Consider the following 49456-nt stretch of genomic DNA (forward strand, 5'->3'; position numbering starts at 1 on the left):
CCAATCCTTCGATTTTCAATATTATTAAGTATTATTTTATCAAATTTGGAATAAAAAACAAAAGCTTTTGCTTCGTAAACCGAAATTCACCCCGCCACTTATCATTGGTCTTCGCCCATCACATGATTGAAGTGGGGGTACTCTTTCGGTAAAATCTGATAGAAACAGATTGAGAGTAGAACGATGTTTTGCCCGGCCATTCAAGTTTGAACGGTGACGAGCAAAAGGAGATAAAAATAATTTTTCTACTGCAGGAGGTGGTAACATGAACAGGAAGAAAAAAAGGAGAACTGGTTACCGAAAAAAACAAGGAGCATTACTCGATCCACTTCCACATAATGAAGCAGATGTGATTTTATTTATGGATATTGAAGGAAAAGTGATCCAGGCGAATCGAGGATTTACTGACCTGTTCGGCTGGAAAGAAGCCGAATTGATGGGACGGTTTCTGGATGATTTGGATTTTATTCCGGAATCGCTGCAGGAGGAATTTGTTCTGGATGTCGAGCAGCTGCTCAGCGGAAAAATGATTCCGCTGAAGCAGACGAAACGCAGCCGGAAAGATGGTCAGCTGATCGACGTATCTGTTGCGTTTACGCCTGTCCGGAACGAACGTCAGGAAATAATGGCGTTTGTGTCTATATTCCGGGAAGCGCCGGAGCATCTCCAGACGAAAAAGCGGCTGAAAGAAAGTGAGCAGCGGTATAAGTCGCTGTTTGATTACAATCCGCACGCCGTGTATACATTTGATCTGGAAGGGAAGTTTACAAGCGGCAATAAAGCGTTCGAGCAGTTAACCGGGTATCCTGTACAACATATGCTTCAAACGTCTTTTGTTTTTTCAGTCGTCCCTGAGGACCGGGAGCGGGTGACGGTGCATTTCAATAAAGCCTTAAAAGGAAAGACACAGGAATACGAAGCCGACATTATCGATCGATCGGGACAGCGGAAAAATTTACATATCGTCAATTCACCGATTGTGGTGGACGATGAAATTGTCGGCATTTACGGGATTGCCACCAATATTACGGATCGAAAAAAAGATGAAGAAAAACTGGAAAGGCTGGCGTTTTATGACCAAACGACGGGAGCGGCTAACCGCCACCTTTTCAGCAGGGATATAAAGACTGTTTTAGGGGAAGCAAAAGAGAATCAATCGGGCTTTGCCCTGCTTCACTTGAATGGGGACCGGTTTAAATATGTAAATGAAGCGCTCGGCATGGAAGCGGGAGATGTGGTGCTGAAAAGCATGACTGCGCGGATCCGTTCGTGTCTTCCGGTGCATGGAACGTTATACCGCCTCGATGGAAATGATTTTTATATAATTCTTCATCCTTTGCCCGTAATTGAAGAAGCCGGAGAGGTCGCTGAAAAGATCGTGGAAGCGTTTCGGCGGCCGTGGAAAGTAAACAGCCATGAATTGATAGTAACTGCAAGCATCGGCATTGCGCTTTATCCACAAAATGGCGAAGTGGAAGAGCTGCTTGTGAAAAGGAGCGGCCAGGCGCTTGATCATGTGAAGAGCGAAGGCAAAAACATGTATCAATTTTTCGATGAGTCGATCGGCAGCTGCTCCGATACGATTTTAGAATTCGAAATGGATTTGCAGCACGCGATCGAGCGGAATGAATTTCAATTGTTTTATCAGCCTAAAATCGATTTGCATACGGAGCGTGTCATCGGTGCAGAAGCCTTGATTCGGTGGAATCATCCTGAAAAAGGAATGATCAGTCCGGATCAGTTTATTCCGCTCGCTGAACAAAACGGGCAAATATATGAAATAACGAAGTGGGTGTTAAAAGAAGCATGCCGGCAGAGCCGGGAGTGGACGGAGCAAAATCTGCCAAGCCACGTTTCGGTCAATATTTCATCTCACCATTTATACCGGAAAGACCTTGTCAGCACGATTTTACAGACGATTGCGGAATCCGGCATTCAGACGAATCAGTTAGAAGTGGAAATTACGGAAAACGGGCTTGTGCAAAATGTGGACGTCGCAATTGAAACGATATCGATCTTGAAAAAAATGGGCGTCCGCGTCTCGATTGATGATTTTGGCACTGGTTTTTCATCCTTGTCCCATTTAAAAGTGCTGCCGGTGGACATTTTGAAAATTGACCGTTCTTTTATCCGAGAGCTGCCGACGAGCGGGAAAGACCAAATGATCGTGCGGTCTATTATCCAGCTGGCTAATGCAGTTGGGCTCTCGGTGGTGGCGGAAGGCGTGGAAGAAAAAGAGCATTTGCTGATCTTAAAAGAGCTGGGCTGCCAGATTGCTCAAGGATTCTTTATCAGCAAGCCGGTTCCGAATGAGGAATATGTAAAATGGCTCAGCCAATCACCATTTACCTTCTAAAAATCAACAGAATCAAACAAATAAAGGAGGTTGTCGCATGCCTGATAAAGAGTTGTCGCTTGAAGAGCGAATCAGTCGTCTCGAGTCTGAGCTAAGCGAGACCCAGCTGGAACTGAAATGGATAAAACAATCGATTCAGCTGCCCAGTAAGCCGAAAGCAGAAGAAAAACCTGCAGCGGCCTCTCCGCCTGCTTTGCAGCCGGCTGGTGAAAAACCAGCAATAAGTAAGCCGGCCGCCGGGAAGAAAGTGCCAGACATTCGCTGGGATGAAGCCCTTCAGCGGATCTGGCTCCCGCGCGTCTTTTTATTTGTGCTGATTATTGGGTTTATCTGGGGGTTTGTCGCGGCCGTAGAAGAAGGCTGGATTACAGAGCCGATGCGGATTGCGATTGGCTTTCTTACCAGCGGCATCTTGTGGGCGCTCGGAAACCGCCAGAGCAAGGCAGGGAGAAAGCCCCTTGGCGTAACCCTGACCGCTGGAAGCTTAGTTTTGCTGACACTGACCACATTCGCCATGAATACTTTGTACGGCTATATCGGATTCTGGGTGGCTTTTATTTTCTTCACCGCCTGGATTGCGCTCGGTCTTTGGGCATCTCATCATTATCAGTCTGAAGCGCTTGGTCTCTTAATCGCAATAGGCGGGTACTTGGTTCCGTTTATGCTGGACGGTGCCAGTCATCCAAACCATTTGCTCTTTTATTTATATGAACTTGGCTTATATCTAGCCTTTTGGGTTTATGCGCGCCGCCAGTCTTTTACCTACTTGTATTACACGTCTTATTTTCTGCTTCATGCCGTTTTATTTATGTACAGTGTTATTGCCGGGCCGTTCTACACGTCTGTGATGCTGATTCTTGTTGCCTTAAATCTTGCGCACCTTGTGCTGGCCCTTGTTGAACAGGACGGTCTTCTTCACTATTCCTCTTTTGTCGCGTTGCATGTTGTCCTTTTGTTTTATAGTTCAGAACAATGGATACATATGGAACTTACGGCCATTATGGCTCTTGTACAGCACCTTGTGCTGGTAGGCCTTTACTTTTTCTTGCCAAAACGGGAAGACAGCGAAGTATACGGCGGATTGCTGGCGAGTTTGTTTCTGTTTGCCTCCTGGATTGGGAGCACGTGGGCAGATTACCAGATTATTTGGATGCTTGCCGTGCTTACGGCGTTTCATGCAGGCCTGCTTCTGTATTACTGGAACAAGAAGGAAGAAAACCGGGCTCATGCCGCGGTTTTAACGACTGTTTCTCTTGGCCTCTATCTTTACCATGCTTTCGATTCAAGCCTTCTTCCGCTTCTTTACATTCTGGAAGGTGCCGCCGGCATGTTTATTGGTGCGTGGATCGGCCGGAAATTTCAGTGGGGACTTGCGGCATTTGTGTTTATAGCAGGATGGCTTGGTGTTCTTGTTCAATATCCGGATTTCTTTTTCTCTGCTGTCACGGCCGGGTATCTTTCGCTCTTAGTCACGCTCGGTGCCATGGTATACTGGCGAAAACACGTATTCTTTTCGGAGTGGCCATTCTACTCCAAAGCGTCTGTTCTCGCTTTCTGTGCATCTATTTTGTATATCCTGACCATTTACACAGAATTTGCGTTTCAACATACATCTCACCAAGCCATATCGATTGCCATTTCCTCTTCCTGGCTGCTTTATGCGATTGCACTCACTGCAGTCGGCCGGTTTTATAGGTATCCCCGCCTCCAAACTGCTGGTACTGTTATGCTGTTTGTGGTGCTCTTAAAAGTAGCTTTTTTCGATATCACCATTTCTTCTATTGCATTAAAAGCAGTACTGTTTGTCGTTCTTGGCAGCATCGGCCTCTTGGTATCGCGACTTTTATACCAGTCTGATAAAGAAAAGTAAGGGTTGCTGCTCCTAAACGAAAAACAAAAAGGCGTGGCGTTTACAAAATAGATGCGTAAGCAATGACTTTATAGGGAAAGGCAGCCGTGACACTTACAGACTATCTTTTTCTGCCATTTTCCTTTAAGAACGCTCTTGAAGATAAACCTGTTTTTAGTTGTCGATTGAAAAAGCGGCCCGTTGTAGTAAACTTATGTTGTCAGAAAAATCAAAGAATGGATGTGTAAGAGATGACAGAAGCAGGGTTTTTTGGCCAGTTTGGCGGGAGTTTTGTTCCTCCTGAGCTAAAGGAAGCATTGGATTATTTGGGTGAGCAGTTTGAAAAGTACAAAGATGAGCCGGAATTTAACGAGGAGTTTCGTTATTATTTAAAAGAATACATTGGCCGGGAAAATCCACTTACATACGCCGAACGGCTGACAGAAAGATTAGGCGGGGCCAAGATTTACTTGAAACGGGAAGACTTGAATCATACAGGATCGCACAAAATTAATAATGCGCTCGGGCAGATTTTGCTGGCAAAGCGGATGAATGCGCACCGGATCATTGCGGAAACAGGTGCGGGCCAGCACGGGGTGGCGACGGCAACAGCGTGTGCGATGTTCGGGATGGAGTGCATCATTTACATGGGAGCGGAAGATATGCGCCGCCAACAGTTAAATGTGTTCCGGATGGAGCTATTGGGCGCGAAGGTAGTCGGTGTAGAGGACGGACAGGGCCGTCTGAAGGATGCAGTAGATGCGGCACTCAATGATTATGTCGCGAATTATAAAAATACGTTTTATTTACTTGGTTCGGCTGTCGGCCCGCATCCATATCCGACGATGGTGAAGCACTTTCACTCGATCATCAGCGAAGAATCGAAGCGGCAGATTTTAGAGAAGGAAGGGCGCCTGCCGGATGCGGTGATGGCATGTGTCGGCGGCGGGAGTAATGCGATCGGGTCGTTTGCCCATTATATTGATGAACCGTCCGTGCGGCTGATCGGCGCTGAGCCGTCTGAAGCGGCATCGCTCACAAAAGGCGTGCCTGCTGTGCTTCACGGCTTTAAATGTTACGTATTGCTCGACGCGCAAGGAAATCCGCAGCCGACGTATTCCATTGCGGCGGGTCTTGATTATCCAGGGATCGGGCCTGAGCATAGCTACTTGAAAGAAAGCGGCCGTGCCGAGTATTACACCATCACAAATGAGGAAGTGCTCCAAGCGTTTAAGGAGCTGTCCCGTATTGAAGGCATTATTCCGGCCCTAGAAAGTGCGCACGCGGTGGCGCTCGTGATGAAGATGGCGCCGGACATGGAAAAAGACCAGGTCGTCATTGTCAATTTGTCCGGGCGCGGCGATAAAGACGTGCAACAGGTGTTTGAGATGGAGCAGCCCTGATTTTTTGTGTGCAGAAGGAAAATAGTGAATCTGATTGCACAGCTACAGCATAAAAAAGCAAAGGTAACAGAATGTGCAGGCTGGGGCGTATATTTACGGGAACGCTAGGAAGAGGCATTTTGCTGCCCATTTATCATTAAAGGTGAAGGTGTGCCCGGCTTGCGCTTCGGAAAGTGACTAAATCTGTAACGAATAGGGAAGGAAGAAGCAGCCAGCTAATTCAGCAGGCTGCTTTGTACTTTCATCTTATCAAGAGCTGATATGGGTTGTTTGGTCAAAAAATTCATCAGGCGGCACCGGTCTTCCGAGTAAATACCCTTGAGCGGCATCACATTGGTATTCTTTTAAAATGGCGAGCTGTTCCTCCGTTTCAACGCCTTCTGCGACAACGTGGAGACCGAGGTGATGAGCCATTAAAATGATCGTGGTGGCAATTTTTTCGGAACTTTCATTCACTGCAATGTCACGAACAAATGACTGGTCTATTTTTAATGTATCAAGCGGCAGTTTTTGCAAATAGCTGAGCGAGCTGTAGCCGGTGCCGAAGTCGTCGATCGAGATAAACACGCCAATGTCTTTTAATCGCCGCAAAACAGCTGCGGCATTGTCGGTATCCATTGTCATGCTTTCGGTTATTTCACATGTTAGTTGAGAAGGCTCAACGCCCGTTTCTTTTAAAATCGTCTCAATCGTTCCGGCGAGGTTTGGCTGATAAAGCTGGGAAATGGATAAATTGACTGACATAAATGTAAGGATCAGCCCTTGCTCCTGCCACGTTTTAAATTGCTGGCAGGCCGTCTGAATCACCCATTCACCGATCGGGATAATAAGATCTGTTTCTTCTGCAAGAGGAATAAATTCGATGGGGGATACGAAACCGAAGAGACGGCTGTTCCAGCGAATCAGCGCTTCTGCCCCCTGAACCTGTCCCGTGCATAAATGTTGAATCGGCTGATAGACAAGTGTTAATTCGTTTCGTGCAATGGCTGACCGGAGCTCGCTTTCCATTTTCAGCTTTTTCAGTGACTGGCGGTCCAGCAAATTCGTGTAAAACTGAAAGGTATTCCGTCCATGCTTTTTCGCCTCGTACATGGCAATGTCTGCTTTTCGAAACAGTTCTTGTTCTTGCAGGCCGTCCTGCGGGTATAAGCTGATGCCAATGCTTGCGGTCATAAACAAGTCATTTTCATGCAATGAAAAAGGCTCACGGAAAGTGGCGAGGATGGATTCTGCTATTTCAGCAGCCGCTTTGCTGCTCGTCTGTCCAACCCAAATCGTAAATTCATCGCCGCCTTCACGGGAAAAAAGCGTATGTTCGCCGAGACACGATTGAATCCGGTCGACGATCATCGTGAGCAGTTCATCTCCCGTCTTATGGCCGAAGGAATCATTTACAAATTTAAAGCGGTCCAAATCAAGAAAGAAAAGAGCGTGTGTGTGATCCGGGTAAAGAGCGATCGCGTTTTCGAGCGTCTGGCGGAAATGCCGGCGGTTTGGCAGGCCGGTTAAATGGTCGTGATACGCCAGCTTTTGAATTTGTTCTTTTGCTTTATAATGCTGAATGGCGATGCTCGTTAAATCCGTTGCTTCCTGAATTATCTGTTTGTCAGCTTTTGTCGGTGCCGCAATGCGATCGTAATACATCGCGAACGTTCCGATGACTTGCTGATCATCGTCAAAAACCGGGGTGGACCAGCATGCTTTCAAATCGTACTTTAATGCGATGTCTTTATGTTGCACGCAGCGCGGGTCATTTTCGATGTCCGTCACGATCACCGGTTTTTTCAAAAAAGCTGCGGTTCCGCACGAGCCCTGATTCTCTCCGATGGCTAAACCGTTTATAAATGAAATATACTCGTCAGGCAAATGGGGAGCAGCACCGTGAAAAAGATGTTTCTTTTCATCGTCAAGCAGCAAAATCGAGCACGGATGTCCCGGAGAAATGTGCTCCATTGTCTCGACAATTTGGCGAAGAACATCACGAAAGGGCGCTCCTTTGGCAATCATCTGCAAGATGGCATTCTGACCGTTTAACAGCTCGCTCGTATATCGTTCCTCCGTCCGCACCCGCCCGATTCCGATTGCCCCGTGGATGCGGCCTTCGCTGTAAATAGGCACAGCATTGACCGATAAATGGATGATATCCCCTTCTTTATTTCGAAAGGTCATCCGGAACGACGATTTGTTTCCTTTAAATACATGGCGAAAATGGGCCTGCACAGCCGCTATATGTTCTTTTGGAATGACTTCTTTATAATCCATATGAAAAAATTCAGCTGATGTGTAGCCTAAAATCTGTGCGGCTGCTTTATTCATAAGCTGAATTTTCCCTTTTGTATCCATCGCGAATGAAATTTCGTCATCTTGTTCAAACAAAGATTGATAAACATCGAGCAGTGACGAAGACCCAAAAATATTTTTCATGACACCTGCTCCTTTTTTTGTAAACGGTTAATTTTATCCTACTAAAAATTTGTCGAATGAGCCATCAGAAATCAATGAAGATGTATATCAGTTTCAACAAAAATAACTGTACATTTTCGTCATGTTTGACAAACAATCGTTTTCTTCCTAGGAAAAGTGTTCTATACTTTAAAATATGAATATTCGAATAATAAGGAGGCAGATTCTATGGCATTTAAAGATCAATTATTTACACTATTCGATGATCGTTTTAAAGATGAATTATTTTTAACGGATTTATTTTTGAATTTTTATGGAAAATTAGAGGTATTCGACAACGAATTGGAAAAGTATGTGTCAGTTGGTCTGGATGTTGTCTTTGAAGCGGCAGAAAATGCCGCTGCGCTCCGGATTGAAGACCGGTTTCTCCGCTTTGATGTTGTCTTTGATGAAACAGAGCCATTTATTCAAGTGACGTGCGGAAAAACGACCGATGAGGAGCCGGACATTGTCGACAATATTTATGCGGACAAGGCGGCGTATCCGGACAGCTTATATTGGCAGCTCGGGGAAGAAAAAGCATTTGATGCATATTTAAAATCGGCATTTGGCCGTTTCCTTTAAAATAGCAAATAGGAAAACCAGCTGTGGATGCAGCTGGTTTCAGACTGTAGACAAATAAAATCTTTAATGAATTTCCTTTTGTTTCTTCACATGAGAGCTGTTTTGACGGGAGCCGATAAGGCGGCGGGGGCGCGGCTTCGCTTTCCATGGAGCAGGCGCTGAGCTCGTCTCCGCCGCTTTGCGGCAGATCCGATCTCAGCTGCCCTGCCAGTCCCATAGGAGTCTTTGCCGCGCCCCCGCCGCTTGTGCTTTTAAACGAAACAGCAATGTCTGGCAGATCCATCTTTTTCAACAGCGACAATGGCGCAAGAGTATGCCGTCATTGTTTCTGGCGTTTGTTCCATACATACAGCCTATCAGGACTTGCTTCTTCTCGCTGCTTTTCTAAAACAGTTGGTGAAGCCGCACGGATGAAGACTCCTGCGAGAAGTATAGTGAGTCGGGAGATCCCACAGGCGTAGCCGAGGAAGCTCCCGCACTGCCCGCGGAAAGCGAAGTCCGGGCGGTTTCACCTATCCGCTCCAGGTAAAAAACGAGCCTGCTTCTCTGAAAGATATCTGCCTTTTTCGACAATAGAAATTTTTAAAAAACGAATGTTGACAGTCTCAAACCAGCTGTGGATGCAGCTGGTTTTTTTGCGTGAAATGGGACGGCAATTTTATTAATAGGATGTTAAGAAGTGTATAGCTGCTTGTAAAAAAAACATGGAATAATTAGGTGCTTATTCACGATGCGAATATCATTTTTTGGGACTAAATATTCGTATAAATTCCTTTATAAGTAAATTAAGTGAATCTTTTGTTGTTCTTTACGGGTTGAAATATTTTATAAACAAAACGTTAAAGTTTTCTGTTAATTTTGTAAAAAATGATTTTTTACGACTGTTTCGTGTTTAAATGATGCTTGTGCAAAGGAGGAAATTGGAATGAGCCATATTGAGCTTTTGAATGTGTCAAAGTCGTACGATAAGCAGCGAAGTGTACTGAATGAAATTGATGTTTCCATTGAAAAAGGTGAATTTTTCGTCCTGGTTGGTCCATCCGGTTCCGGTAAAAGCACGCTGCTTCGCATGATTGCCGGATTAGAAGAGATTACCAGCGGCACATTACATATGAACGGGCAGGTCGTCAATCACTTGCCGCCAAAAGACCGCCATTTATCAATGGTCTTTCAAAATTACGCCCTTTACCCGCATCTGACAGTGGAACAAAACATTTTGTTTGGCTTGAACGCGAAAAAGATGGACAAAAAAGAACAGAAAAAGCGGCTTCACGAAACAGCGGAGATGATGGGACTGACGGAGCTATTGAAACGAAAGCCAAGGCAGTTGTCAGGAGGTCAGCGCCAGCGTGTTGCTCTTGCACGGTCGGTAGTCAGTGAAGCGCCGCTTTGCCTGATGGACGAGCCGCTGTCGAACTTGGATGCGAAACTTCGGGCGCACATGCGCATGGAAATCCGCCGGCTGCAAAAAAAGCTGGGTTTGACAATGGTGTACGTGACACATGATCAGGTTGAGGCGATGACAATGGGCGACCGGATTATGGTATTAAATGACGGGAAGGTGCAGCAGGTCGGGGAGCCGATTGCGCTGTACAATGAGCCGGCTAACGTCTTTGTTGCGTCATTTATCGGGTCGCCAAAGATGAACATGGGCCGTGCTGTCGTGAAAGGCCAGCAGTTGGTGGTTGAAGACAGCCTGTCGATCCCTGTTGAAGCCGCGGATGTGGTTGATTTGCCCAAAAACCGAAAAATGATCGCGGGCATTCGAGCAGAACATCTTTCCCAGGTAACGTCAGATGAAAAAACACATGTGCTCGACGTGATCAGTGTCGAACATCTTGGCAATGAAACAATGGTGACGTTTGAAGTCGGACGGGAGTTTTGGACGGCCAAGTGGCTCGGCCAGCAAATTGTCCATGTGGGGGACCGTGTGCCTGTTGGACTATCTGTGAAAAATATCTCCTTTTTTGATGCGGAAACAGGGGAGTTGATGAAAGCAGCTTCTTCACAGAAACAAAAAGAAGGAGTGGCTATATGAACGGGGCAGCCGTTTCGGTTCAATCAGATGCAGCGGATTTAATAGAAAAGGAGAAAAGAAAGCGGCGAACTAAAAATGTTCTAAAAGGTATTCTGTTTTTGCTGCCGTCGATCGTGTTTTTCTCCATCTTTTTATTTTATCCGATGATCCGGACGGTCTATTTAAGCTTTTTCCTCACAAACGCAAGCGGGGCGCCGACCGTTTTTGTCGGGATGGATAATTTCATCCAAATCTTTTCAGCGCCGCTTTTTTTAAACAGTTTGAAGACAACGTTTTTATTCGTGCTGTACACAGTGCCGGGGACCATTGTCATCAGCTTGTTTCTGGCGGTCATCGCCAATGAAAAGCTGCGGGGCATTGGGGTGTTTCGGACAATTTTCTCATCGACGATGGGCATTTCTGTTGCGGCGGCCTCGGTATTTTGGATGTTTTTGTTCCATCCGACGATGGGCTGGCTGAATCAGTTTTTATCCATTTTCGGCATGGAAGCGATCGGCTGGCTGACGGATCCAAAATGGGCACTTCTGTCGGTCTCCCTCTCGACCATTTGGATGAACATCGGCTTTACGTTTTTAATTTTGCTCGGCGGTCTTCAGTCGATCGACTCGTATTTGTATGAAAGTGCGGACATTGACGGAGCAGGCTATTTTTACAAGCTGCGCCGCATTACTGTGCCCATGCTGTCGCCGACGCTGTTTTTCGTCGTAACGGTCACGCTTATTAACGCCTTTCAAACATTTGGCCAGGTGGATATGCTGACAAGAGGCGGCCCGCAAAATGAAACAAATGTTATCGTCTATTCCATTTACCGGGATGCGTTCGTCAATTACCAGTACGGCACAGCGAGTGCGCAGGCGGTGATCCTATTTGCCATCATTTTAGGGCTGACACTTCTGCAATTTAAGCTGGGAGAAAGGAAGGTCCATTATCAATGATCATGCCGTTGTATAAAAAAGTGGTGCTGTATTTGCTCCTAAGTGTATCGGCATTTTTCATTTTCGCGCCGGCTATTATGGCGCTGGTGATGAGCTTTATGCCAAGCGAGCAAATTTTAACGGGGACGATTATTCCTGATTCGCTGACACTGGATCATTACCGGCAGGCGTTTGAGCGATTTCCTTTATTAAGCTATTTAACAAACAGCTTGATTGTGTCGCTGTTGATTATGGCCGGCCAGCTTCTCCTGTCGAGCCTGGCAGCGTATGCGTTTGTGTTTTTGGAGTTTAAAGGACGGGATGCGCTCTTTTTCTTATTTATTGCCACGATGATGATTCCGTTTGAGGCGTCGATCATTCCAAATTTCCAGACGATTCGGGATATGAATCTTCTAAATACGTATACAGGATTGTCGCTGCCGTTTTTTGCAATGGCATTCGGTACGTTTTTATTGCGGCAAACCTTTAAGCAAATTCCAAAAGAACTGAAAGAAGCAAGCGAAATTGCAGGAATGGGCGACTTGAAATTTTATTTGACCGTTGTGCTGCCAGTCGCCAAAACGAGCCTGGTCACGCTTGGAGTGTATGGCTTTTTAAGTGCGTGGAACATGTATTTGTGGCCGCTTCTTGCCACAACGGATGATTCGGTCCGCACCGTGCAAATCGGGCTAAAGCAGCTGCAGTCACAGGAGCAGCTGAATGAATGGGGTGTTATTATGGCTGGCGGCATCATCGTCGTGCTCCCGACCTTAATTCTGTTATTTTTAGGGCAAAAGAAATTGCAAAAAGGATTAACAGAAGGGGCTTTAAAATAAAAAATTAAATGGAAAAGGGCGTGTATGGACATGAAGAAACAGCTTGCGTATGGAATACTGGGTCTTTCTTTGTTTGCGGCAGGATGCAGTTCCAATGGTACAGAAGCAGAAAGCGGCACAGCACCGAAGACCGAAGATGGCAAAACGATCGTGACATTTTGGCATGCAATGGGCGGCCAGGGGCAAGAAGCGCTTAATGAAACGGTGGCGGATTATAATGCCTCGCAGGATGACGTGCAGGTAAACGCAGAATTTCAGGGTACATACGAGGAATCACTTCCAAAGTTCCATAGTGTAGCGGGAACGGATCAGGCACCGACGGTTATTCAAGTACAGGAAATTGGTTCGATGTCGATGATCAACAGCGGCAATATTGAACCGATTCAAAAATTTATTGATGAAGAAAAGTATGACATGAGTATTTTGGAAGAAAACATTAGTAACTACTACAAAATTGATGATCAGTTTTATTCCATGCCCTTCAACTCGTCCACACCGGTTATGTACTACAATAAGGACGCATTTAAAGCGGCCGGCTTAGATCCGGAAGCACCGCCTGAAACATACGAAGAAGTAGAAGCAGCGGCAAAAGCCATTACTGAATCCAACCCAGAAATGAAAGGATTTGCGCTTCAGGCATACGGCTGGCTTTACGAGGAGCTCCTGGCCAACCAAGGCGGCTTGCTGATGAACAATGACAATGGCCGGTCTGATACGCCGACAGAAGTGGCATTTGATAATGAAAAAGGAAAGTCGACATTTGAATGGGTGAAACGGATGATGGACGCCGGCACGTTTGCAAACTATGGTACGAACGGCGACAACATGATCGCAGGCTTTTTAGCAGGCGATGCAGCAATGTTCCTGCAGTCGTCGGCTTCATCGCGTGATGTTATTGACAACGCTCCATTTGAAGTAGGCGTCGCATTCATCCCACATCCGGAAGCGGAAGAACGCCAAGGCGTGGTCATCGGCGGGGCAAGCCTTTGGATGTCAAGCGGCAAGTCGGAAGAAGAACAGCAGGCAGCATGGGATTTCATGAAATATGTACAAACACCGGAAGCGCAGGCGAAATGGCATGTCGGCACGGGCTACTTTGCGATCAATCCGGCAGCGTATGACGAACAAGTGGTGAAGGATGCCCACGCAAAAATGCCACAGCTGAAAACGGCGATTGAACAGCTGCAGGCAACAAAGCCCTCTTATGAAACGCAAGGTGCCATCATGGATATGATTCCGGAAGAACGGAAAATCATCGAAACAGCGCTAGAAACCGTTTATAACGGCGGCGATGTGGACGAGGCATTTAATACAGCGGTTGAGCAGGTTAATGCGGCGATTAAGCAGGCGAATGCAGCCCGCGGAAAGTAAGAAAAAGAAGAGAATAAAGCTCCGGCTTTATTCTCCTCTTTTTATCTAATAGAAGGAGAAAGGAATGAAGACTCAATGAAAACGAGTATATACGGACATCGCGGCTGTAAAGGCACGCTTCCGGAAAATACACTGCTTGGTTTTAAGCGGGCGATCGAGCTGGGCGTTGACGGGCTTGAAATCGACATACATATGACGAAAGATGGTGAATTGGTCGTCATTCACGATGAAACATTGGACCGGACGACAAATGGAGAAGGGTTTATTTGCGAGGCGTCAATTGGAGAAATAAACATGTACAGCGCCGGCATTCGTTTTTCAGGACTGCCAGGGTATGAAGAAGCATGGAATCTGGAACGTGTACCGGCATTACAAAACGTGCTGGAGTTGCTTGCTCCTTATAAAACCGAGCTGAATATCGAGCTGAAAACATATGCGATTCCATACGAAGGCATAGAAAAACGGTTGCTTGAAACAGTTGGAAAATATGGACATGACCGTAAAATTGTTTATTCTTCTTTTCATTTGCCGACGTTGATCCGTTTGAAAGAACTGGATTCTTCGGCTGAAACCGCCTGGCTGTTGAATGCGCCCATTTCTTTACCAAGTGATTATATGGAGACATTCGGCTTTGAGTCACTTCATTTATCAAAAGACGTGTATTTTGCCCATGAAGCGCAATTGAAAGGGATCGCGGACCGACTCCGGATTTGGACCGTCAACGATCCGGGGGAAATCGCAAAATTAGCAGAAGCAGGCGTCGCAGCGATTATCACTGATTTTCCGGAACGGGCATTGACGATCCGAAATGACCAAACGACAGCTGTTTAAATGGTCACTGTTCCTTCTTGTTTTTTTGACTGGCTGCGAAAATCTGGAGAATGATGAACCGCCAAAGCTTTTTGCCCACCGAGGAGCCAGTGATCAATTTAATGAGAGTACACTCACTGCGTATAAAATTGCCTCGACTGAGGGCGTCGACGCACTTGAAATCGATTTGCGGATGACGTCGGACAGGGTACTGGTCGTGATGCATGACGAAACCATTGACCGGACGACGGACGGAAGCGGATCGGTGGCGGCATTCACATTCGATGAACTGTCTGCCTATCCGACAGTCGGTAACGGCGGACGTGAAGAGATGATTCCCCGGCTGCGCGATCTTTTTGATACATTCGGGGGAACCGAGCATTATTATATTGAGACTCGGCTTGTTGACGGGGAAGCTGTAATGGAGCGGCCGCTGATCGATTTGTTGAACGAATACAGCCTGATTGAGCAAAAAAAGGTCACCATTCAGTCATTTTCTCAAAAAAGCCTTCGTCAAGTGAAAAAGCTGGCACCCAGTGTGCCGCTGACACGGTTATTTGGTAAAGGAAAGGACAACATCGTGCAGGCCTCCTTGCCGCTTTATGACAACATTGGAATTGAATCGACCGATGCAACGCAGCAAAGCGTCACGATTCTTCATCTCCTTGGAAAAGACGTTCATGTTTTTTTCAATGAGCCAAAAAAGGAAAAGGCGGAACAGAAGCGGGTTGAGAAGCTTGGCGTCAACGGTTATTTTACCAATCACACTTCTTTTACAAAAAAATTGATTCGTTGAATAAAGGAAAGCGGTCTGGCTTTAGATGCAGGCCCGCTTTTTTTGCGTTGAAAATAAAATTGACAAATATATTTAATGGGGCTAATATTTAAATACATTAAATTTTTATATTGTTTAACTATTAAATAATGAAAGGAATAGATGAGGTGAATTCATTACCAGAACGATTTCAACTGGCGTTTCAAGTGCTGAAGCGCGGAATTGCTTCTTCCCATTTAGAGCTGGAAGAGCCGGTAACGGGCCCGCAGCTGTACATGCTTCATTTTATTGAAGAAAAAGGGAAGTGCAAGCTCACGCAGCTGGCGGAACGGCTCGATGTGAAGCCAAGTGCGATCACAGTCATGATCGATCGTTTGGAGAAGTCAGGATTTGTGAACCGAACGCGGGACGATGCAGACCGGCGTGCCGTATGGGCAGAAGTGACGGAAGACGGAAGAGGGGTATTGCAGCGCGCGCGTGAGAAACAAAACCGGAAAATTGAAACATATTTAACGAAATTAACACCGGAAGAAGCCGAGCAGTCTGTCAAACTTTTGGAAAAAATGATAAGCGGGGAATGGTAGAATGGAAGAATTATCACATAAACGAAAAGTAACGGTCATGGCCGCCGTTATGATGGCCATGTTTTTTGCGGCGATAAATCAGACAATTGTTAGTACGGCGATGCCGCGCATTATCGCAATACTCGGCGGTATGGATCACTATTCATGGGTTATTACCATTTACATGCTGACGTCAACCATTGCGACCGTTCTCGTTGGAAAGTTATCCGATATGTATGGACGGAAGCCATTTTTGTTAGCGGGTGTAATTATTTTTATGATCGGAGCTTTCCTGTGCGGCTTGTCGAATGATATTTTTCAATTGATTACGTACCGTGGCATTCAAGGCGTGGGGGCCGGTATTATTATGTCGAGCGCGTTTACAGCGGTAGGAGATTTGTTTTCACCGCGTGAACGGGGCAAATGGACCGGCCTGATGATGGCAGTATTCGGTTTTTCAAGTGTGCTTGGCCCGACGCTTGGCGGCTGGCTTGTCGATCATATGGACTGGCACTGGCTATTTTGGATTTTCCTTCCAATTGGGATCGTTGCCCTCGTCATGATCATTGCGCTTTTTCCAAAAACGGAGCGGAAAACAGATGAGAAAATTGATTATCTTGGCTCCCTGTTTTTAAGCTTGATGATTATTGCGCTTCTGCTCGGCTTTTCATGGGGAGGAACCGAGTATGAGTGGGGTTCTGTGCAAATTATCGGCTTGTTTATTGCCTCCGCTCTATTTCTTGGTTTGTTTATTGTGGCGGAGAAAAAAGCGTCCAGCCCGGTATTGCCGCTGTCGCTTTTTAAAAATGACATTGTCGTGATTTCCAATACGATCGGCTTTATTATGAATGCCGGCATGATGGGCGCCCTTATTTATCTGCCGTTTTTTGTGCAGGGAGTGGAAGGCATTTCACCAACGTATTCCGGGTATGTGACGATGCCGATGTCTATTACGATGGTCGTAGTAAGTGCCATTACTGGACGGAAAATTTCCGCGACAGGCAAATATAAACGATTTGCGCTGCTCGGGCTGCCGTTTATGGTTGCCGGACTGTCCATTATGGCATATATGGACAGTATTGCGGTGGCGGTTGTGGCAATGGTTGTATTTGGTCTTGGTCTTGGCCTTGGCATGCCAATCTTCTCGCTGACTGTTCAAAATGCCGTCAGCCCAAAAGAGCTTGGTGTCGCGACGGCATCCTCACAATTGTTCCGGAACATGGGCGGCACGATCGGGATTGCCATCATGGGAACGATTATGCAGACGAGCTTAAAGCATAATATGGAAGACGCGGCGAAAGGGATGGATACCTCGGCGATTGATCCGGCGGTGGCGCAACAACTTGCAGCGTTTCAAAATCCCGAAATGCTTTTGGATCAGCCGAAGCTTGAACAGCTCCAGCAAACCCTGCCACCGGATATCCAGCCTGTTGTAGCCGGAATGATCGAGACGCTGCGTGAGTCGTTAAGTGACGCGTTGACAACCGTCTTTTTATCGGGGGATGCACTCGTTCTTGTGGCGTTTATTTTAGTGTTTTTCCTGCGGGAAATTCCGCTTCGGACATCGAATAAAGAAACTGGTGAATAAAAAAAGCGGTTCGTTCATTGGGACGAACCGCTTTTTTTGTTCCTATTTCTATGAAACTTAAAAAGCATTGCTTAGTATTAAATCTCCTAATATGGTAGAGTAAAGGAAAAAAAGAGAAACGAAGAAATGAAAAAATCAGTTCAAACCGTGGGGCTTTTGTCGGTGCTTGCAGCGGGTTTATCGTTTAGTGGACAAGCGTCAGCTGCTTCTTCGGCATGTTCGGCTTACGGGGAATTGCAGCCGGGTGTAAACCCGTCTTATCAGCATTTGAATTGCTTGGTGACGGAAGAAGCACTTGAACAGGAAATCCCGCCAGAAGTAGTCAAAGCGGTCATTACGCAAGAAAATGGTGATTGGAAGCATTTCGATCAAAATGGGAATGCGATTGTATCGGCGGACGGCGGGATTGGTCTTATGCAGCTGACGAATCAATTACAGTTTGATCAAAACCGCTTGAAAACGGACCTTATTTACAATATAGAATCGGGCGTCAAGGTTTTAGATGAAATGTACGACCGGAACGTCCCGAAAATTGTGGGTGAGGATCGTGACGTCATTGAAAACTGGTATTTCCCGGTGATGGCGTATAACGGGTTAAAACCAGTAAACAGTCCGATTAAAAAAGAGACAGGACAAGTGAATACGGGCGCTTACCAGGAACAGGTTTTTGCCAAAATCGAAGCGGAAAGCTATTTAAAAGATACAAATCTGACAGCATTTCCATTTCAAGCAGAAGACTTTCAATATAGCCCGGATTCAGACGGAAATATTGTTTTTAACAAAATGAGGTATTCACTGACGGAAAAAACACACAAAACCGTGTATCAGTTGAAGGCCGGCGACCGGGTCATCACTAAAGGCAGCCTGAAAGACATCCCGAAATTACGCAAAGTCCCAGGGGGAACAAGCACGGATATTATTACTTCTATTCCCGAAAATACCGTCCTGACGGTAACAGGCTCGTTTCAATATAATCAAAACCCTGGCAGCACCCAGCAGTTTGTCTGGTATCCGGTGAAAACAGCCTCCGGGGAATCGGGCTTTATTTCCTCGGCGTATATTGAAAAAACGGACAAGCCAGCATTATCTTTTTCAGATGTACCGGCGGGATATGGGTTTTATAACGATATTATGGCATTGACCAGCCAGGGCATTATAAACGGTTTTGATGACAATTCGTTTCGTCCTGGTGAAAATGTTACGCGCAGACAAGCGGCTATTATGATGCTTTGGGCACTCGAATTGCCTTATGACGGGATGGATGTAACCGTAGCGATTGAAAAACATGGCATTATGAGCGGATACACGGACGGTCATTTTTATGAAGACCGTCCGGTAACACGGGCACAAATGGCGATCATCCTGTCCAACGCGTTTGATTTGACAAAATCAGCACCGATTTCATTTATTGACGTTCACGATAAAATGAGAGCGTATGAGTCGATTAAACGGGTTGTGGCGGCGAACATTTCAAAGGGATACAACAACAATACGTTCAGACCGAATCAGCCGGTAACACGACAAGAATTTGCGGCGTTACTAAATCGGGCACTTCAACAGTAAAAAACGAGTCCTGCCATTTCTGGCAGGCTCTTTTTTTACTGTTGAAACAATGTGTAAAATTCAAAACAAAGCGTTTTTAAATTTAATAATATGGGAAGGATAGAGAGAATAGAAAAAGGGAGGGGCTTGCACATGTGGCATGCATTAATGTGGGGTGGTGTGTCAGGATCAGCCGTTTTAATTGGCGCACTGGCTGCCCTGTTTGTGCCGATTCAAAAGCGCCTGATCGGGTATATTATGGCGTTTGGAACCGGCGTCCTGATCGGGGCGGCGTCATTTGAACTGCTCAGTGAATCAGCGAAAAATGGCGGGTTTTTAGCGACCGGTGCCGGCTTTTTAGCAGGCGCGCTCGTATTTACGCTATTAGACATTGTGATCGCGCAAAAAGGGGCGAAAAAGCGAAAACGGTCGCATGGCCAGGCCTCGGATCAAGGATCAGGCCTGGCCATTTTCATCGGGACTGTTATGGATGCGATTCCGGAATCGATTATGATCGGTGCCAGTTTATTAGCCGGGAAAGGCGTTAGTTTATTGCTTGTGATCGCGATTTTTATCAGCAATGTGCCGGAAGGGCTTTCGGGTACAACTGGTCTCTTGAAGAGCGGTTATTCCAAAAAAAAGATTTTTCTTTTATGGCTGACGGTGCTTGTCACCTCGGCATTAAGTGCATGGGGCGGCTACGTTTTCCTCGGCAGTGCGAGTGAGGCCGTCATGGCTGCGATCGCTGCTTTTGCGGGCGGCGGAATTATCGCGATGGTCGGATCGACGATGATGCCGGAAGCATTTCAAGAAGGCGGCCCGGTCGTCGGCTTCATGGCTGCTCTTGGCTTGTTCATTTCTCTTTTATTAAATGAACTTTAACTAAAAAGAGGGGGTATAAGTAAACATTATTCCTAGAAGGAATACACTATCTTAGAATATGGTATCACGCATTATATCTTTAGGGATAAAGCTTTATAAACGATTTATCCCTATTTTTTATACAAAGAACTACTTAGAAGAACCCTTTACTACAACAAATCAACGGATTTGCTACAGCATATAAATGTTGTCCAACAAACATATCCAATTTCTGAATTTAAGGATATAATTAAGCGATATATAGATAAGGACGTGAAGAATAATGAACACGATCTCAATTATGGCGAAATATCTTACTGACAATTCCGAATCATTGGCTATTAAAATCGTTGATGATATTCTTCAACGATTTGAGGTTGAATTTCCTGAAGAAGAGATAACTTATTATCACGGCGTTTACACTGAGTTTATAGAGTTATTGGCTGAGTCTATTCGGTTAAATGAAAATAAAGTGCCACATGGTTTTATCGAAATGAGCAAAAAAAATGGAGAACGTCAAGCAGCGCTAAAGGGAAGAATTTCAAGTATGATAGGACGCTATCCTGCTATTCGATTAGGTTTTATCGAACAAATCACGAAAATTTCTATAGAGCATGGACTTTCTACAGAGGATACGGTCACGCTAAATAAAACGGTCAACCATATGCTCGACGTCAGCGTTACAGAGACCATACTTGCCTTTGAACGACAAACAGATAATCTTCTTGATGAAAGAGAAAGAGAGATTAATGAAAAACAAAGAGCGATTAATGAATTATCGGCTCCCATTGTGCCTATTCAAGATGGGATTGCCATTCTTCCCCTGATCGGGACCGTTGATTCATACAGAGTTGAACATATTTTAAATAAGGTTTTACCGGGTATCCCCCATTTAAAGGTTGAGTATCTTATTATTGATTTTTCCGGCATTGTGACGATTGATACAGACGTTGCCCATCATTTATTTAGAGTATATGATGTTCTTCGTTTGTTGGGAATAAATGTTCTTTTTACGGGCATTCGCCCTGATTTAGCTACAAAAGCGATTAGTGGGGGAATCGATTTTTCGTCGATTAAGACATATGCTAATGTTAAGCAGGCGATAGAGAATATAAAGTAAGGCCTCCATTGCCATGACGATTTATTATATACTTTTTGTATCCACTTCATCTCCGCCTCATGAATAAAATTTGCTGCACTACAAGAAAGAGGTGGGACCGGTATGATGGGAGTGGAACGGTGGATCGAAGAAGTTATCCAACAGGCTGGCTGGCTTGGGCCGGTCTTCTTTATTCTGCTGCATATCGTGCGGCCGTTTTTCTTTTTACCGGTTGTGGTTGTCTGCATCGCCGGTGGGTATTTGTTTGGATTCGTTCAGGGAACAATTTATTCGATGATCGGCCTGTCGCTAATGGGAGCGGTTTTTTATAAAATTGTTAATTGGTTTCCGTCTGTGCGGGAACGGGTTTTGAAATTGAAGAGGAAAGTGGCGGGGGAACGGAAAATGACAGTCGGCCAGGTAATGATTCTTCGGATAATGCCGTTTGTTCATTTTCATTTGCTGTCGGTTTATTTGATGGACATGACCAAATCATACCGGGAGTATATGCAGTATTCTATACTCGGCGTTTTCGCACCGGCTGTTTTGTATACGGCATTTGGCAAAGCAATTGAAGAGATGCCCTGGTATGTATCAATTATCTTTTTAGCGTTACTGATCTTTTTATATGCGCTTTTAGAACACCGAAATAAAAAGCGGCACCCTGAATCCAAGGAATCATACTAAACTGAAACTAGTTATTTTTTATTTCACTATGTGCAAAATTCAATTATAAATTCCTCAAACAAAAAAAGCGATCAAGAAGACCGCTCTACGTGTAGTTCGATTAAATTTCCATCTGGATCTGCGACAAACAACTGGGCAAAACCGCTGATGCTGTTTGGTTTTTCCAGCACTGCAATATGATGTTTTTTCAGCCATTCAAGCGAATTTTCATAGCTTTTTACCCGAAGAGCTATGTGGCCTTCCCGGCTTGATAAAAACGGATCGCGGCGAATGGTCTGTGATTCCGGCAAAACGAGCAAGTGAATTTGCTGATTTCCGGCGGCGTACCACGCGCCTTCAAAGTCAAATGGAGGACGTATTAGTTCCGGCAGGCATAAGACACTCCCATAAAATTCTTTTGATTTGGCAAGGTCGGTGACATTGAGACCAACGTGATGAAGCTGCTCGTATTCAATCATATTCAACATTCCTTTTTTTCACCATCATACCATGTTTATCTTCTTTTTAGAGGGGAATACTTTTCTTGTAGAATAAAATGGATGGAGTTGGATACTATGGAAAAAGACAAATTTGAACGAATTGATGAGCAGACACCTCCGCAAACGCAAAGCCAGCAGCCAGGAATCGAATCGGAAATGACACCGGAGCCGATTTACGATGATCAGGATTATCAAGGATCGGGCAAATTAGCCGGCAAAGTGGCACTTGTAACAGGCGGCGATTCCGGAATCGGCCGTGCAACAGCGGTTGCGTTTGCGAAAGAAGGAGCGAACGTGGCAATCGCCTACTTAAATGAAGACGGCGATGCTGAAAAAACGGTACAGATCATTGAGTCATACGGGGTGAAAGCATTAAGTGTCGCTACAGACGTGAGCGACGTGGAAAATTGCAAAAAACTCGTGGAAAAAGTGGTTGCGGAGTTCGGCAGCTTAAATGTACTCGTCAACAACGCCGGCAAGCAATTCCCGACGAAAGACTTTTTAGCGATTACGCCGGAGCAGCTGCAGGAAACGTTTCAGACGAACATTTTCTCGATGTTTTATTTAACACAGGCGGCTCTTCCGCATCTGAAAAAAGGGGACGCGATTGTAAATACATCTTCGGTGACCGCGTACCGCGGCGCGCCAGAGCTGATCGATTATTCAGCAACGAAAGGCGCGATTACAACCTTTACACGCTCACTCGCGGCGAATTTGGCTGACAAAGGCATCCGTGTCAATGCCGTTGCGCCAGGCCCGATTTGGACGCCGCTTATTCCGGCCACGTTTGATGAAGAAAAAGTGGCTAAGCATGGCGCTGATACGCCGATGGGACGTCGCGGCCAGCCTTCTGAGAATGCGCCCGCTTATGTTTATTTAGCGTCAAACGATTCGACTTATGTAACCGGCCAGACGCTTCATGTAAACGGCGGCGACTTTATCACCTCTTAAACTGCACACCCCTGCTGTTGAAAGCAGGGGTTTTATCCATGAAAAGTTACCGGTTGTATGGTAATTTGTTAAGGAGCCGGTTTTTGACCCGAAAGCACTCGGCATTAAAAACACGGACTTCTGGGAAAACGAATAAAGAAAGTAAATAAAAACGAGCCGTCCATTGTTAGGACGGCTCGTTTTTTGTTTAATAATCAAGCTGTTCCCGGCGGCGGTCTACACGCTTAAATCGTATAAACAGGACTAACTTTTAGAATGAAAAAACTATTTTTGTTTTATTAGTTTTCGAAGACAAAAGAAAGAGAACAGCTTTTGCTGATGCCGAGCCTCCGCGCGAGGTCGTCCATCGTGAACTTCATGCTCTTGTCGAGAATCTCTTCGATGAAGACATTCATAATGCGGTCTTTCATGTATCAATCCTCCTGATCATGAAACTAAAAAAACAAAAATAGTTTTATTCGTTCTTTCATTATCATACCTGCTCTAAAAAAATCGTCAAATCTGGCATAAATTCATTTCCGTTTCCAAAACAATTTGCTAAAATGAGCAAGCACATATAAAAGGAGGGTTTTTTTCATGACCGGTGATCAGCGGAAAAAGTTGATTATTTTAATGATCAACATGTTTATTGCCATTGGCAGCTTCGGCATCATCATTCCGATTTTGCCGGCATATTTAGATTCAATTAACGAAGGCGGTATGGCCGCGGGGCTGATGATCGCCATTTTTGCAGGCGCACAGCTCATTTTTTCACCAATTGCCGGGAAATGGGCGGATGATTACGGCCGTCGAAAAATGATTATTTACGGCTTATTTGGACTTGCCGTTTCAAGTTTTGTGTTTTATTTTTTCGATTCGATTTGGATGCTCTACGTATCCCGCGTAATCGGCGGCATTGGCGCGGCCCTGCTTATCCCGGCCATTTTTGCGTATGTGGCGGACATTACATCGTTTGAGCAGAGGGCAAAAGGAAACAGCTTTATTTCTGCAGCAATGTCGTTCGGGATTGTGGTGGGCCCTGGGATCGGCGGCTTCCTCGCTGACTTCGGCTTAAAAGCGCCGTTTTTGATTTCAGCGATTGTTGCCTTGTTTGCAGTCTTTTTCTCGATTGTTTTATTGAAAGAACCGGATCGTCCGGAGCAGCCAGCCGTGATGGAGCGCCCGGCGGAAGAGCCGATGGTGAAAAAGCTTGCCCGTTCGGTGACGATGCCGTATTTTATCCCGCTCGTCATCACTCTTGTGATGAGCTTCGGCTTAATGGCGTATGAATCGGTGCTCGGCTTATTCGTTGATGACGAGTTTGGGGCCACGCCGCAGGATATCGCGCTCATGATCACATCGACAGGCATTGTCAGTGTGATCGTGCAATTGTTTATTGTCGACCGGATCGTGACGAAATACGGTGAGGGAAAAGTGCTCAATGTCTTTATAGCGGTGGCGGCGCTCGGATTCTTTCTTTCGCTGTTTGCCAAAAACTACTGGCTGTTTTTCGGCATCTCGCTGCTTATTTTCTGCGCGACGTCGATTTTGCGGCCGGTCTTGAATACACTCATTTCAAAAATGGCTGGCAACGAGCAAGGATTTGCGATGGGCATGAACAATATGTACATGAGCATCGGAAATGTGCTTGGACCGACATGCGCTGGTCTTTTATACGACGTCAATATATTATTTCCATTTATGCTCGGCCTTGTGCTGCTCGGGATCACGTTTTTTATTACGATCCTATGGCAAAAACGGGCTACGAAGCAAAACGTGCTGTCTTCCTAATCGGAAGGCAGTTTTTTTAAGAGGAAAAAGTCTCAAAAAGATGTATTGACAATAATTCAATAGTCATGTAAAATCACTTCCATTGACTTTTTAAACTGTACAAAATAAGATTACAGTATGTTTCTGAAAGGGGAACACATGGTTGAATAGTAATTTCACCATTGCCGTTCACAGCCTCGTTTACTTGGCTTATTTGCCAGGTCATATGGCATCAAGTGAAGCGATTGCGCATAATGTAGCGACAAACCCCGCGCGCATCCGAAAAGTGATGAGCATGCTCCGTAACAGCGGATTTGTAAAAACGAAAGAAGGAATCCGAGGCGGGTATATGCTCGGTGAGGACCCGGAAAAAATTACGCTTGGCCATGTATATGAGGTGATATCGCGCGGCGAACTGCGGCCAACCTGGCAGACAGGAGACCCGGAACAAGGGTGTCCGGTTTCATCGAATACGCAAGGTATAATGGATTACATTTTTAAGGAAGCGGAAGATACGTACGCTTCCTTTTTATACCAATTCACGGTTGCCTCTGTTTTACAAAAAATTAAAGCAGGTGTATAACCGTTTGAAACAGGGAAGTGAAAGAAATGGGGAACAAAACACAATTTCATGTTGGTGACTGGGTACAAGGCGAAACGTGGGACAAACAGAGAATCTACGGATATGTCGTAAAAATAGAAAACCCGGAAGACATTATAAAAGTGTATATTGTCGATTCAGTGAATGAAGAGCTGACCGGACGAATGATCCGCGTGCTTACAAAATCATTGCAGCCCGTGCTGGAACAGGAGCCAGTCGAAGCATCTCTTGAACAGCTCATTGATATGGCGCTGCTAACAAAAGATGAAGAATGGTTTGCGCAATTATCTGCAGAATTGCGCAAACTAAAAAAGCAATATTCATAATCATGTCAGTCGCCCGCTGCATCAACGCAGCGGGGGATAGTCAACAAAAGGAGTTTTACAATGAAATCAATCAATGCAATGAAATCAACCTATGCACCGTTACTGGAAACTTTTTCATTAAAAAGCGGTGTTGAGTTAAAAAACCGCATCGTGATGGCACCGATGACCAATTTTTCATCGAATGATGACGGGACGGTGACCGAAGCGGAAGTGGCGTATTATGCACGCCGGGCAGAAGGTGTGGCGGCGGTAATCACCGCTTGCACATACGTAACACCAAATGGGAAAGGGTTCCCGGGTGAATTTGGCGCCGACCGCGATGAGATGATTCCCAGTCTCGCGCGTCTTGCGTCTGCGATTCAGGAAAAAGGCGCCAAAGCGATTTTGCAAATTTTTCACGGCGGCCGCATGGTGCCGCCAAACTTAGTGGATGGGGATGTCGTCAGCGCAAGCAACGTGCCGGCAGAAGCAGAAGGAAGCGCTGTACCGCGTGAGCTTTCTGCTGCAGAAGTGGAAAACATCATTGCGGCGTTTGGTGAAACGACACGCCGCGCGATCGAAGCGGGCTATGACGGGGTGGAAATTCACGGCGCCAACGGCTACTTGATTCAGCAATTTTTCTCGCCACATTCCAACCGCCGTACTGATAAATGGGGCGAACGCCTTGCTTTTCCGCTTGCGGTTGTTGATACGGTGAAGAAGGCCGCTGAAAAAGCAGACCGCCCGTTTGCAGTCGGCTATCGCTTTTCACCAGAAGAGCCGGAAACACCGGGTATTACAATGGCAGATACGTTAGAACTGATCGATGCCTTAAAGGAAAAAGAGCTTGATTACCTGCATGTGTCCCTTATGGAATTTTGGTCCGAGCCAAGACGCGGTGTTGATGATACACGCACACGTCTGGAAATTATTAAAGAACGCGCTGGAAATACGATACCGGTCATCGGCGTCGGGTCGATTTACAAAGCGGATGATGCGATAAAAGCACTTGGAACGGGTGTTGACCTCCTTGCGATTGGCCGCGGGCTTATTATCGAGCCGGATTGGGTACAAAAAGTAGAGAATGGCCAGGAAGAAACGATTGCCGTGAAAATTGACAAAAACGCGCAGGAAAAACTTGTTGTGCCGGATCCGCTTTGGAATGCGATTGTAAACACGCCGGGCTGGTTTCCAGGCGTTTAAGAGAAAGGGTGAAAACATATGCCGTTTATTACCGTGAAAGTATTAGAAGGAAAAACACCCGAACAAAAACGTGATTTAGTGAAGCGCATGACCGCCGCTGTCAAAGAGTCGTTTGACGTTGATGCGGACAAAGTTTTTGTCTTTTTTGAAGACTTGAAACCGAATGACTACGGCAAGCAAGGCGAACTGTATTCATTTAAAGATGAAAAATAAGTGAAAGGGCTGCCCCAACTAAAGTTGGAGCAGCTCTTTTTTTATTGACAAAATAGTTTCATTCAATTTAAAATGTTGCTATAAGGAAACTTTCTTTGATAAGGGCATAAGAATATTGTAGCTACTTTTTTTGGGATTAAAGTTGCCTTTGCGCAAAATATTTTTAAGAGGGAAAGAAAGGAGTGTTCAACATGATACCCGCTATTCAGGTCTCAGAATTATCCGTTTCATATCACGGACAGAAAGCCATTCAAAGAGCTGATCTTATCGTTGAAAAAGGGAAATTAGTTGGTATTATCGGACCGAATGGAGCGGGGAAATCCACGTTTGTGAAAGCAATGCTGTCGTTAATTTCAAGAGACGGCGGCACAGTCCGTTTCCAAGGAAAATCCTTTAAGGAGATGAGGACCTCCATCGCCTATGTGCCACAGAGAAATGAAATTGATTGGGATTTTCCAATCACGGTGTTTGATACCGTCTTAATTGGTACGTATCCAACACTAGGGTTTTTTAAAAACCCAGGGAAAAAGGAAAAGGAATGGGCTCGGGTTTGTTTGAAAAAGGTCGGAATGGAACCATTCTCAAAAAAACAAATTGGTGAATTGTCAGGCGGCCAGCAGCAGCGTGTTTTTCTCGCCCGTGCCCTTGCACAAAAAGCGGAAATTCTATTTTTGGATGAACCGTTTGCCGGGGTGGACGTGGCAAGCGAAGCAGCGATGATTGCTTTATTAAAAGAGCTTGCTGCCGATGGGAAGACTATATTAGTTGTCCATCATGATTTAAGTAAAGCAACCGAATATTTTGACCAGCTGTTGCTTTTAAATAAAAAAGTGATTGGTTTTGGAGACGCTGAAACGGTTTTTAAACGAGAACTTTTACGCCAAGCTTACGTTCATCCTCTCTCATTTCTCGATCAAAAGGAGATGGCAGACGCATGAATTTTTTAGAAGCCATTTTTTATTATGATTTTTTACAAAAAGCGCTGCTTACCTCTGCGATGGTCGGCATTATTTGTGGCATGATCGGGTGTTTTATTATTTTGAGGGGCATGGCGCTTATGGGTGACGCGATTTCTCATGCCGTTCTTCCAGGTGTAGCCATTTCGTATCTGTTAGGGATACCATTTTTTATCGGAGCTGTTGTCTCAGGCGTTGTGACGGCGGTAGCGATTGGGTTTATCAGCCAAAATAGCCGGATAAAACAGGATATTTCCATTGGCATCATGTTTACCTCTGCTTTCGCGTTCGGCATCCTGCTCATTACCGGGATGAAAAGCAGCACCGATCTTTATCATATCTTGTTCGGGAATGTGCTTGCCGTACGCACAGCAGATATGTGGGCAACACTTGGCATCGGATTTGTTGTTTTTTTATCGATCGTCCTTTTTTACAAAGAACTGCTTGTTTCTTCTTTTGACAAGACGATGGCACAAGCATACGGATTGCCGGTGCAATGGATTCACTATATTTTGCTCGTGCTCCTGACGATGGTGACGGTGGCGTCCTTGCAGACAGTCGGCATCATCTTAGTTGTCGCGATGCTGATTACGCCTGCTGCAACCGCGTATTTGCTGACAGACCGTTTGTGGGTCATGTTGTATGCATCTGCACTGCTTGGCGTTATTTCATCGGTTGCCGGTTTATACATTAGTTTCACGTATAATCTGGCTTCCGGGGCAGCCATTGTTCTCGTCTCCACTCTTTTGTTCCTTCTCGCGTTTTTTCTGGCTCCAAAACAAGGCCTGATCTGGCGGAGAATGAGAACTTATGCAAATACGGAAAAGGGGGAAATATAAAATGAAAAAATGGATGATTGGCATGATGGGTCTGCTGCTTTTGCTGGCGGCCGGCTGTGGAAAATCGCCAGAAGGAGCAACTGAACAGGAGAAGATGCAGGTGGTCACCACGTATTCCATTTTATATGACATTGTTAAAAATGTTGGTGGAATGCATGTGGATATTCACAGCTTGGCACCGGTCGGTTCGAATCCGCACGAATATGATCCGCTGCCGGCGGATATTCAAAAAACAACGGATGCCGATGTCGTTTTTTATAATGGACTGAATTTAGAGGCAGGTCGTTCATGGTTTGACAATCTGCTCGAAACAGCCGGTAAATCCGGTGAGAATGCCCCTGTTTTTCGGTTAAGTGAGAACGTAGAACCAATGTACTTAACGACGAAAGGGAAAGAAGGAGAAGAAGACCCACATGCATGGCTGGACATTCAAAACGGTATTCGGTACGCGGAAAATGCCCGGGACGCGTTAATCAAAATAGACCCAGATCATGCAGAGGATTATGCGCAAAATGCGAAAGATTATATTGCGAAATTAAACGATTTGCATCAAAAAGCGCTAGAGGAATTTAATCAAATTCCGCCTGAAAAAAGGTTTCTAGTGACGAGCGAAGGCGCCTTTAAATATTTTAGTAAAGCCTATGGGTTTAATGCAGGGTATATTTGGGAAATTAATGCTGAGAATCAAGGGACGCCGGACCAGGTTCGTTCCATCGTAGACCTCATTCGTGACAAACAGATCCCCGTTCTTTTTGTCGAATCGAGTATTGATCCGAGAAGCATGCAAATGGTGTCCGATGAAACGGGGGTGCCGATTGGGGGAACTCTTTTCACAGATTCACTTGCACAGCCGGGGGAGAAAGGGGATACCTACTTCGGCATGATGGAATCGAATCTGGAAGTAATAATGGAAAATGTGAAAAAATGAAATTAAATCGGCGTTCTATGGAAAACTACCGTATAATGAGAAACGTTCATCACTATAGAAAAAGAAGGTAATAAATCCATGGAAAATAACTTTAGCCAATTTTCGATCAGTGCAGATATTCAGAAGGCACTCTCCGAATTATCTTATACGAAACCGACCGATGTACAAAAAGCCGTCATTCCTGCCGCTCTTTTAAAAAAAGACTTGATTGTTAAATCCCAAACCGGCAGCGGCAAAACCGCATCCTTTGCAATCCCGCTTGTCCAGATGACGAACTGGGATGAAAATAAGCCGCAGGCACTTGTCTTAACACCGACACGGGAGCTAGCCGCGCAAGTAAAAGAGGATATTACAAATATCGGCCGGTTTAAGCGGACAAAAGCCACCGCGGTCTACGGAAAATCACCGTTTGCCCGCCAAAAGCTTGAGCTCAAGCAAAAAACACATATCGTCGTTGGCACGCCGGGGCGTGTTCTTGATCATATTGAAAAAGAAACACTTGATGTGCAAAAAATCCGTTTTCTCGTCATTGACGAAGCGGATGAAATGCTGAATATGGGGTTTATTGAGCAAGTATCCGCCATTATTGAAAAATTGCCACAGGACCGGGTAACGATGCTGTTTTCTGCGACGTTCCCGCCGGACATCGCCCGCTTATCGGAGAAATATATGAACACGCCGGAGCGGATTGAAGCGGCGAAAGAAATGACGACGTCATCGATTACACACGCCGTTATGGTGACTGTGGAGGACCAAAAAATCCGCTCATTAAAAGACGTTCTGGCCGTAGAAAATGCGGACAGCGCGATGCTATTTTGCAGGACGCAGGAGCGCGTGGAGACGCTGTTTGACACACTCGACCGGGCGGGCATGTCATGCGGCATGCTGCACGGGGGCATGATGCAGGAAGACCGATTCGCCGTTATGACGGAATTTAAGCGCGGCGAGTTTCGCTACTTGTGTGCAACCGACGTCGCTGCCCGTGGCATTGACATCGAAAATGTGCCGCTCGTTATTAATTTTGACGTGCCGCTTGAAAAAGAAAGCTACGTGCACCGCACTGGCCGGACCGGCCGTGCAGGCCATACCGGCCGGGCGATCACATTAATGACGCCTTTTGAAGAAAAGTTCGTAGCAGAAATTGAAAGCTATATCGGATTTGAGCTGCCGCGTAAAGATCTGCCATCTCCATCCGAGATCGCAGCCGCCAAGCCTGCGTTTGAGGAAAAAATGGCCGAACGTCCGCAAGTAAAAGAAGACAAAAGCAAAAACGTAAACAAAGACATTATGAAGCTGTATTTTAACGGCGGCAAAAAGAAAAAGCTGCGCGCGGTTGATTTTGTCGGCACCCTTTCCAATTTGCCAGGGTTGAAAGCCGAAGACATCGGCATCATTACCATTCAAGATAATGTCACCTACGTCGATATTTTAAACGGCAAAGGTCCATTGGTATTGAAAGCGATGAAAACAACCACTGTCAAAGGCAAGCAGCTGAAAGTGCAAAAAGCGAGAAACTAATGGATTCGATTCGTGAGCAGGGTCTCTGTTTCGTGACCAACGGCTTCATTTCGTGAGCAAAGTCAGACTTTCATGACCAATAGCATATTTCACAAGTAAATCCAAAAGACGCCCGGTGCAGCCATCGGACGTCTTTTGGTTATTGATCGATATTTTTTGCCCCCTTAATGAGCAGCCATTGAAGCGGCAGCCGCCCCCATAAGGCCCATTTTGGCAGCTGCTTATTTCCGAGCGGAATGTTTTTCGCTGCCATGTACACGTTGGCCGGGAAAACGGCCGCCAAAAAACCCGGAATCGTTTTAGTGACAAACGACGTGCGGCGGTCGAGCAGCAGCACGACACCATAGAGAATTTCAATGACACCGGAAATCGCGACGATCGCTTTTTTAAACGGCAAAAAAGCAGGCACAATTGCTTCAAATCCTTTTGATCGTGTAAAATGGGCAATGCCCGCAAACAAAAAGCCCGCCCCATATAAAAGCCTTAGTATCGTTTTCAACTGAATCCCGTCCTTTTCTAAACGCTCTTTAAACCGTAGTAAAAGAAAAAGATTTTGTCAAATTTTAACGAAATATTAAAAAAGTAGTCAAAATGATGTGGGGCATCCTGTATAATGAACGGGAGAGGGGGAGAAACATGAATCGTCAGTCAGAACGCAGTGCCTTGCAGAATGTGCAGGCCATTGCGAAAAAAATTCAGCCATATATAAAGAACGAACAATTTGTTGAAGACTATTACGAAGAGCTTCACCATTTACTTGATGAAGAACTACAAGACAACGAGTACCTTTTAATTGTAGATGAAACAGGATTGGCCCGCATTCATACAAATAGGCTGCGGGAAGGAGTCGTTTTTTCGGATGAGACGGGCCAGCGTGCCGCTCAGACGAAAGAGCCAATCGTCCAGCAATATGCGCGGGATACGGGAGAATTAATCATGGATGCGTCCGCACCTATTCACTTTTTAGAAAATGGTAAGCGCTTTAATTTGCGCCTTGGAAAAATCTCGCAGCAGCCATTTTTACGCCCGGCGTTTGGAGCAATCAGTACGCTGCCGATGCTGGCCGCGCTGTTCTCGATTTGGCTGACAGGCCAGTTGACAGACACGGTTGCATTTTTGTTGCTTGCCGTACTCGCTGTCACAGCAATTGCCGGCCATTTTTTGTACCGGACGGTCACCTCGGAAATTCGAACGTGGTACCGGTTGACGAGAAAAGTGTCAGCCGGGGACTTAACATCCGAAGTGAAAAGCGGACGCCGGACCGAATTTCATCAAATTGGTTTTGAGCTTAATAAAGTCGTCCTTGGGATGCGCAATATGATGAGCGAGCTGCAAAAATCTGCTCAGTCCGTTCAGCATGTGTCAGGGACGCAAGCGGAGCAGTCTGCCCGCCTGCTTGAGACATTTGAAAGCCTGTCCGGCACGATGCAGGAATTTCAATCAGGTTCTGAGATGCAAATGTCGTCGCTGCAGTCCGCACATGCGGTCGTGCAGGATATGATGGCAAGCATTCGCGGCATGGAAAAAGAGATGGATGCCACGTTTGCATTGTCCGAACAAACAGCGGAATCAGCGGGCCAGGGTGCACAAATAATGCGTGAAATTGAAGCAGACATGGTGCACGTGCAGGAAGGAATCGGCCAGGCAGCAGGCAAAATGAGGGCCGTTTCCAACGATACGGATGCCACAATGGCCATTGTTACGTCCATTACCGCCATTGCGGCTCAAACGAATTTGTTGGCGTTGAACGCGTCTATTGAAGCGGCGCGGGCGGGAGATGCTGGCCGCGGATTCGCGATTGTGGCGGAAGAGGTCCGGAAATTGGCGGAAGAAACGAATATATTTTCTGCCGATATTTTGTCTGCGCTTGAAAAAACACGTGATGATATTCATCGTGTGGCGGAGCAAGTAAAAAACAGCCGGAGCGGGATGGAATCGAGCGTTCGTCATATGCGGCAAGCGGGGGAGACGATTCTCGGCTTAAATACCATTGCCTCTGATACATTGAGCGCCGCCCGCAGCAACCGGACGTACGCGACACGCATTCTTCAGGACGGCGAACAGCTTGAGACGGTTATCCATGACGTCAATCACATCGCCGAACGATTTACCGAACAGGTGGCGCGGACAGTTGGAGAAATGGATCAAAATAAACACAGTGTTCATCAAATGTCGGAAGATGCCCGTCGTCTTTCTGCTGATACAGAAGGCTTGAGCATGATCGCGAAACGGTTTAAGCTGGCAAAATAAAAGAAATGTCCGCCGAATAAAGTCGGAGACATCTCCCAAAAAATAAAAATCGAACCTTTATGAGGTTCGATTTTTTTACGTTATTTTACTTTTTTATAAAATGTCTCGTCATATACGTCTAAATAAATATCCGCCTCGATGTCCATATTCTGAAAGGCCACGGTTTTCATCCCGGCTGCCCGCGCTGGAATCAAGTCTAGCGACCGGTCGCCAATCGCCCAGTCGAGTCCATATTTTTCGTGCAAATACAAATACGCTGCAGCATCCGGCTTGCGTGGAAATCCGTCATCTTCCGGGCTGACAATTTCATCAAAATAATCAATTAACCCCCATTTTGTCAAAAGGTAAGTAGTAGAAGCTTTTGTCCGGTGCGTGACAATGACATTAACATCCGCTGCAGCCAGGACTTCTTTTACCCCGTCAAACGGCAGGCAGCCTGACTCTGATTCTTTATGGTCAAGCTCCGCAAACATCGGGCGGAAATCATCCGAGATGCCGTAATGCTCAAACGCGAGCTTTGAATTTTTCTTCAGCCAGCGCAGCGCTTCAGTCCGGTCCACCGGCTTGCCATGAGCCGCTTCATGAACCGCCGCAAAGCTGTTCACAATAGCCGGATACGTATCAAAAATCGTGCCATCTAAATCCCAAAGTAACTTCATTTATACGTTCTCCTTTTCATGTTCGAAATAAAATCGGTAGGCGCCTTTTCCATTCTGTTTCACGTCATACATCGCCATGTCCGCTTTTTTGATCAATTGTTCTGGCGAATCTCCGTTATCAGGATACACGGAGATTCCGATGCTCGGCGTAAGAAAGAGGGCTTGGCCAGCCACATGATGCGGCTGGCTGATTAAACCAAGCAGCCGCATGGCCACATCCTGCACTTCCTCAAGTTTGGAAAACTCGCTGAGCAGAATCGCAAATTCATCGCCGCCTTGCCTTGAAGCCATATCACCCGTGCGAATCGATGAGAGCAGCCGGCTGCTGACAGAAACGAGCAGATCATCGCCAGCATCGTGCCCTAACGTATCGTTAATCTTTTTAAATCCATCTAGGTCCATGTACAAAATCGCAAATGCTTTTTGGTTGTCCTGCACAAGCTTCATCAGCTTTTTTTCAAATGACAGCCGGTTCGGCAGACCGGTCAATCCGTCGTGATACGCTAAATGTTTCATTTGGCGCTGTTTGTTTTTTTGCTCAGTAATGTCTTTGCCAATGCCATAAATGCCGGTAACACGTCCGTCCACCACAATTGGAATGTTCGTGATATTAATAATAAATTGCTGGCCGGTTTGGCTGCGAAGAGTTACTTCAAATTCGCGTGCTTCTCCATTAAATAAGAACGGATAATGCGCCATAATCCGTTCTTTATCTTCATCTGCCACAAAGGAGGTGCTGAGCAGGCCAATCGCCTCGGTTTCATTTGAAAAACCGAGAAGGCTTGCAGCCGCCTGATTCATCGATTGAAAGCGGCCGTCAAGGTCCACCGAATAAGCGGCTTCCGGGTAATAATCAAATAATGAGCGGTAGCGCTGTTCGTTTATAGACAACTGATCAGAGCGCTGCAGCAATTGGTCATAAAGCGTACGATTTTCCACAATGGTCACCGCTTGTCGGATCATGAGCAAAATAATCGAAACCGCCGCTCCGATCGTTAGCGCGTTAAAGCCGGCATAAAAGATCATAAAAATAAACAGCACGGTGACCGAAGCATACGGAATGAGCAGGCGTATTATTGAGGTGCTTTTCAAGCGGGTCTCAGGTTCAGCCGGTGCATCCCCATACAGCCGGCCGGCAAGTGCAATCAATAAGGCAGATAAAATATACAGAGGGTCGGTTATATTTCCGGACTCATAGCCATTATTTAAAATGAAAAATAAATGAATGGAATTAGCGAAAATCTGCACGAACAAGCCGAACAAAATAAAAAGCATTTCTTTTTTTGCCTGTGAATGATGTAAGCCGAAAAATAAGGTAGATACAGCCAGCAAAAGCCCAAGATCTGTCACAGGATAGCTGAGCGTGACAAGCAATTCAAACGGCGTTGCTGCTACATCCTCTAAAATATGCTGAATGAGAAAGTGCCAGCTGAAACTAATCGCAACGGTCATCGTGATCAGCATATCAAACACCAGGCGGACCGTCTGCACCGTAAGGCGTGTTTGTTTAAATTTGATCAGAATGGCAAGCGAATAAAATAAAACATGCGCAATAAAAAAGATATCCAGGAATCCAACTGTTGGTATCTTCATCCGCCAGAATGATTCAAATAGAAGCCATAGGCATTCTCCCAAAAAGTAGAACGTTAACCCAGAGGCCAGTAACTTCCAAAAAAATCGGTCTCGAACATGAGGGGATCTAATCATTTGCAACAGCCACACGAGGGCAATGCCGATTGCGACGACCGACAGCACGTTTCCGCCGAGCGTCTTCATCCATTCCTGATCTTCGAAAACAAACAGCCAGCCGTAATAAATACTTATGTATATGAAAATGAACAGCTTAACACGCGAGCCTGCATTCATAAACCGATCCTCCAAACGAAAAAGCCTTCTCAGTATTTTAGCATAAAAAGAAGCGATTTCGACGAACGGCTTTTTCATGGTAGAGATTAGTTGAAAAACATCCCATTTTTTTGAAAAAGCACAAATAAGAAAAAAGCAGACAATAGGAAGCGAATTTAAAACATAGAAGAGATTTGTCGGAAAATATTTATTATTTCATGTAAACGGTTTACGAGAGAAGGAATGCTTGCTATTTTGTCTGGAACACGTTATTCCTATATATAGAGATAAATTGTTCGATCACGAGGAGGATATAATGTCTAAAGTAATTGCGATTAACGCAGGAAGTTCATCATTAAAATTTCAGCTGTTTGAAATGCCCATGGAAACGGTGCTGACGAAAGGACTTGTTGAGAGAATCGGCTTGACAGAGTCTGTTTTTTCGATTACAAAACCCGACGGCACAACAGACACAGAAGTAACGGACATTCCGGATCATGCAGTCGCGGTTCAAATGCTGCTGTCGAAGCTTGTCTCCAACGGCATCGTCGCGTCCCTTGACGAAATCGACGGCATCGGCCACCGCGTCGTTCACGGCGGCGAAAAATTCGACGATTCGGCGATTATCGATGAGGCAACGCTTACGGAAATTGAAGAGCTGTCAGAACTCGCACCGCTTCATAACCCGGCGAACGTAACGGGCATCCGCGCATTTCGCGCCGTGCTGCCAAGCGTACCGGCCGTCGCGGTATTTGATACGGCGTTCCACCAGACAATGCCGGAAAAATCATTTTTATATAGCCTGCCATATGAATATTACAAAGACTACGGCATCCGTAAATACGGCTTTCATGGCACATCGCACAAATATGTATCTGAGCGCGCAGCGGCACTGCTTGGCCGTCCAATCGAGCATTTGCGCTTAATTTCATGCCACCTTGGCAACGGTGCCAGCATCGCGGCGATCGAAGGCGGGAAATCAATTGATACATCGATGGGCTTCACACCGCTTGCCGGCGTTGCCATGGGAACACGCTCCGGTAACATCGACCCAGCGTTAATGCCCTTTATTATGGAAAAAACCGGCCAGACAGCGGACGAAGTGTTAGACACATTGAACAAAAAAAGCGGTATGCTTGGCGTATCCGGCGTGTCAAGTGATCTTCGCGACTTGTCAAAAGCAGCTGAAGAAGGCAATGAACGTGCGGTTACAGCGCTTGAAGTATTCGCAAGCCGTATCCACAAATACATCGGTTCCTACGCAGCGCGCATGTCCGGTGTGGACGCCATCATTTTTACAGCAGGAATTGGTGAAAATGACATTGCATCACGGGCACGCATTATGCGCGGCCTTGAATTTATGGGCGTTTACTGGGACCCGGCACTAAACAACGTGCGCGGTGAGGAACAATTTATCAGCTACCCGCACTCACCAGTGAAAGTCATCGTCATTCCAACAAACGAAGAAGTGATGATTGCCCGTGACGTTTCTCGTTTAGCAGGCGTGTAAGGCGTTTCTTCAACGTTTAGCGTGAATGCTTGGTGATGGTTACAGGTCGGGAAATGGGCTTTTAAATAGCATATTTGGTGAAATAAAACCATGACCAGAATTTCACCTTTGAACCCTCTTATGTGTTGAAAACCATCACACACTAAGGGGGTTTTTTCATTGGTAAAAAAGAGAAGAAAAACACAGGTGCAGGAATCACTGTCGATTGAAAAAGCAAGAGAGGTTATCATAAGAATTAAGAAGCTTGAGGGTCTATCAAAGCATACTCTGGAGAACTATCAGAAGCTGTTTAATGACCTTGAACGTTGCTTTTCCAAAAGAAAGCTCGTTTCCAACTTTACCATTGAAGATGCCAGACGCTTTATTGACTGGCAATTGAATGAAAAAGAGCAATTCAAAGAAGTGCGATTCAGACAGGATAAGAAAATTGGTGTCTCGATCGGTTCAGCTAATTCGTATCTTCAGTATGCCAAAGCCGCTTTCAATACACTTCAAGATGAAGGATACCTTGAAGAGAATGTATGGGAGTCATTAAAGAATATTAGGAGGCAGCAGGAGCAGGTTGACACGCTTTCTGAGGATGAGATTACAAGGATGTTAAACGTGTTAGATCGAACGTGGTATGCGGATTTCCGGGCTTATGTACTGCTTCATACGTTATTGGATACCTTTGGGCGGATTACTGAAGTGCTGAGTATTAAAAAGAAGGATATCGATTATCAAAATGCCTCTATCACATTTCAACAGACGAAAAACAATTTGTTCAGGATTGTTCCTATTACAACGAGAACATTAGATTTGCTTGAACAGTTAATCCGTGAAACAGAGGAGTTTGATTCTGAGTATATCTTTTTAACGAATACGGGAAAACCGCTGGTGAGCGGCACAGTGCGAAAGCAGCTAAGAGACATTGCCGAAAAGGCAGGGGTCAAACGAAGAATCTATCCTCACTTATTCAGGCATACAGCATCTAAAATGTTTCTGGAACAGGGAGGCTCGATGAGGGTGCTCCAGAAAATCCTAGGGCATCGTGATATTCAAACTACAATGATCTACTCTCACGTATTTGACACGACTATAAAGAGTCAGCACGAGCAGTTTTCACCTATTAAGCATTTGGATGAGAAGCAGGGTTACAAAACAAGAACAAACAAAAAAGGCAGGCTAAAGAGACAATGAGGAAATAAGGGAGCTAAACCGCTTCGTTTCACCTGCTCAATCATGACAACCTTCATGAGGACTGCATGAACATTATCTTAAACGACCTCGTTGAACTCATGGACCCACGCTACATTGAAGTATGGGGCAAATTCACGCCTCGTGGCGGCATTTCCATCGATCCGTACACGAACTACGGCAAGCCGGGGACGAAGTACGAAAAAATGGCGGAGTACCGGATGATGAATCATGACTTGTATCCAGAGACGGTGGATAATCGGTAAGGGGCAGGAAAAACGAGCGTGGTCACACGAAATTGGCTTAAATGTGACCACGAAAACAACTTTTTTTCGAAAAATGTGACCAAAAATGTGACCAACAGAAGTACAAAATAAGGTGATGTGACCACGCATTATACGTATAAAGAGACATCTCTATTTGGAGATGTCTTTTTTATTAACAAGTATGTTTGTGAATAAATTTCTCACCCTTTCATTATACATTCTGTTGTAGGCTGGCGATGTCCGGCACGAGTGCTTTTGCTATCCAAACGTTAATGAGACACAAAAAAATTAATGTGACGATGCGTTACGTTGCAATGTGGGGAAATGAACTGAGGGAGCAAAATGATAAGTACAATCCGCTTAACTTTTTAGATATTTAATCGATTACAAAAGACTACACATAAGAAATCCTTCATGCTTCCCCTGTCAAAGGTGGCATGAAGGTTATTATTTAAAGATGTAGTTATTCTTGCTGCTCGGACACATACAGCAGCCCCTTTTTTTCTATCTGCTTCTTCAATTCCTCGGCAAAGGGGATTGAAGAATGAATAGTAAATATTGCATTCGAACTGTAATCTTTAAATAGGATGTTCTCAATATGCTATGGACATTTAATTACTAAAATGTATACTCTTAGTATTGGGTAAATTGGTTCGAATCTACAAAAAGTCCAATTGTATTATAGAGTGCCTAGAGATAGAGTAGATAGCCGGATATAACACAGAGAGCGTTCTAAAGTGACTTACTATTTAAGTGGGTTACTAACGTGTCAGGGAGGAAGATGAATTAAGTATGATACAGAGAGATTTTATGAAAATGGGCAGGTTGCTGACAAAACTTGTCGCAGTGCCGCTATCCTTTACCATACTGAGCGGCTGTTCAAACAGTGATTCTGCTGTAGCATCAAAAATGATTGACAGCATTGAAGAAAAAAACTATGGAACAGCTGAAGAAATTTATGAGAGGGCTTTAGCGGAGGCAACGACAAAAGAACAAGAGGAAATAAATCAGACCGTCTCCAACACACTCCAGGATTATTTAAAAGAAAAGCACAAACAGCTGAAAGATGGAGATATTTCCGAAGCCAACTTCTATAATACAGTCACGGAAATTGAAGCGTTGGTGATTGACGATAAAGATCTCTCCACAAAAATAGAGTCTTATAAAAGAAAAAAAGATGTAGCAATAAAAGATGTAGCAATAAAAGATGTAGCAATAAAAGAAAGAAACGTTTATACTGCCTCGGACATAATGGTTGCAATTGAAGAAAAAGATTATGAAGAGGCCACAGCTATGTATCAAGAAACTATAACAGGAATCTCAGAAGACAAAAGAAAGAAATTTGATCAATCTATAACCGATACAATTAAACCTTATATTGAAGGCAGGTACGCTAAAATTGGTCATGAAGCAGACACAGAAGCTGCAATTGTAGGAATGTTAAAAAGCATCTTGGAAAACAATATCGGTGGAAACACTTTAGCCAGCGTGATCGATTCATACCTTGCACCAAAAGAAACAACAAATAGTGGTGGTGCACAATCCGAAACGATTATTGAAGCGGGTGATTTAGAAGAAAATTCACCGTATACAGAAGAGGAGCTTAACGGCGATCCGCAGGCACCTTCTACAAATCCAAATGACTACAATGAGAACGGCGAATATGTTCCAGCGGATGGTCCTTCCGATAATCCTGAAGACTATAACAGCGGTGGAGAATACAAGCCAGTGGAAGACATGACACAGGAAGAAATTGAAGCGGAGCTTGGCGGAATGCTTGAAGGAAGTTTAGTTCCATAATGATGATTGTAAGACCCCTCAAAAAAAGAGGGGTCTTATTTTGGTTTTGCCGCTTATCATTTAAAATCTCACATATGGTTGAGGAAGAAGAGTGGGGTGTTTAATGACCATTTTCGAAAGTTGTTCTAGCAAAACAGGCATAAGTACCTCCTTCCCCGCAATCAGCCTCATTTCTCACACGTGCAAATGCTTTAGCAGCATGATTAAAACCTGCTTAATAAACATGTTTTTTTCGTATGGTTTGCGTGTGAATAAAATTGGATTTTTATCTCGAGCATATATCATTTATTTATATGTACGTCAATAGGTATATAGCATATTTATTTGACAAATTGATGAATAAATGATATAATAAGAGAGTAGTCAAGAGAAGTTGTTGACTACATATCTAAGAATAATTGATTTGAAAAATCGATTCGTTGGCTAAAGCATATCTTATCCTTGCCTTCAAATAGTGAAGGCTTTTTGTGCTTTATACAATTAGAAGCGTTTTCAAAGTAAAGGGGGAGTACAACAATTGAATCAAGGGTTTTTCTTTTGCTATGACAGAAAGCTAATGATGTGTTTGAAAGGAGAAGGATTGACATTTATAACATGTGCATTACATGAAACAACTCATAACAAGTTTTGGCTATTTGAAAGAAGTCCAGAGTTGGACAAAGCGTTAAGTAAAATTGTTAAGCAAATTAAAAAAGGGGATTAGGCAAGTGGGAAAGAGATTAACAGAAAAAGAGTTAAAAATGATGATAGACTATAATGACAAGGAGAACTATTTGTTGATGCCGAACGAAATTATTGAAATACTGGTAAAGGATAAAGAATTGAATAAGGTGAAAGCACCTCATATTGCGGTTGCTTATATATATGTCTTTTTGGTTACATGGCTTTATCGTTATGCTAAATATGGAATGATGGAATTGGACAATGTAACAGATAAAGCAATCAAGAAAATCATGGGTATTGCTGAAACAAGTAGTGAATATACCTACATCTTTAAAAAAGGTGGCGTGCTTGACCGTTTAGGTATTACAGCAACACATTCATTTAAAAAAGCACCTGTGGAATGGTTTCCAGATGAAGATGGAGATTATGGTTTCCCCCAATTCGCTTTCTTTGAAGAGTGGGATGAAGAATTAAGGAAGCTTTGGACAAATGGAGAAAAGCTTAAAAGACGCCAGATTAAAGAACCATTACTGGCAACAGGTTACAGAAATCCATTGAACGAAGAAGACATAAAAAAAGGGGAAGAAACGGATTACAACGGCACATTCTATGAAGGGGGAAAAGAGTACACTCACATGGTTGGTATGGATGCTTTTATAAAATGTATGACTACAGAAGGCTTAGGAATTAATGCTTTCTACATGCTTTCATTCCTGCGTAGTCGTTATGGTAAAAATACTGATGTGAGCATTTCATTGGAAACTATTTCGGCGGAGAGTGGTATTAAGCCAAGTACAAGAGACGCAGTATTGAAAATGCTTAAAGCGTATCATATGCTTGCTTGTATACCAGCTGATTTTTGTCTAGAGCGTGGAGATTATAAAACCGACGCCAGTACATACTGTTTGATAGAAGATAAAACAGAGTGGAACACAGAACCAAACTATACTTTTCCGAAACGCAAAGTATACCACGTTACAAAGCACCTTGATTATAAAGAACCTGTTGAAGAAATTTAAAAGGTACGAAATTAGAAGTATATTAATATATACATATGTATTGATAAACAAATAAGTCTTATTGGGTAGCAAGTGATTAATATATATTAATTTACCTCGAATATCATACGTTTTAAAAACATTTAAGAAGAACACAGCAAGCGGTAGAGTATTTGGAATTTTCGATTAGCACTAGGTTGGCAGTTTGAACATAAAAACACAGAACCCTAGCAAGGGGAAACATAATGCTAATCGAGTATTCCGCAATATGGTATTGGTGAGAGAGAAGAGTAACGCAGTTAATATTGTTTGAAGAAACCGGTGGTACTTTTCATTTCAATACAAAGGAGAGTATTTATGGAATTAGTTGAGGATAAGGAGTTAAGAAATAAAGTGTTGGAATTTATGGAGAGTTTCAGGGGGGAAACAAACATAAATATCCTTAATTTAGAAGAGTTTGAAGAACTCATCAATGAAAGACGAAATGAAAGCAATAATGAAGTGAAAAAAGAATTAAAGACTGAATTAAGCATTGCTTATCTTTATAGTATGGTATATGCTTCGCTAAGTTTAGCGATTAATCAAGGTAATGGTAATAGTTTGAAATTGTCACAGGAATGGAGTGAAGAGGTCGAAGGGACACCGCTTCTAACTTTACAAAACTGTTTTACTAATATTTCTAATCATATATTATCCATTATTAGGCTAGTCGAAGATGGGTTTGATCTTTCGGCACGCATAATTCTCCGAGTCCTTATTGAGTTATCTTGGATTGTTATCTTGGTGTCTTCCGATTTAGAAATTATGAAAATCTATCATAATTCAGAAGATGAAGACATGGAGCGGCGTGCATGGTATAAATTCTTTAAACCCAAAAAATTATTAGAGGGAGTTACCAAGATTGAGACTCAATTAGGCATTGACAACGAAGAAATGTTAGTTCGTCTTAATACTTCCCGTTCTGAGACATACAATTTCTATTCCAAAACCATACATAATTCATATCTATCAAGTGTAGTAGGTGCATATTCCACTTCCTTTGATGAGGAAGGACCCTTAAATCTCTCATTATTTGGCATGGCTTCAAAAGGTTCAAAAGGAACGATGAGCTGCTTCTTAGAAATGATGTTTTATTTAACCTTGATGATTAACACTATACTAAAAAAAATTCATAATCATACTCCTGCAAAAGAGAATGAGTTATGGAATACGTATGATGTTTTGCAAAAATGTTCACAATCCACTTACTTCTATTATTTGAAAAAAGAAGAAAAATAGGTTCTTTTGTATCCTAATTAGAGAATATGTATTAAAAGTGAGGGCATATATGGAGAAACATAAAGTTTGGATCAGTAATGAGGTATTTAATTGGAGATGCTATTCTAATGGTGGTGGATTTGTGGATAGTGAAAAGTGGAAAAGAGCATATTATATTTGGGAATATGCAAAGAATTTAATTGAAAATGCTAGCAGCGATTTTCAACTGGCGGATGGAGTAGCAAACTTAAAAAGGAGTCTCAATCAACGTTTGCAACTAATAGAAGAGATTTACAATTTTAGATCGATTAGTAATGTTAATAAACAAAAAAGGTATTTGGAATTGTTAGAGGCATTTGGCATTGTTAGACCTTTATTTATGAAGAAGCTGATGCTTGTAAGAAATGATATTGAGCATAATGATGCAAAACCGCCTAATGTAGATAGGTGTTTAGAGTTGCTGGATGTTGTATGGTACTTTTTAAGGTCTACAGATTTCATCGTACAACTTAGAAGGTATGAAGCGACATTTGACAAGTTAGACAGTGAAGGGTACGAAACTCAATATAGTTTTAGCTTAAATGTTGATCATGCAGCTGAAAAACTCTACAAAATCTCAGGTTGGTTTCCAACTGATTACATATCTGAAGAATTTCAAAATGACTATGTAGAAGTGATTGTAAAAAAGTACGAAGACAAAAAGGCTTATGAAGGTTCGCCTTTGGAAGAACTCCATGATGATAAATTAGAATCTGATAAATTGATTCAAGGGTATTTTCAATTTACATCAGAAGACAAGAAGAAAATAATTCCTCTTGTACTATATGCAATTTGAAAAGAACTTGAAATTCTTTGCTATTCACTTTTACCATTGTCCAAAGAAATTTGTAAGGTCTAGAGAGGCTGTTTTCTCTACTTCTTTCTATTTTTCATGACTACTTTATAATTGAAATGTACACTACAAATTGTGAAGTAGTCTATATATTTTTTAGAAACTAATGAAACGTCATTATACCAACAAAAGTAACTCGCTCGGCTCTTCAAAACGCAGCGTCTGTGGCAGTTCTGTTCCTAACAACAGAAGCAGTTGTAGTAGACAAGCTAGAAGAAGATGATATGAGTAACACATCAATCTAAAAAGAGCCAAGCCTTGTTTTAATGAGGTTTGGCTTTTTTTGTTTGTGAAAGCTTGTATCTAGCAATCAAAAAATCATGGTCGAACAAGAATCCATGATAAAATAATCTTACGTATAATATAGGGTCGCATCACTTAAAGGAATAGGTGATGGTAATGGCTTTAATAAAGAAGGATTTAAGTACGGGAAAATATTATTTTGTTCTGGATGCAGGAAGGGACTCTTTTAGTGGAAAGAGAAATCAGTATCGCAGAAGGGGATTTGAAACAAAAAAAGAAGCTCAGATAGCACTAGCAAAACTTCAAGTGCAAATCAGTGAAGAAAAAGAAATCAGCTTGTCTAGACTTCATTTTCAAAAGTATCTAGAACAGTGGTTTAATGCAAAGAAGATTAAACTAAAGCCGAGTACGATTCAAAATTATGATCAGCAAATCCGCTACAACATTGTGCCGTATATCGGAGATGTGAGGATGAGTGAGTTCACTGAATCGATTATTCAGACCTACATTCAGACGCTCCACAAAGAGCGTAAACTGTCTCCAGCGACAATCCGAGCTGCTTAGGGCATTGTTGCAGAAGTCCTTTATAAGGCTTCTCAGAAAGGCATCCTGAACAAGTCGATGTTAGACGATATTTCATTGCCAAGAATGCCGAAAAAGCTTCGGGTATGGACAGCGGATGAGATGATGTTGTTTTTGGATGCTTCTCAGCGAGTGTTGAACTTAACAAGGCATTTTATCGGCTTCAGTATTTCCGCTCAGACAGGTATGCGGATGGGTGAGGTTCTTGGCTTGCGATGGAGTGACATTGACTTTGAAGGTAAACGAATCTTCATTCGACAAACACTCAGCAAGATCGACGAGGACAGCGTGTACGGCTTCGTGGATGAAGGGAAGACCGATGCCGCTCTGAGAGTTGTCTATGTCCCTGACGCTCTGTTGAGCAACCTGAGAGCACATCATGAGCATATCCTTCGGGAGCGGGCGGTGCTGGCGGATGAGTATCTTCAATATGATCTAGTTGTTTGTACGAAGAACGGAAACTGGGTGCATCCGAATAACTTTAGACGAGCTTTTAAGGTGACTGTCGAGCAGTTAGGACTTCCCAAAATCCGTCTTCATGATCTAAGACATACACATGCCACGTTTTTGCTGGCTAATAAGGTGAATCCAAAAATTATTCAGGAGCGGCTCGGTCACAAGAATGTAACTGTCACATTGAACACATACAGCCACGTATTACCGTCTATGCAGCTTGAAGCGGCTGGCACGTTTGATGAATTGTTCAAGTCTAGTGACCATAGTGGTGACCAATGATTGAATGAAGCCGCTCAGCCCTTGATATAACTGGAGTTGCAGACGGCGATTTTCATGAGGACTGCATGAAAACCATAGTATTTTACATAGTAAAAAGTAAGTATAAAACAGCAGTTGAACAATTAAGTTTTTCTTTTAGCTTGTAGAAAAACTGATATAAACGTGAAAGGGGTATTTTTGTGATTCATGTTTCGTCTCTTCTAGCTTATTTCAAAGAACATCCAGATTATAAAGTCAAAACTCTTGAAGATGAAGATATTAATATCGAATATAAAAAATCAACGCAGCGTCGTAAGAATGTTCTTGCTGAGCTTTGTGTTCCATCGGGAAGGTTTTACTTGAGAAAAGATAATCAATGGGTCAATATTAAAGACATTTCTGAAGTACAGACAAATGCTGAGGTTATAGCTTGGGTTGAAAAAGATTCACGTTGTCTAGGCTGAAATGCTTCAGTGCCTTTAATCGCTCAAAAAAGTAGTAAAACAATTACCAATCATGGTACAATACAAACCAACAATACATAAGAGGGGATTTAAAAGCTCCCTAATTCCTTGTCCTGTAAGGGTTTGTAGGCGGTGAGGAACAATTCATCAGCTACCCGCATTCACCAGTTAAAGTCATCGTCATTCCAACAAACGAAGAAGTGATGATTGCCCGTGACGTTTCTCGTTTAGCAGGCGTGTAAGGCGTTTCTTCAACGTTTAGCGTGAATGCTTGGTGATGGTTATAATGTTAGATAATAAGGTAAATACGTTCATTTGTGACCACTACCACGAATGACCCCCTAATCCTTCTTTTTGTACGGATTCAAGTACAGAAAGGGGGATTTTTTTATTGGCTAGAGAAACAAAGATTCAACACAAATTAACTGTTGAGAAGGGCAAGGGACATTATTATTCGTGTAAAGCAGATGGAAGGATTATCTAAACATACACTAACGAATTACAACAAACTTTTTAATAATTTGGAACGATGTTTTGCAAAAAATAAATATATGGAAAATTTCACAATTGAAGATGCAAGAAGATTTATTGAGTGGCAATTGCATGAGAAGCAACAATTTAAAGGTGTGAGATGGGACAGGGAAAAGAAAATTGGTGTCAACATTACATCGGCTAACTCCTATTTACGGTTAGCAAAAGCAGCATTTTCATGTTTGATTGAAGAAGGTCATCTTCAAAAAAATCCTTTTCCGGTATTAAGAATATTAAGCAACAACAGAAACAAGTGGATACATTATCAGATCAAGAAATAACCAAACTCCTTAATTCACTTGATAAAAGTTGGTATGCCGACTTTCGTGTTTACGTGCTGATTCATACCTTATTAGATTCATTTGGACGTATTGGAGAGGTATTAGCATTAAAGAGGCAGGATATTGATTTTGAACACGGCTCAATTATTTTTAATAAGACAAAGAACAGTTTATTTAGAATTGTGCCAGTCACAAAGAAAACGTTGAATTTATTGGAAAAGTTAATAGATGAATGTAAGGAATTTGAATCGGACTATATCTTTCTGACGAATGCAGGAAAACCTTTAAGGGATGATCCTGCTAGAAAACATCTTCATGAAATTACACAAAGAGCAGGAATTGAAAAGCGTGTACATCCTCATATTTTTCGGCATACAGGCAGTATGTTGTTTCTGAAAAATGGCGGTTCGATTCGAGTATTACAGAAAATTCTCGGTCATGCTGAAATTTCTACCACGATGATTTACGCTCATGTTTTGGACGACACAATAAAAGTCAGCATGAACAGTTTAGTCCGATTAAACATATAAACGCATACAAAAGCAGGTATTATAGAAGCCAAGCGGGAAGCGGATAGACTATGAATGGAAAGCCTTCAGAAGCATGTGTAGCCTATTTTATAAAGAAGGTAGTAAGGTAGATGAAAATCAGAAAAACGCCTATAGAGGATACAAGCTGCGACCAGATGATCACTCGGGTTTATAAAGCAGGGACGATAATATGTATATAAAGACTGATGTTGATTTTCTTATTGAACTCCCATGAAAGAATAATAAATATTTCATCATCTGTGGTGCTGCGAAGTGCGGCATGGATGGCTAACGGAGCAGGTTAGTTGAAGAAGGATTTTTAAACTAATAAGCACAGATAAGGGGCATAAAATACAATAATTATTCACTTATTGTATAATGTTTTTAGTTGAAAACTTATAGCTTTTGATAAGGAGTAGTGGATTTTCATGGGAAATAATACGGATGAAAAATTGTATCGTCAAATCGTGGAATCGACCACGGAGGTAATTATTATTCAACAAGATGGGAAATTTAAGTATATAAACCCTTCAGGAGTAGCCTTTTTACGGGCCGCTTCCAGTGAGGAAGTTATAGGTAAATCTGTATTCGATATCGTACCCGAGGAGTATAGAGAGCTGACAGTAAGGCACACAAAATCGATCCTTGATGAAAATAAACCAACTGGAACTATCGAAAAACAATTAAGACGGTTTGATGGTTCACTAGTTGATGTAGAAACAAATTGTACTCCTGTTTTGTATGAGGATAAAAAAGTGATTCAATCTGTCGTCAGAGATATAACAAAGCGTAAAGAAATCGAAAGATCACTCGAAGAAGTGTCCAAAGAAATTAACACACTATCAGCTCCAGTCGTCCCTATATTGGAAGGGGTCGCTGTCTTACCCCTAGTAGGTTCTATCAATTCTGAAAGAGCGAATTATATTTTAGAACATGTGCCTTTAAAAGTACAGGAACATAGTGTCCATACTTTGATTAGCGATTTTTCAGGCATCTATGAACTTGATGCAATGGTAATCCAATGTCTGTTTGAAACTAGTGCCGTACTTGGTTTGCTTGGTGTTCGTTCTATTGTAACGGGAATAAGACCCGAAATTGCCCAAAGTGTTGTTCAGCTCGGAGCCGATTTATCCCTAATACAGATATTTGGAACTTTACAGCAGGCAGTACATGATTTGGTGTTAAAGGATAGCTTCGTAAGTGTTTGAATAGGATATCAATTATATTCCGTGATATAGATATATTGTTATCCATCTTCATTGCAGGTTCGTTCTCTGGAGTCAGAGCCGTCATGAGACGGCTTTTTCTTATTGTGCTAAAGGGGCAGCATTCCT

Annotated in this window: 45 protein-coding genes and 4 pseudogenes; 43 read left to right on the top strand and 6 right to left on the bottom strand. The window is 43.8% G+C overall.

Going from position 1 to position 49456, the window contains the following annotated elements; genetic code table 11:
* The first annotated feature begins 265 nt into the window (after window positions 1–265).
* The 3 genes from VQ00_RS14555 to trpB all read left to right on the top strand — a co-directional run bounded on the left by VQ00_RS14555 (window position 266) and on the right by trpB (window position 5608).
* The gene (locus VQ00_RS14555) at window positions 266–2356 is read left to right on the top strand and encodes a sensor domain-containing protein (RefSeq protein WP_052728563.1); all 2091 of its coding nucleotides are present in this window, start codon (window positions 266–268) and stop codon (window positions 2354–2356) included.
* 37 nt (window positions 2357–2393) lie between these two features.
* Complete coding sequence (locus VQ00_RS14560) at window positions 2394–4226, top strand: DUF2339 domain-containing protein (RefSeq protein WP_046180856.1); 1833 nt, start codon at window positions 2394–2396, stop codon at window positions 4224–4226.
* A gap of 230 nt (window positions 4227–4456) precedes the next feature.
* Window positions 4457–5608: a tryptophan synthase subunit beta gene (trpB, locus tag VQ00_RS14565; RefSeq protein ID WP_046180857.1), complete on the top strand. Its 1152-nt coding sequence runs from the start codon at window positions 4457–4459 to the stop codon at window positions 5606–5608.
* 249 nt (window positions 5609–5857) lie between these two features.
* Here the strand turns inward: trpB and VQ00_RS14570 are convergent, their stop codons facing one another.
* Complete coding sequence (locus VQ00_RS14570; RefSeq protein WP_052728565.1) at window positions 5858–8032, bottom strand: bifunctional diguanylate cyclase/phosphodiesterase; 2175 nt, start codon at window positions 8030–8032, stop codon at window positions 5858–5860.
* Between the two features lie 207 nt (window positions 8033–8239).
* Between VQ00_RS14570 and VQ00_RS14575 the strand changes: the two genes are divergently transcribed.
* The 13 genes from VQ00_RS14575 to VQ00_RS14635 all read left to right on the top strand — a co-directional run bounded on the left by VQ00_RS14575 (window position 8240) and on the right by VQ00_RS14635 (window position 21719).
* On the top strand, window positions 8240–8635 hold the full coding sequence (locus tag VQ00_RS14575) for a hypothetical protein (protein ID WP_046180858.1): 396 nt from the start codon (window positions 8240–8242) through the stop codon (window positions 8633–8635).
* Between the two features lie 925 nt (window positions 8636–9560).
* The gene (locus VQ00_RS14580) at window positions 9561–10673 is read left to right on the top strand and encodes an ABC transporter ATP-binding protein (RefSeq protein WP_046180859.1); all 1113 of its coding nucleotides are present in this window, start codon (window positions 9561–9563) and stop codon (window positions 10671–10673) included.
* Entirely contained in the window at window positions 10670–11608 is a 939-nt protein-coding gene (locus VQ00_RS14585) for a carbohydrate ABC transporter permease (RefSeq protein WP_046180860.1), read from the top strand. Before VQ00_RS14580 ends, VQ00_RS14585 begins: the two co-directional genes overlap by 4 nt.
* A complete protein-coding gene (locus tag VQ00_RS14590) occupies window positions 11605–12423 on the top strand; it encodes a carbohydrate ABC transporter permease (RefSeq protein ID WP_156154080.1) in 819 nt (272 codons plus the stop codon). The genes VQ00_RS14585 and VQ00_RS14590 overlap by 4 nt, the downstream gene beginning before the upstream one ends.
* Before the next feature lie 30 nt (window positions 12424–12453).
* Complete coding sequence (locus VQ00_RS14595; protein WP_216595829.1) at window positions 12454–13794, top strand: ABC transporter substrate-binding protein; 1341 nt, start codon at window positions 12454–12456, stop codon at window positions 13792–13794.
* A gap of 75 nt (window positions 13795–13869) precedes the next feature.
* Window positions 13870–14625 carry a glycerophosphodiester phosphodiesterase gene (locus tag VQ00_RS14600; RefSeq protein WP_046180862.1) on the top strand — a complete coding sequence of 252 codons (756 nt, stop codon included), beginning with the start codon at window positions 13870–13872 and terminating at the stop codon, window positions 14623–14625.
* Complete coding sequence (locus tag VQ00_RS14605; RefSeq protein WP_082091585.1) at window positions 14603–15400, top strand: glycerophosphodiester phosphodiesterase; 798 nt, start codon at window positions 14603–14605, stop codon at window positions 15398–15400. The genes VQ00_RS14600 and VQ00_RS14605 overlap by 23 nt, the downstream gene beginning before the upstream one ends.
* A gap of 146 nt (window positions 15401–15546) precedes the next feature.
* On the top strand, window positions 15547–15963 hold the full coding sequence (locus tag VQ00_RS14610; protein WP_052728567.1) for a MarR family winged helix-turn-helix transcriptional regulator: 417 nt from the start codon (window positions 15547–15549) through the stop codon (window positions 15961–15963).
* Window position 15964: 1 nt separating this feature from the next.
* Window positions 15965–17530, top strand: coding sequence for an MDR family MFS transporter (locus VQ00_RS14615; RefSeq protein WP_046180864.1), 1566 nt, complete (start codon window positions 15965–15967; stop codon window positions 17528–17530).
* 126 nt (window positions 17531–17656) lie between these two features.
* Entirely contained in the window at window positions 17657–19093 is a 1437-nt protein-coding gene (locus VQ00_RS14620; RefSeq protein WP_082091586.1) for an S-layer homology domain-containing protein, read from the top strand.
* 132 nt (window positions 19094–19225) lie between these two features.
* Window positions 19226–19954 carry a ZIP family metal transporter gene (locus VQ00_RS14625; protein ID WP_046180865.1) on the top strand — a complete coding sequence of 243 codons (729 nt, stop codon included), beginning with the start codon at window positions 19226–19228 and terminating at the stop codon, window positions 19952–19954.
* Window positions 19955–20216: 262 nt separating this feature from the next.
* Complete coding sequence (locus VQ00_RS14630; protein WP_046180866.1) at window positions 20217–21053, top strand: STAS domain-containing protein; 837 nt, start codon at window positions 20217–20219, stop codon at window positions 21051–21053.
* Window positions 21054–21155: 102 nt separating this feature from the next.
* Window positions 21156–21719 carry a TVP38/TMEM64 family protein gene (locus tag VQ00_RS14635; protein WP_046180867.1) on the top strand — a complete coding sequence of 188 codons (564 nt, stop codon included), beginning with the start codon at window positions 21156–21158 and terminating at the stop codon, window positions 21717–21719.
* Between the two features lie 71 nt (window positions 21720–21790).
* Here VQ00_RS14635 and VQ00_RS14640 read toward each other — a convergent pair whose 3' ends face one another.
* A complete protein-coding gene (locus VQ00_RS14640) occupies window positions 21791–22186 on the bottom strand; it encodes a VOC family protein (RefSeq protein ID WP_425388389.1) in 396 nt (131 codons plus the stop codon).
* A gap of 87 nt (window positions 22187–22273) precedes the next feature.
* Between VQ00_RS14640 and VQ00_RS14645 the strand changes: the two genes are divergently transcribed.
* Entirely contained in the window at window positions 22274–23149 is an 876-nt protein-coding gene (locus VQ00_RS14645) for an SDR family oxidoreductase (RefSeq protein WP_046180868.1), read from the top strand.
* A 311-nt stretch (window positions 23150–23460) separates the two neighbouring features.
* Here VQ00_RS14645 and VQ00_RS18660 read toward each other — a convergent pair.
* A pseudogene (locus VQ00_RS18660) lies at window positions 23461–23559 on the bottom strand (TetR/AcrR family transcriptional regulator); the annotation flags it as partial.
* Between the two features lie 166 nt (window positions 23560–23725).
* Here VQ00_RS18660 and VQ00_RS14650 point away from each other — a divergent pair.
* The 9 genes from VQ00_RS14650 (at window position 23726) to VQ00_RS14690 (ending at window position 31461) form a co-directional block, all read left to right on the top strand.
* The gene (locus VQ00_RS14650) at window positions 23726–24919 is read left to right on the top strand and encodes an MFS transporter (RefSeq protein ID WP_046180869.1); all 1194 of its coding nucleotides are present in this window, start codon (window positions 23726–23728) and stop codon (window positions 24917–24919) included.
* Between the two features lie 142 nt (window positions 24920–25061).
* The gene (locus tag VQ00_RS14655) at window positions 25062–25481 is read left to right on the top strand and encodes an Rrf2 family transcriptional regulator (RefSeq protein WP_046180870.1); all 420 of its coding nucleotides are present in this window, start codon (window positions 25062–25064) and stop codon (window positions 25479–25481) included.
* Window positions 25482–25507: 26 nt separating this feature from the next.
* Window positions 25508–25825, top strand: coding sequence for an IDEAL domain-containing protein (locus VQ00_RS14660; RefSeq protein WP_046180871.1), 318 nt, complete (start codon window positions 25508–25510; stop codon window positions 25823–25825).
* Window positions 25826–25903: 78 nt separating this feature from the next.
* Window positions 25904–27007, top strand: coding sequence for an NADH-dependent flavin oxidoreductase (locus tag VQ00_RS14665; RefSeq protein ID WP_046180895.1), 1104 nt, complete (start codon window positions 25904–25906; stop codon window positions 27005–27007).
* A gap of 18 nt (window positions 27008–27025) precedes the next feature.
* Window positions 27026–27220 (top strand): 2-hydroxymuconate tautomerase, encoded by a 195-nt coding sequence (locus tag VQ00_RS14670; RefSeq protein WP_046180872.1) that lies wholly within the window; start codon window positions 27026–27028, stop codon window positions 27218–27220.
* A gap of 191 nt (window positions 27221–27411) precedes the next feature.
* Window positions 27412–28158: a metal ABC transporter ATP-binding protein gene (locus VQ00_RS14675; protein ID WP_046180873.1), complete on the top strand. Its 747-nt coding sequence runs from the start codon at window positions 27412–27414 to the stop codon at window positions 28156–28158.
* The gene (locus VQ00_RS14680; RefSeq protein ID WP_046180874.1) at window positions 28155–29015 is read left to right on the top strand and encodes a metal ABC transporter permease; all 861 of its coding nucleotides are present in this window, start codon (window positions 28155–28157) and stop codon (window positions 29013–29015) included. Before VQ00_RS14675 ends, VQ00_RS14680 begins: the two co-directional genes overlap by 4 nt.
* Window position 29016: 1 nt before the next feature.
* Window positions 29017–29943: a metal ABC transporter substrate-binding protein gene (locus tag VQ00_RS14685; protein WP_046180875.1), complete on the top strand. Its 927-nt coding sequence runs from the start codon at window positions 29017–29019 to the stop codon at window positions 29941–29943.
* 78 nt (window positions 29944–30021) lie between these two features.
* The gene (locus VQ00_RS14690; RefSeq protein WP_046180876.1) at window positions 30022–31461 is read left to right on the top strand and encodes a DEAD/DEAH box helicase; all 1440 of its coding nucleotides are present in this window, start codon (window positions 30022–30024) and stop codon (window positions 31459–31461) included.
* 139 nt (window positions 31462–31600) lie between these two features.
* Here the strand turns inward: VQ00_RS14690 and VQ00_RS14695 are convergent, their stop codons facing one another.
* Window positions 31601–31960 carry a DoxX family protein gene (locus tag VQ00_RS14695; RefSeq protein WP_046180877.1) on the bottom strand — a complete coding sequence of 120 codons (360 nt, stop codon included), beginning with the start codon at window positions 31958–31960 and terminating at the stop codon, window positions 31601–31603.
* A gap of 137 nt (window positions 31961–32097) precedes the next feature.
* Between VQ00_RS14695 and VQ00_RS14700 the strand changes: the two genes are divergently transcribed.
* A complete protein-coding gene (locus VQ00_RS14700) occupies window positions 32098–33711 on the top strand; it encodes a methyl-accepting chemotaxis protein (protein ID WP_046180878.1) in 1614 nt (537 codons plus the stop codon).
* An 80-nt stretch (window positions 33712–33791) separates the two neighbouring features.
* Here VQ00_RS14700 and VQ00_RS14705 read toward each other — a convergent pair whose 3' ends face one another.
* Both VQ00_RS14705 and VQ00_RS14710 read right to left on the bottom strand, forming a co-directional pair.
* A complete protein-coding gene (locus VQ00_RS14705; protein WP_046180879.1) occupies window positions 33792–34370 on the bottom strand; it encodes an HAD hydrolase-like protein in 579 nt (192 codons plus the stop codon).
* Window positions 34371–36236 carry a DUF4084 domain-containing protein gene (locus tag VQ00_RS14710; RefSeq protein ID WP_052728569.1) on the bottom strand — a complete coding sequence of 622 codons (1866 nt, stop codon included), beginning with the start codon at window positions 36234–36236 and terminating at the stop codon, window positions 34371–34373.
* Between the two features lie 295 nt (window positions 36237–36531).
* Between VQ00_RS14710 and VQ00_RS14715 the strand changes: the two genes are divergently transcribed.
* The 16 genes and pseudogenes from VQ00_RS14715 (at window position 36532) to VQ00_RS14775 (ending at window position 49330) form a co-directional block, all read left to right on the top strand.
* Entirely contained in the window at window positions 36532–37725 is a 1194-nt protein-coding gene (locus VQ00_RS14715; protein WP_046180880.1) for an acetate kinase, read from the top strand.
* A gap of 159 nt (window positions 37726–37884) precedes the next feature.
* Complete coding sequence (locus VQ00_RS14720; RefSeq protein WP_046180881.1) at window positions 37885–38904, top strand: tyrosine-type recombinase/integrase; 1020 nt, start codon at window positions 37885–37887, stop codon at window positions 38902–38904.
* Window positions 38905–38942: 38 nt separating this feature from the next.
* Window positions 38943–39167, top strand: a pseudogene (locus tag VQ00_RS14725) (7-cyano-7-deazaguanine reductase); the annotation flags it as partial.
* Between the two features lie 792 nt (window positions 39168–39959).
* A complete protein-coding gene (locus VQ00_RS14730; RefSeq protein ID WP_156154081.1) occupies window positions 39960–40967 on the top strand; it encodes a hypothetical protein in 1008 nt (335 codons plus the stop codon).
* A gap of 517 nt (window positions 40968–41484) precedes the next feature.
* Window positions 41485–41670 carry a hypothetical protein gene (locus VQ00_RS14735; RefSeq protein WP_046180883.1) on the top strand — a complete coding sequence of 62 codons (186 nt, stop codon included), beginning with the start codon at window positions 41485–41487 and terminating at the stop codon, window positions 41668–41670.
* 4 nt (window positions 41671–41674) lie between these two features.
* Window positions 41675–42649 (top strand): hypothetical protein, encoded by a 975-nt coding sequence (locus tag VQ00_RS14740; RefSeq protein WP_052728571.1) that lies wholly within the window; start codon window positions 41675–41677, stop codon window positions 42647–42649.
* A gap of 336 nt (window positions 42650–42985) precedes the next feature.
* Window positions 42986–43906, top strand: a complete 921-nt coding sequence (locus VQ00_RS14745) for a hypothetical protein (protein WP_046180884.1) — start codon at window positions 42986–42988, stop codon at window positions 43904–43906.
* 49 nt (window positions 43907–43955) lie between these two features.
* Window positions 43956–44720: a hypothetical protein gene (locus tag VQ00_RS14750; RefSeq protein WP_046180885.1), complete on the top strand. Its 765-nt coding sequence runs from the start codon at window positions 43956–43958 to the stop codon at window positions 44718–44720.
* 170 nt (window positions 44721–44890) lie between these two features.
* Window positions 44891–45022 (top strand): annotated as a pseudogene (locus VQ00_RS19215) (hypothetical protein); the annotation flags it as partial.
* Between the two features lie 154 nt (window positions 45023–45176).
* Window positions 45177–45584, top strand: coding sequence for a tyrosine-type recombinase/integrase (locus VQ00_RS19220; RefSeq protein WP_245618128.1), 408 nt, complete (start codon window positions 45177–45179; stop codon window positions 45582–45584).
* 84 nt (window positions 45585–45668) lie between these two features.
* Window positions 45669–46337 carry a site-specific integrase gene (locus VQ00_RS19225; protein WP_245618129.1) on the top strand — a complete coding sequence of 223 codons (669 nt, stop codon included), beginning with the start codon at window positions 45669–45671 and terminating at the stop codon, window positions 46335–46337.
* A gap of 179 nt (window positions 46338–46516) precedes the next feature.
* Complete coding sequence (locus tag VQ00_RS14760) at window positions 46517–46780, top strand: hypothetical protein (protein WP_046180886.1); 264 nt, start codon at window positions 46517–46519, stop codon at window positions 46778–46780.
* Between the two features lie 125 nt (window positions 46781–46905).
* A pseudogene (locus VQ00_RS19530) lies at window positions 46906–47022 on the top strand (hypothetical protein); the annotation flags it as partial.
* Window positions 47023–47247: 225 nt separating this feature from the next.
* Complete coding sequence (locus VQ00_RS14765) at window positions 47248–47592, top strand: phage integrase SAM-like domain-containing protein (RefSeq protein ID WP_046180887.1); 345 nt, start codon at window positions 47248–47250, stop codon at window positions 47590–47592.
* Complete coding sequence (locus tag VQ00_RS14770) at window positions 47565–48122, top strand: tyrosine-type recombinase/integrase (RefSeq protein ID WP_052728573.1); 558 nt, start codon at window positions 47565–47567, stop codon at window positions 48120–48122. The genes VQ00_RS14765 and VQ00_RS14770 overlap by 28 nt, the downstream gene beginning before the upstream one ends.
* A 428-nt stretch (window positions 48123–48550) precedes the next feature.
* Window positions 48551–49330 (top strand): PAS domain S-box protein, encoded by a 780-nt coding sequence (locus VQ00_RS14775; RefSeq protein WP_046180888.1) that lies wholly within the window; start codon window positions 48551–48553, stop codon window positions 49328–49330.
* Window positions 49331–49456: the final 126 nt, after the last annotated feature.

This window comes from Domibacillus tundrae (assembly GCF_000970675.1).
Lineage (GTDB): Bacteria > Bacillota > Bacilli > Bacillales > Domibacillaceae > Domibacillus > Domibacillus tundrae.

Excerpts from the sequence above, each read along its gene's own strand:
- VQ00_RS14680 (WP_046180874.1), top strand. The coding sequence starts at position 28,155 with ATGAATTTTTTAGAAGCCATTTTTTATTATGATTTTTTACAAAAAGCG.
- VQ00_RS14575 (WP_046180858.1), top strand. The coding sequence starts at position 8,240 with ATGGCATTTAAAGATCAATTATTTACACTATTCGATGATCGTTTTAAA.
- VQ00_RS14585 (WP_046180860.1), top strand. The coding sequence starts at position 10,670 with ATGAACGGGGCAGCCGTTTCGGTTCAATCAGATGCAGCGGATTTAATA.
- VQ00_RS14700 (WP_046180878.1), top strand. The coding sequence starts at position 32,098 with ATGAATCGTCAGTCAGAACGCAGTGCCTTGCAGAATGTGCAGGCCATT.
- VQ00_RS14775 (WP_046180888.1), top strand. The coding sequence starts at position 48,551 with ATGGGAAATAATACGGATGAAAAATTGTATCGTCAAATCGTGGAATCG.
- VQ00_RS14595 (WP_216595829.1), top strand. The coding sequence starts at position 12,454 with ATGAAGAAACAGCTTGCGTATGGAATACTGGGTCTTTCTTTGTTTGCG.
- VQ00_RS14665 (WP_046180895.1), top strand. The coding sequence starts at position 25,904 with ATGAAATCAACCTATGCACCGTTACTGGAAACTTTTTCATTAAAAAGC.
- VQ00_RS14690 (WP_046180876.1), top strand. The coding sequence starts at position 30,022 with ATGGAAAATAACTTTAGCCAATTTTCGATCAGTGCAGATATTCAGAAG.
- VQ00_RS14650 (WP_046180869.1), top strand. The coding sequence starts at position 23,726 with ATGACCGGTGATCAGCGGAAAAAGTTGATTATTTTAATGATCAACATG.
- VQ00_RS14580 (WP_046180859.1), top strand. The coding sequence starts at position 9,561 with ATGAGCCATATTGAGCTTTTGAATGTGTCAAAGTCGTACGATAAGCAG.
- trpB (WP_046180857.1), top strand. The coding sequence starts at position 4,457 with ATGACAGAAGCAGGGTTTTTTGGCCAGTTTGGCGGGAGTTTTGTTCCT.
- VQ00_RS14630 (WP_046180866.1), top strand. The coding sequence starts at position 20,217 with ATGAACACGATCTCAATTATGGCGAAATATCTTACTGACAATTCCGAA.
- VQ00_RS14730 (WP_156154081.1), top strand. The coding sequence starts at position 39,960 with ATGATACAGAGAGATTTTATGAAAATGGGCAGGTTGCTGACAAAACTT.
- VQ00_RS19220 (WP_245618128.1), top strand. The coding sequence starts at position 45,177 with ATGGCTTTAATAAAGAAGGATTTAAGTACGGGAAAATATTATTTTGTT.
- VQ00_RS14600 (WP_046180862.1), top strand. The coding sequence starts at position 13,870 with ATGAAAACGAGTATATACGGACATCGCGGCTGTAAAGGCACGCTTCCG.
- VQ00_RS14660 (WP_046180871.1), top strand. The coding sequence starts at position 25,508 with ATGGGGAACAAAACACAATTTCATGTTGGTGACTGGGTACAAGGCGAA.
- VQ00_RS14555 (WP_052728563.1), top strand. The coding sequence starts at position 266 with ATGAACAGGAAGAAAAAAAGGAGAACTGGTTACCGAAAAAAACAAGGA.
- VQ00_RS14715 (WP_046180880.1), top strand. The coding sequence starts at position 36,532 with ATGTCTAAAGTAATTGCGATTAACGCAGGAAGTTCATCATTAAAATTT.
- VQ00_RS14710 (WP_052728569.1), bottom strand. The coding sequence starts at position 36,236 with ATGAATGCAGGCTCGCGTGTTAAGCTGTTCATTTTCATATACATAAGT.
- VQ00_RS14645 (WP_046180868.1), top strand. The coding sequence starts at position 22,274 with ATGGAAAAAGACAAATTTGAACGAATTGATGAGCAGACACCTCCGCAA.
- VQ00_RS14590 (WP_156154080.1), top strand. The coding sequence starts at position 11,605 with ATGATCATGCCGTTGTATAAAAAAGTGGTGCTGTATTTGCTCCTAAGT.
- VQ00_RS14625 (WP_046180865.1), top strand. The coding sequence starts at position 19,226 with ATGTGGCATGCATTAATGTGGGGTGGTGTGTCAGGATCAGCCGTTTTA.
- VQ00_RS14765 (WP_046180887.1), top strand. The coding sequence starts at position 47,248 with ATGGAAGGATTATCTAAACATACACTAACGAATTACAACAAACTTTTT.
- VQ00_RS19225 (WP_245618129.1), top strand. The coding sequence starts at position 45,669 with ATGCCGAAAAAGCTTCGGGTATGGACAGCGGATGAGATGATGTTGTTT.
- VQ00_RS14570 (WP_052728565.1), bottom strand. The coding sequence starts at position 8,032 with ATGAAAAATATTTTTGGGTCTTCGTCACTGCTCGATGTTTATCAATCT.
- VQ00_RS14670 (WP_046180872.1), top strand. The coding sequence starts at position 27,026 with ATGCCGTTTATTACCGTGAAAGTATTAGAAGGAAAAACACCCGAACAA.
- VQ00_RS14635 (WP_046180867.1), top strand. The coding sequence starts at position 21,156 with ATGATGGGAGTGGAACGGTGGATCGAAGAAGTTATCCAACAGGCTGGC.
- VQ00_RS14615 (WP_046180864.1), top strand. The coding sequence starts at position 15,965 with ATGGAAGAATTATCACATAAACGAAAAGTAACGGTCATGGCCGCCGTT.
- VQ00_RS14605 (WP_082091585.1), top strand. The coding sequence starts at position 14,603 with ATGACCAAACGACAGCTGTTTAAATGGTCACTGTTCCTTCTTGTTTTT.
- VQ00_RS14685 (WP_046180875.1), top strand. The coding sequence starts at position 29,017 with ATGAAAAAATGGATGATTGGCATGATGGGTCTGCTGCTTTTGCTGGCG.
- VQ00_RS14675 (WP_046180873.1), top strand. The coding sequence starts at position 27,412 with ATGATACCCGCTATTCAGGTCTCAGAATTATCCGTTTCATATCACGGA.
- VQ00_RS14620 (WP_082091586.1), top strand. The coding sequence starts at position 17,657 with ATGAAAAAATCAGTTCAAACCGTGGGGCTTTTGTCGGTGCTTGCAGCG.
- VQ00_RS14745 (WP_046180884.1), top strand. The coding sequence starts at position 42,986 with ATGGAATTAGTTGAGGATAAGGAGTTAAGAAATAAAGTGTTGGAATTT.
- VQ00_RS14640 (WP_425388389.1), bottom strand. The coding sequence starts at position 22,186 with ATGTTGAATATGATTGAATACGAGCAGCTTCATCACGTTGGTCTCAAT.
- VQ00_RS14705 (WP_046180879.1), bottom strand. The coding sequence starts at position 34,370 with ATGAAGTTACTTTGGGATTTAGATGGCACGATTTTTGATACGTATCCG.
- VQ00_RS14560 (WP_046180856.1), top strand. The coding sequence starts at position 2,394 with ATGCCTGATAAAGAGTTGTCGCTTGAAGAGCGAATCAGTCGTCTCGAG.
- VQ00_RS14750 (WP_046180885.1), top strand. The coding sequence starts at position 43,956 with ATGGAGAAACATAAAGTTTGGATCAGTAATGAGGTATTTAATTGGAGA.